The organism is Kitasatospora sp. NPDC089509, assembly GCF_044749365.1.
GTDB lineage: Bacteria > Actinomycetota > Actinomycetes > Streptomycetales > Streptomycetaceae > Kitasatospora.
Map to the genome: position 1 here is coordinate 378,212 of NZ_JBIVHS010000003.1, position 55,479 is coordinate 433,690.

Annotated in this window: 48 protein-coding genes and 1 tRNA gene (1 of these 49 running past the window's edge); 24 read left to right on the plus strand and 25 right to left on the minus strand. The window is 72.5% G+C overall.

Features of this window, described 5'->3' with window-relative positions; all coding sequences use genetic code 11:
• Window positions 1-108: the beginning of an alcohol dehydrogenase catalytic domain-containing protein gene (locus ACIP4P_RS08025; RefSeq protein WP_400915888.1), read on the minus strand. The gene continues 984 nt to the left of window position 1, outside the view; only the first 108 of its 1,092 coding nucleotides appear in the window; its start codon is at window positions 106-108; its stop codon lies beyond the left edge, outside the window.
• A gap of 152 nt (window positions 109-260) precedes the next feature.
• Between ACIP4P_RS08025 and ACIP4P_RS08030 the strand changes: the two genes are divergently transcribed.
• Window positions 261-1,154, plus strand: a complete 894-nt coding sequence (locus tag ACIP4P_RS08030) for a LysR family transcriptional regulator (RefSeq protein ID WP_400915890.1) — start codon at window positions 261-263, stop codon at window positions 1,152-1,154.
• A gap of 34 nt (window positions 1,155-1,188) precedes the next feature.
• On the opposite strand, the gene ACIP4P_RS08035 is transcribed toward ACIP4P_RS08030, so the two are convergent.
• Both ACIP4P_RS08035 and ACIP4P_RS08040 read right to left on the minus strand, forming a co-directional pair.
• On the minus strand, window positions 1,189-2,541 hold the full coding sequence (locus ACIP4P_RS08035) for an FAD-dependent oxidoreductase (protein ID WP_400915891.1): 1,353 nt from the start codon (window positions 2,539-2,541) through the stop codon (window positions 1,189-1,191).
• Window positions 2,542-2,604: 63 nt separating this feature from the next.
• Entirely contained in the window at window positions 2,605-3,198 is a 594-nt protein-coding gene (locus tag ACIP4P_RS08040; RefSeq protein WP_400915892.1) for a hypothetical protein, read from the minus strand.
• Window positions 3,199-3,331: 133 nt separating this feature from the next.
• On the opposite strand from ACIP4P_RS08040, the gene ACIP4P_RS08045 reads away from it, so the two are divergent.
• The 3 genes from ACIP4P_RS08045 to ACIP4P_RS08055 all read left to right on the plus strand — a co-directional run bounded on the left by ACIP4P_RS08045 (window position 3,332) and on the right by ACIP4P_RS08055 (window position 5,576).
• Window positions 3,332-3,871, plus strand: coding sequence for a MarR family winged helix-turn-helix transcriptional regulator (locus tag ACIP4P_RS08045; protein ID WP_400915894.1), 540 nt, complete (start codon window positions 3,332-3,334; stop codon window positions 3,869-3,871).
• A 126-nt stretch (window positions 3,872-3,997) separates the two neighbouring features.
• A complete protein-coding gene (locus ACIP4P_RS08050) occupies window positions 3,998-4,657 on the plus strand; it encodes a hypothetical protein (RefSeq protein WP_400915896.1) in 660 nt (219 codons plus the stop codon).
• A gap of 109 nt (window positions 4,658-4,766) precedes the next feature.
• Window positions 4,767-5,576: a class I SAM-dependent methyltransferase gene (locus ACIP4P_RS08055; RefSeq protein ID WP_400915897.1), complete on the plus strand. Its 810-nt coding sequence runs from the start codon at window positions 4,767-4,769 to the stop codon at window positions 5,574-5,576.
• A gap of 203 nt (window positions 5,577-5,779) precedes the next feature.
• On the opposite strand, the gene ACIP4P_RS08060 is transcribed toward ACIP4P_RS08055, so the two are convergent.
• On the minus strand, window positions 5,780-6,379 hold the full coding sequence (locus ACIP4P_RS08060; protein ID WP_400915899.1) for a hypothetical protein: 600 nt from the start codon (window positions 6,377-6,379) through the stop codon (window positions 5,780-5,782).
• A gap of 346 nt (window positions 6,380-6,725) precedes the next feature.
• On the opposite strand from ACIP4P_RS08060, the gene ACIP4P_RS08065 reads away from it, so the two are divergent.
• The 4 genes from ACIP4P_RS08065 to ACIP4P_RS08080 all read left to right on the plus strand — a co-directional run bounded on the left by ACIP4P_RS08065 (window position 6,726) and on the right by ACIP4P_RS08080 (window position 10,543).
• Complete coding sequence (locus tag ACIP4P_RS08065; protein WP_400915900.1) at window positions 6,726-7,286, plus strand: histidine phosphatase family protein; 561 nt, start codon at window positions 6,726-6,728, stop codon at window positions 7,284-7,286.
• Window positions 7,287-7,457: 171 nt separating this feature from the next.
• The gene (locus ACIP4P_RS08070) at window positions 7,458-8,288 is read left to right on the plus strand and encodes a polysaccharide deacetylase family protein (RefSeq protein WP_400915902.1); all 831 of its coding nucleotides are present in this window, start codon (window positions 7,458-7,460) and stop codon (window positions 8,286-8,288) included.
• A gap of 144 nt (window positions 8,289-8,432) precedes the next feature.
• Window positions 8,433-9,203, plus strand: coding sequence for a hypothetical protein (locus ACIP4P_RS08075; RefSeq protein WP_400915903.1), 771 nt, complete (start codon window positions 8,433-8,435; stop codon window positions 9,201-9,203).
• On the plus strand, window positions 9,200-10,543 hold the full coding sequence (locus ACIP4P_RS08080; RefSeq protein WP_400915905.1) for a nucleotidyl transferase AbiEii/AbiGii toxin family protein: 1,344 nt from the start codon (window positions 9,200-9,202) through the stop codon (window positions 10,541-10,543). Before ACIP4P_RS08075 ends, ACIP4P_RS08080 begins: the two co-directional genes overlap by 4 nt.
• 118 nt (window positions 10,544-10,661) lie before the next feature.
• On the opposite strand, the gene ACIP4P_RS08085 is transcribed toward ACIP4P_RS08080, so the two are convergent.
• Together ACIP4P_RS08085 and ACIP4P_RS08090 are read right to left on the minus strand one after the other, a co-directional pair.
• A protein-coding gene (locus ACIP4P_RS08085; RefSeq protein WP_400915907.1) for an IS5 family transposase occupies window positions 10,662-11,536 on the minus strand; the annotation gives its coding sequence in 2 pieces (ribosomal slippage) (window positions 10,662-11,147 and window positions 11,150-11,536; 873 coding nt in all).
• Between the two features lie 514 nt (window positions 11,537-12,050).
• Complete coding sequence (locus tag ACIP4P_RS08090; protein WP_400915909.1) at window positions 12,051-13,253, minus strand: hypothetical protein; 1,203 nt, start codon at window positions 13,251-13,253, stop codon at window positions 12,051-12,053.
• A 512-nt stretch (window positions 13,254-13,765) separates the two neighbouring features.
• On the opposite strand from ACIP4P_RS08090, the gene ACIP4P_RS08095 reads away from it, so the two are divergent.
• The 3 genes from ACIP4P_RS08095 (at window position 13,766) to ACIP4P_RS08105 (ending at window position 17,203) form a co-directional block, all read left to right on the plus strand.
• Window positions 13,766-14,515 carry a hypothetical protein gene (locus tag ACIP4P_RS08095; protein WP_400915911.1) on the plus strand — a complete coding sequence of 250 codons (750 nt, stop codon included), beginning with the start codon at window positions 13,766-13,768 and terminating at the stop codon, window positions 14,513-14,515.
• Between the two features lie 144 nt (window positions 14,516-14,659).
• Window positions 14,660-15,058: a hypothetical protein gene (locus tag ACIP4P_RS08100; protein ID WP_400915913.1), complete on the plus strand. Its 399-nt coding sequence runs from the start codon at window positions 14,660-14,662 to the stop codon at window positions 15,056-15,058.
• 147 nt (window positions 15,059-15,205) lie between these two features.
• Entirely contained in the window at window positions 15,206-17,203 is a 1,998-nt protein-coding gene (locus ACIP4P_RS08105) for a hypothetical protein (RefSeq protein ID WP_400915914.1), read from the plus strand.
• Between the two features lie 42 nt (window positions 17,204-17,245).
• On the opposite strand, the gene ACIP4P_RS08110 is transcribed toward ACIP4P_RS08105, so the two are convergent.
• From ACIP4P_RS08110 to ACIP4P_RS08120, 3 genes are all read right to left on the minus strand, one after another.
• Window positions 17,246-17,710 (minus strand): hypothetical protein, encoded by a 465-nt coding sequence (locus ACIP4P_RS08110; protein WP_400915916.1) that lies wholly within the window; start codon window positions 17,708-17,710, stop codon window positions 17,246-17,248.
• 47 nt (window positions 17,711-17,757) lie between these two features.
• Window positions 17,758-18,696 (minus strand): phosphotransferase, encoded by a 939-nt coding sequence (locus ACIP4P_RS08115; RefSeq protein WP_400915918.1) that lies wholly within the window; start codon window positions 18,694-18,696, stop codon window positions 17,758-17,760.
• A 232-nt stretch (window positions 18,697-18,928) separates the two neighbouring features.
• The gene (locus tag ACIP4P_RS08120) at window positions 18,929-19,498 is read right to left on the minus strand and encodes an ArsR/SmtB family transcription factor (protein ID WP_400915919.1); all 570 of its coding nucleotides are present in this window, start codon (window positions 19,496-19,498) and stop codon (window positions 18,929-18,931) included.
• A 161-nt stretch (window positions 19,499-19,659) separates the two neighbouring features.
• On the opposite strand from ACIP4P_RS08120, the gene ACIP4P_RS08125 reads away from it, so the two are divergent.
• Window positions 19,660-20,610, plus strand: coding sequence for a DUF2218 domain-containing protein (locus tag ACIP4P_RS08125; protein ID WP_400915921.1), 951 nt, complete (start codon window positions 19,660-19,662; stop codon window positions 20,608-20,610).
• An 18-nt stretch (window positions 20,611-20,628) separates the two neighbouring features.
• Here ACIP4P_RS08125 and ACIP4P_RS08130 read toward each other — a convergent pair whose 3' ends face one another.
• Both ACIP4P_RS08130 and ACIP4P_RS08135 read right to left on the minus strand, forming a co-directional pair.
• Window positions 20,629-21,495 (minus strand): hypothetical protein, encoded by an 867-nt coding sequence (locus ACIP4P_RS08130; protein WP_400915923.1) that lies wholly within the window; start codon window positions 21,493-21,495, stop codon window positions 20,629-20,631.
• 170 nt (window positions 21,496-21,665) lie between these two features.
• Window positions 21,666-22,106: a nuclear transport factor 2 family protein gene (locus tag ACIP4P_RS08135; protein WP_400915925.1), complete on the minus strand. Its 441-nt coding sequence runs from the start codon at window positions 22,104-22,106 to the stop codon at window positions 21,666-21,668.
• A 121-nt stretch (window positions 22,107-22,227) separates the two neighbouring features.
• Between ACIP4P_RS08135 and ACIP4P_RS08140 the strand changes: the two genes are divergently transcribed.
• From ACIP4P_RS08140 to ACIP4P_RS08150, 3 genes are all read left to right on the plus strand, one after another.
• A complete protein-coding gene (locus ACIP4P_RS08140) occupies window positions 22,228-22,815 on the plus strand; it encodes a TetR/AcrR family transcriptional regulator (RefSeq protein WP_400915927.1) in 588 nt (195 codons plus the stop codon).
• A 154-nt stretch (window positions 22,816-22,969) separates the two neighbouring features.
• Window positions 22,970-23,041: transfer RNA gene (locus ACIP4P_RS08145), tRNA-Ser, on the plus strand.
• A gap of 3 nt (window positions 23,042-23,044) precedes the next feature.
• Window positions 23,045-25,366, plus strand: coding sequence for a hypothetical protein (locus tag ACIP4P_RS08150; RefSeq protein ID WP_400915929.1), 2,322 nt, complete (start codon window positions 23,045-23,047; stop codon window positions 25,364-25,366).
• Window positions 25,367-25,381: 15 nt separating this feature from the next.
• Here the strand turns inward: ACIP4P_RS08150 and ACIP4P_RS08155 are convergent, their stop codons facing one another.
• The 7 genes from ACIP4P_RS08155 to bla all read right to left on the minus strand — a co-directional run bounded on the left by ACIP4P_RS08155 (window position 25,382) and on the right by bla (window position 32,110).
• Window positions 25,382-26,644 (minus strand): response regulator, encoded by a 1,263-nt coding sequence (locus ACIP4P_RS08155; RefSeq protein WP_400915931.1) that lies wholly within the window; start codon window positions 26,642-26,644, stop codon window positions 25,382-25,384.
• Between the two features lie 103 nt (window positions 26,645-26,747).
• Window positions 26,748-26,966, minus strand: coding sequence for a hypothetical protein (locus ACIP4P_RS08160; protein ID WP_400915932.1), 219 nt, complete (start codon window positions 26,964-26,966; stop codon window positions 26,748-26,750).
• A 273-nt stretch (window positions 26,967-27,239) separates the two neighbouring features.
• Window positions 27,240-27,674, minus strand: coding sequence for an SMI1/KNR4 family protein (locus tag ACIP4P_RS08165; RefSeq protein WP_400915934.1), 435 nt, complete (start codon window positions 27,672-27,674; stop codon window positions 27,240-27,242).
• A 90-nt stretch (window positions 27,675-27,764) separates the two neighbouring features.
• Window positions 27,765-28,970, minus strand: coding sequence for a ParB/RepB/Spo0J family partition protein (locus ACIP4P_RS08170; protein ID WP_400915935.1), 1,206 nt, complete (start codon window positions 28,968-28,970; stop codon window positions 27,765-27,767).
• Window positions 28,970-29,608, minus strand: coding sequence for a ParA family protein (locus tag ACIP4P_RS08175; RefSeq protein WP_350512278.1), 639 nt, complete (start codon window positions 29,606-29,608; stop codon window positions 28,970-28,972). The genes ACIP4P_RS08170 and ACIP4P_RS08175 overlap by 1 nt, the downstream gene beginning before the upstream one ends.
• Window positions 29,609-30,045: 437 nt before the next feature.
• Complete coding sequence (locus ACIP4P_RS08180; RefSeq protein WP_400915937.1) at window positions 30,046-31,068, minus strand: MBL fold metallo-hydrolase; 1,023 nt, start codon at window positions 31,066-31,068, stop codon at window positions 30,046-30,048.
• Between the two features lie 64 nt (window positions 31,069-31,132).
• Window positions 31,133-32,110, minus strand: a complete 978-nt coding sequence (gene bla, locus ACIP4P_RS08185; protein ID WP_400916403.1) for a class A beta-lactamase — start codon at window positions 32,108-32,110, stop codon at window positions 31,133-31,135.
• 141 nt (window positions 32,111-32,251) lie between these two features.
• On the opposite strand from bla, the gene ACIP4P_RS08190 reads away from it, so the two are divergent.
• From ACIP4P_RS08190 to ACIP4P_RS08205, 4 genes are all read left to right on the plus strand, one after another.
• Window positions 32,252-33,199: a LysR family transcriptional regulator gene (locus ACIP4P_RS08190; protein WP_400915939.1), complete on the plus strand. Its 948-nt coding sequence runs from the start codon at window positions 32,252-32,254 to the stop codon at window positions 33,197-33,199.
• Window positions 33,200-33,300: 101 nt separating this feature from the next.
• Window positions 33,301-34,182, plus strand: a complete 882-nt coding sequence (locus tag ACIP4P_RS08195; RefSeq protein WP_400916405.1) for a serine hydrolase — start codon at window positions 33,301-33,303, stop codon at window positions 34,180-34,182.
• A gap of 464 nt (window positions 34,183-34,646) precedes the next feature.
• A complete protein-coding gene (locus tag ACIP4P_RS08200; protein WP_400915941.1) occupies window positions 34,647-40,442 on the plus strand; it encodes a PA14 domain-containing protein in 5,796 nt (1,931 codons plus the stop codon).
• Window positions 40,443-40,527: 85 nt separating this feature from the next.
• Window positions 40,528-41,631 carry a ricin-type beta-trefoil lectin domain protein gene (locus tag ACIP4P_RS08205; RefSeq protein ID WP_400915943.1) on the plus strand — a complete coding sequence of 368 codons (1,104 nt, stop codon included), beginning with the start codon at window positions 40,528-40,530 and terminating at the stop codon, window positions 41,629-41,631.
• Window positions 41,632-41,742: 111 nt separating this feature from the next.
• Here the strand turns inward: ACIP4P_RS08205 and ACIP4P_RS08210 are convergent, their stop codons facing one another.
• Together ACIP4P_RS08210 and ACIP4P_RS08215 are read right to left on the minus strand one after the other, a co-directional pair.
• Window positions 41,743-43,500 carry an ABC transporter ATP-binding protein gene (locus ACIP4P_RS08210; RefSeq protein WP_400915945.1) on the minus strand — a complete coding sequence of 586 codons (1,758 nt, stop codon included), beginning with the start codon at window positions 43,498-43,500 and terminating at the stop codon, window positions 41,743-41,745.
• Complete coding sequence (locus ACIP4P_RS08215; protein WP_400915946.1) at window positions 43,497-45,278, minus strand: ABC transporter transmembrane domain-containing protein; 1,782 nt, start codon at window positions 45,276-45,278, stop codon at window positions 43,497-43,499. The genes ACIP4P_RS08210 and ACIP4P_RS08215 overlap by 4 nt, the downstream gene beginning before the upstream one ends.
• Before the next feature lie 524 nt (window positions 45,279-45,802).
• Between ACIP4P_RS08215 and ACIP4P_RS08220 the strand changes: the two genes are divergently transcribed.
• On the plus strand, window positions 45,803-47,890 hold the full coding sequence (locus ACIP4P_RS08220) for an ArnT family glycosyltransferase (protein WP_400915948.1): 2,088 nt from the start codon (window positions 45,803-45,805) through the stop codon (window positions 47,888-47,890).
• Between the two features lie 64 nt (window positions 47,891-47,954).
• On the opposite strand, the gene ACIP4P_RS08225 is transcribed toward ACIP4P_RS08220, so the two are convergent.
• From ACIP4P_RS08225 to ACIP4P_RS08235, 3 genes are all read right to left on the minus strand, one after another.
• Window positions 47,955-48,365, minus strand: coding sequence for an NUDIX hydrolase (locus ACIP4P_RS08225; protein ID WP_400915950.1), 411 nt, complete (start codon window positions 48,363-48,365; stop codon window positions 47,955-47,957).
• A 3-nt stretch (window positions 48,366-48,368) separates the two neighbouring features.
• Window positions 48,369-48,629 carry a ribosomal protein L7/L12 gene (locus tag ACIP4P_RS08230; RefSeq protein WP_400915952.1) on the minus strand — a complete coding sequence of 87 codons (261 nt, stop codon included), beginning with the start codon at window positions 48,627-48,629 and terminating at the stop codon, window positions 48,369-48,371.
• Window positions 48,630-48,758: 129 nt separating this feature from the next.
• Complete coding sequence (locus ACIP4P_RS08235) at window positions 48,759-49,118, minus strand: hypothetical protein (protein ID WP_400915954.1); 360 nt, start codon at window positions 49,116-49,118, stop codon at window positions 48,759-48,761.
• Window positions 49,119-49,422: 304 nt separating this feature from the next.
• Between ACIP4P_RS08235 and ACIP4P_RS08240 the strand changes: the two genes are divergently transcribed.
• Window positions 49,423-49,842: a hypothetical protein gene (locus ACIP4P_RS08240; protein WP_400915956.1), complete on the plus strand. Its 420-nt coding sequence runs from the start codon at window positions 49,423-49,425 to the stop codon at window positions 49,840-49,842.
• An 83-nt stretch (window positions 49,843-49,925) separates the two neighbouring features.
• Complete coding sequence (locus ACIP4P_RS08245) at window positions 49,926-50,537, plus strand: class I SAM-dependent methyltransferase (protein ID WP_400915958.1); 612 nt, start codon at window positions 49,926-49,928, stop codon at window positions 50,535-50,537.
• Window positions 50,538-50,547: 10 nt separating this feature from the next.
• Here ACIP4P_RS08245 and ACIP4P_RS08250 read toward each other — a convergent pair whose 3' ends face one another.
• On the minus strand, window positions 50,548-52,335 hold the full coding sequence (locus tag ACIP4P_RS08250; protein WP_400915959.1) for an FAD-dependent oxidoreductase: 1,788 nt from the start codon (window positions 52,333-52,335) through the stop codon (window positions 50,548-50,550).
• Window positions 52,336-52,407: 72 nt separating this feature from the next.
• Window positions 52,408-53,499, minus strand: a complete 1,092-nt coding sequence (locus ACIP4P_RS08255; RefSeq protein ID WP_400915961.1) for a DUF5937 family protein — start codon at window positions 53,497-53,499, stop codon at window positions 52,408-52,410.
• Between the two features lie 110 nt (window positions 53,500-53,609).
• Between ACIP4P_RS08255 and ACIP4P_RS08260 the strand changes: the two genes are divergently transcribed.
• On the plus strand, window positions 53,610-53,813 hold the full coding sequence (locus tag ACIP4P_RS08260) for a hypothetical protein (RefSeq protein ID WP_350518707.1): 204 nt from the start codon (window positions 53,610-53,612) through the stop codon (window positions 53,811-53,813).
• A gap of 279 nt (window positions 53,814-54,092) precedes the next feature.
• Complete coding sequence (locus tag ACIP4P_RS08265) at window positions 54,093-55,454, plus strand: lipase family protein (RefSeq protein ID WP_400915963.1); 1,362 nt, start codon at window positions 54,093-54,095, stop codon at window positions 55,452-55,454.
• Window positions 55,455-55,479 lie beyond the last annotated feature (25 nt).

Sequence of the window (55,479 nt, forward strand, 5' to 3'; positions counted from 1 at the left end):
GGCGGCGGCGAGCACCTCGACCACCACCTCGCCGCCGCCGGCCTCGGGATCGGGCACCTCCCGCACCGCCAGCGGGGCGCCGAACTCGGTGAGAACTGCTGCTCGCACGGGATGACCTCCGGGTTCGTCCGGGCTTTCGCGCCTTTCGCGACGATCGGGCCTTTCGCGACGTTCGTCGCGATGTCCGTCGTGATCGACCCTAGGAGTCCGGCGGCAGTGCGGGAAGCGACGAACATGCATCCGTGGTATGCGTAGGCCGCATGGACATCTCCAGCACCGGCCTGCGGGTCCTGCGGCAGATCGCCGAGTCCGGCAGCTTCACCGCGGCGGCCGCCCGGCTCGGCTACACCCAGTCGGCGGTCTCGCGCCAGGCCGCCGCCCTCGAACGAAGCGCGGGCGCCGTCCTGTTCGAGCGCCGCCCCGACGGAGTGCGACTGACCCCGGCGGGCCTGACCCTGCTGCGCCACGCCCGTACGATCCTGGACTGCCTCACGGCCGCCGAGCGCGACCTCACCGGCACCGTCCCGCGGACCGAACCCGTGCGGCTCGGACTGTTCCTGAGCGCGGGCGCGGCCATCCTGCCTCCGGCGCTCGCCCGCCTCGCGGCGACCGACCCGCAGATCACGGTCACGACCATCGAGGGCACCACACCCACCCTGGTCCGGGCGCTGCGTGCGGGGTCGATCGACCTCGCGGTGCTGACGTCCCGCCCGCCCCACCGGCCCCTGGACGGCGAGTCGCCGCCCCTGCACGTGGAGACCGTCACGGACACCGAACTGGTCGTGGCGGTGCCGTCGACCGGGGCGTTCGCGGGCCGCACCGCGGTGCACGTCGACGAACTGCTGGACGCCCGGTGGATCGCCACCCCGGCGTCGAACTCCGGTTCACTGCTGGGTGTTTGGCCCGGTCTGCCCGGACGGCCGCACGTCGTCCACCGTACGCGCGACTGGCTGACGAAACTCCACCTGGTCGCCGGGGGCTTCGGGGTGACGACGGTGCCCTCTCGGCTCTCGCCGGTGCTGCCCGTCGGGGTGAGCCTGCTGCGCGTCGAGGGCGCGCCGCCGGAGCTCCGCCGGGTTCTCGTGGCGCGACTCCCCGGCCGTCCGACGCCGGCGCTCACGGCCGTCACCCGGGCGATCACCTCGGCGGCCTGATCCTCGGACCGTCGGGTGTCCGGTCCCCGGACCGTCAGTCCTCGGCCCCGCGGTAGGTGTAGAGGTCGTCCAGGAACTTGCGCTGCAGCGACGGGATCCGGTCGACGGCCCGGAAGTACGCCCGGTTCGCGGCCAGGACGGCGCGGCCGAGGACCGGCTTGTGCAGCGGGTCGTCGCCGTTGGTGCCGTTCTGCGCGAGGGAGTCCTTCACGCGGGCGAAGCCGTAGGGGATCATCTCGGCCTCGTACCCGGCGATGGCGTCGACCAGGCCGCGGCGGCCCTCGGCGGCGGCTGTCAGGGCGCGGGTGAGGAGGGCGGCGTCGCGCAGTGCGGTGTTGGCGCCGACGCCCTGGCCCGGCGTCATGGTGTGGGCGGCGTCGCCGAGGAGGGTGACGGTGGTGGTGGGCCAGGCCGGGACGGGTTCGGAGGTGGCGATCCGGATCGGGAAGGTGGTGGTCGGGTCGGCGAGGGAGAAGAGCCTGCGGAAGTCCGGGTGCCAGTTGGGGGTGAGCTTCAGCGCCAGGTCGATCAGGCGCTGGCCGCGCAGCTCCATCACGTCGGCGGGGAACTTGTCGTCGGCGGCCCAGAGGCCCCAGGAGATGTAGTCGCGGGTGTTGTCGAAGAGCAGGCCGGGCCAACTGCGCAGCAGCTCGGCGTCGTTGCCGGCGGCGCCCTCCTTGATGCCGCCGCGCTCGTCCCAGCCGAACTCCATGACGTGCCAGATGCACATGAAGCCCTTGGGGGCGAAGGTGAGCGACAGGCCGGTCCGCGAGGGCGCGGGGAGCAGGGCGAGGGCCTCCCGGCTCAGCGGCAGCTTGGCGGCGATGCTGGTGATCCCGGCCGGCTTGAGCACCGCGTGCGGCAGGTACTGCCCGCGCACCGCGGAGTGCGCGCCGTCCGCGGCGACCAGCACGTCGCCGGTGGCGCAGGAGCCGTCGGCGAAGTGGGCGACGACCTTGCCGTCCGGCCGCCGCTCGTAGTGGGTGAAGCGCTTGTCGAAGTGGACGGCGTCGTCCAGGCCGGTCAGCAGCACCTGGCGCAGGGTCTGCCGGGAGACCGAGCGCTCGGAGTTGACCGGGTCGGCGTCGCCGCGCAGCGGGACGGAGGCGGTGATCCGCTTCCGCTCGGTCAGCACGTTGAAGTGCGAGGGGGTACGGGCGCAGGTCGCCAGGAAGGTCTTGAACAGCTGCGGCGGCAGGCACTCCTTCAGGGCGCGGTTGCCGGTGGGGTCGATGCCGACCCGGTAGCCGTGGAGGCCGTCGGTGCGGCTGCGCGCCTTCTCGTAGACCGCCACGGAGACGCCGGCGCGGCGCAGGCCGTGGGCGAGGGTCAGGCCGCCGAAGCCGGCACCGATGACCAGGACGTGCAGGGGTTCGTTCGAGGACATGACGTTGCTCCGCTTCCGTGTTCGTCGTGTTCGTGTTCGTCGTGTTCGCGTTCGGGCGGGGTGTCAGGCGATGGTGAGGTGGTTGCTGCCGGAGTCGAGGGCGATGTCGTAGCAGCCCGGGGTGGCCTCGGTGGGCCGGGCGCTCCGCCAGTCGGCCCGGGCCGTCGTCCCGACCCAACGGCCGTCCAACGAGAGGCTGGTGAAGCCGGCAGCGCCGCGCAGGGTGGCCCGCGTGGTGGCCGGGCGCAGGATGGTGGTCATCCGGACGGCGCTGCGGAAGTGCACCGGGACGAGGCGCTCGGTGTGCGGCAGGACGAACCGCGCGTGGCTCAGGCCTCCGATGACGGTGATCGAGCGCAGCGGGAGTCCGGTCAGGTCGGCCTCGATGTGGGTGGCCGCGCCCCGGATCTCGATGTCCCAGAGGGCGGTCGGGCTGAGCGTCACGTGGGCGCTGCGCCGGGCCAGGTCGAAGGGGTGCATCGGGCCGCGGCGGCGGATGGTGATGGTGCCGCGGCCGTCGTCGGCCACCTGGGAGGCCGGGCCGATGAAGTCGGCGGTGCAGAGCTTCCCGGTGGTGCTGGCGGCGACGTCGAGGGTGAGGTGGTGCACCTGCGGGACGAAGGCCAGGCGCGCGGTGTTCGAGGTGAGGCTGTTCATCGAAGGCTCCCCGTGAAGACTAGAAGTTCGACTGAGCAGGTAATCTAGTCACTAGATTCTCTAGCGACTTCTGGGGATGACTGTACGAAGCAGATCGCTAGAATGTCAAGAGATCTCAGGGAGGAAGCCGGGCATGGCAGTGGAGCAGGCGCACGAACAGGCACAGGGGCATGGGCATGGGCAGGCGCATGGACAGGAACAGGATCAGGCGGCCACGTCGCAGGAGCGGCTGATCGAGACGTTCGGGCAGGTCATGCAGGAGTTCCAGCGCGCCGGCGACACCCTCGACCAGCGAGTGGCCGACCGGCTCGGGCTCAACCGCACCGACCTGCGCTGCCTGGAACTGCTCTTCGACCCCACGCCGATGAGCCCCGGCGAACTGGCCGCCGCGGCCGGCCTGACCACCGGCGGCGTCACCACGGCCATCGACCGGCTGGAACGCTCCGGCTACGCCGCCCGCACCCGGGACAGCGCCGACCGTCGCCGGGTCACCGTCCAGCCGACCGAGAAGGGCTACGCGATGGTCGCCGAGATCTTCGCGCCGATCGCCGAGGAGGGCGCGGAGTACCTGCGCGCCCTGGACGACCGGACCATCGGTCAGATGATCGACTTCCTCCGGTTCGCCACCCGCCAGCAGCAGGAGCACGCCTCCCGGCTGACCGCGAAGCCCTGACCGCCCTTACTGCCCTGACTGCGCTTACCGCTATGACCTGCGGGCTCCCGCAGGTGGCACTACTCAGCCGGTCTTTGAGTACCTCCACTCATGAGTCCGCGCCCGCCGCTCCCTACGGTGATCCACATGGACACGCAGCCGGCACCCGCCCACCCCCCGACCTCGGCAGGCACGCACTGGGCCACCATCACCGGGATCGTGGTGACCCTCCTCACCGCGACGGTCGTGGTCGTCGGCATGGCGCTGGCCACGTTCGCGGACGGCCTGACCCAGCACGGGAACCTCAAGGACCACTCCGGCAGCGCGGTCGAACCGCTGCGCCCGGGCGCCACCGCCCACTACGACGACGGCCTGACGATCACCGTGAGCCGCCCGCAGCGGCAACCCGACGGCAGCTACCGCCTCACCGTCACCTACGACAACGGCACCGGCAAGGAACTGCGTCCGGGTGGGACGTCCCCGGACACCGGCGTCGGCAGCAGCGGCGGCTCCGCCCCCCTCGTGGTCCGCGCGGGGAAGGCCCTCGACTCCGGCCTCCCCAGCCCGAGTTCCAGCTCCAGTTCCAGCTCCAGTTCCAGCGCTGGCGCGGGCCCGTTGCCCGAGGTGACCCTCCTGGACCGCACCGAGTCCGAGACTGCCCTCATGCCGCCCCTCGGCGGGGACCAGAGGCGCACCGTGCCGGTGCACTTCAAGCCCGGCACCGGGACGGGCCCCGTCACGGTGGAGGTCGCCCCGTCCTCACCCGGCTACCGCGAGCACGCGTACTGGCAGTTCGACCTCGGCTGACCGCACCGCACCCGCGCCGCACCCGCGCCGCACCGCACCCGCGCCGCACCGCACCCGCGCGTCGCGCGCACGCGACATCGAGCGGGCACAGCGGTGGGAGAGTGGAGGAGTGAAGCCGCTGCCCGGTGGGCTGTTCGCCTCGACGGTGCCGTACTACGCGAGGTTCCGGCCCGCGTACGATCCCCGTCTGTTCGCCCTGCTCGGTCGGCGTTTCTCCCTGGACGGCTCCCAGCGCGTGCTGGACCTGGGGGCGGGCAGCGGAGCCCTCACGCTGCCGCTGGCGCCGCTCGTGCGGGAGGTGATCGCCGTCGATCCGGAGCCCGCGATGCTCGCCGAGGGGCGCCGTCTTGCCGCCCGGGCAGGGGTGGGCGGCATCGACTGGCGACTCGGAAGCTCGGACACGCTGCTCGCGATGGACGTGGGGCCGGTCCTGCTGACGGTGATGGGCGCCTCGTTCCACTGGACGGACCGGGAACGGCTGCTGTGCGACCTGGACACCCTGATCGAACCCGAGGGCGCGCTCGTGCTGGCGACCTGCGGAGCCCAGCACGACGACCTCGAACCGCCGCCCTGGCTGGCCGTGGTCGAGCAGGTCCGCCGCCGCCATCTGGACCCCGAACGTCTGCGGGGCTCCGGGCCGGCCGGGTACCCCGACGTGCGTCACCAGGAGGTCCTGCGCCGCTCGCCGTTCTCCCGGATCGAGGAGGCCCACTGGGACCGGACGGTCAGCCGTGGCGTGGACGAGGTCATCGGTCTTCAACTCTCCTACAGCTTCACCAGCCCGGCCGCACTCGGCCCCGGCCGGGAGGCCTTCGAACATGACCTCCGCCGGACCCTGAACGCCTTCCGCCCCGACGGCGGATCGTTTGACGAGTGTGTCCGGACCGAGGCGGTCATCGCCCTCCGGCCCCCGAGCTGAACCGGGCTGCTCCTCGTCGGCCGTACCGCTTCGCGACCGGGCCGGCTCAGCACACTGCCTCCGGCGGCGATCGAGCACCCGCTGGCCGCGGCCGTCGCGCTGACAGTGGCCCACCTGCCCACCTGCCCACCTGCCCACCTGCCCGCCGGCCTCGGCCCGACACCGCCGTGGTGCGCCGGGCTGAGGCCGTGCGGGCCGGAGGGTCAGTTGCAGTCGCCGTAGCGGCCGGTGCCCCAGCCGCCGTCGGAGAAGGTGTGCCAGTTGCCCCAGATGTGCTTGTTGCCGCACAGAGTCGTCTGGCGCCAGCGGTAGTCCGTCTTGTACACGGTGAGGTCGACGTCGGGCAGGAACTTCAGCGGGGGAGCGTAGGCCTGCCCGGCCATGTTGGTGTGGATGTCCATGATCGGGGAGGTGGTGAAGCTGCCGTCCGGGTGGTCGAGACGGAAGGACACGGGCTTCAGCCCGTCCTTGTTCTCGCCCTCGACGTACAGCGTCCCCTCGACGTGGAATACGTCGACCTGGCCGTTGCCGCCGGCGTCCGGCGCGGTGGGGCTGGGCGCGCCGTAGTTCCAGTGGATCTCGGCGTAGACGCCCTTGCAGTCACCGAAGTAACCCAGGTAGAGCTCACCGAGCTTGACCTTGTCGGCCATCAGCGAGACCGGGTGCGAGACGAGGATCGGCTTCGTGGACGATCCGCAGTTGCGTGCCTCGACGGCGCCGGCGCTTCCGGCGCCGGCCATCGAGAGGCCGGCCGCGAGGGCGAGTGTGCTGACGCCGGCGGCGATCCTGCCCAGAACGCGCATGAGTTCCCCCTGGGGGCTCAAGAAGTGGAGTGCGAGCATTCTGGTGGATCTGACGGGGCACGATCAATGGTTCGTCCAAGAAAAATATGCGCCGTTCGCGCGGCCCGGAGCGGCCCGGCTCGGCGCTGCCGACTCCCAGGTTCAGGCTGCTGTGTCACCGGGCATCCTGTCGGCCGGGACTGACAATCCGCCGGCCGCACCGGGGCGGTCCCGCCTGGGCGCACGGGCCGGTCCCGGCCGCGTCCGAATTGCCCGGCCCGGAGCGCGAACCGCACCGCCGCCTGCGCCAGGGAGGCCGACGACTCACCGGAGCAGCCCGACCAACCCGGTACCCAGGAGAGCCGCGATGGCAGTAGAGCTCGTCTACGAGACACACGCCACCACCATCGACAACGAGGCCGGCATCGCCACCGGTTGGCTCCCCGGCCGGCTCTCGGAACTCGGCCGCCGCCAGGCCGCGGAACTCGGTGAACGCCGACGTGCCGGAGGCTTTGCCGCGGTGTACACCTCCGACCTCCACCGAGCCGTGGAGACGGCCCGGATCGCGTTCCCTGACGGGAGGCCCCCGATCCACCAGGACGTCCGACTGCGCGAGTGCGACTACGGCGACCTCAATGGAGCCCCCGTCCCGCGCATTGCCGCCCAGCGGGCTCGCCGCATCGACGAGCCCTTCCCCGGTGGTCAGAGCTACCGCCAGGTCCTTGCGGCCACCGACCTGTTCCTCCACGACCTGGCCGCGCGCTGGAACGGCCGCCGGATCCTGGTGATCGCCCACTCGGCCAACCGGTGGGCCCTGGACTGCCTGCTCACCGGCGCCTCCATGGAGGACCTCGTCGAAGCCCCACCTGCCTGGCGCCCGGGCTGGCACTACACGCTCCCCGCCGGTTGGAGGCCGTCGGCCCGGTGACCTCGGTCCCCGGCCCCCGGTCACAGCATCAGCTGCGGGGGACGTGACCTGGGACAAGATCGGCGAGTTGTCACCGTCCTGCTACGAGCGCCCGAGCGCGGAACCCCGTTCGAGCGGAGCGACGTCATCGGCTTTGTAGAACGGGCAGATGAGAGCGGGGAGTGGTCGGCGATGGACTTCAAGGCGCGCGTGGCGAAGCTGGGCAACCGTTCGCGGGTGGCTGTCGCCATCGGGGTCGTCGTCGTGGCGGCGAGCGCCTGGGTGGTTCCGACGATCACCGCCTCGACCGCCGCTCCCCGTCAGGGTGTTGTCGCCGAGCCGACGGCGAAGGCCGGGGACCAGGACGGCACCCAGGGCAACGGCGGTGGCGGTGCGCAGCAGGCGAGCGGCGTGCCGGAGACCATAGCCCACGCCTCCGAGGCCGGCGGCAACGCCGTCAACATCACCATCGACGACGGCCCCGACCCGGTCTGGACGCCGAAGGTGCTCGACGTGCTCAAGCAGTACGGCGTGAAGGCGACGTTCTGCATGATCGGGCCGCAGGCCAAGGCCCACCCCGACCTGGTCAAGCAGGTCGTGGCGGCCGGCCACCGGCTCTGCGACCACACCGTGGACCACGACACCACCATGGACAAGAAGCCGGTCGCCTACCAGGAGAAGGAGATCCTGGACGCGAAGAAGATGATCGAGGACGCCGCGGGCGGCGCCCAGGTGCAGTACTACCGGGCTCCCGGCGGCTCCTTCACTCCCGACAGCCGGCGCATCGCCGCCGCGAACGGCATGCGGCCGCTCGGCTGGAACATCGACTCGAAGGACTTCGAGAAGCCCGGTACGGCCGCCATCGTCGAAACCGTCAAGAAGGAGATCGGCAACGGTCCGACCATCCTGTTCCACGACGGCGGCGGCAACCGTCAGCAGACCGTCGACGCCCTCGGGCAGGTGCTCGGCTGGCTGAAGGCTCAGGGGCGTCCCACCGGCTTCCCGGTCCAGTCGACCCCCTGACGGGGGCGGTACCGGCTGACGGACGCGTGTCGGGGCGTCCTCGCGGATCAGCGGATCAGCGGATCAGCGGATCAGCCCATCAGTGCATCAGCGGTTCAGGGGTGGCGTGAGCCGTTGTCAGTGGGGCTTGGCAGGATGTTCCACATGCTCGCCATCCGCTCTGACCAGCGCCGCGACGACCGGCCCGGCCCGCTCCGTCCCCCGGACGTCCGCGGGGCCTTCGAGGTGCACCTGACCGTGGGGCCGGGCGCCGCCGAGGCGCTGGCCGCGTGGGCGGCCGGTCACGGTCAGGTGCACGGTCTGAAGTTCACCCACATCCTGCTGGACCGCGGTGCGTCGCCCTCGCAGCCGATGCTCACCCTGCGCGCCGACGGCACGCTGGCGGAGGTCGCCGCCGTGACCGCCCGGGTCGGTGCCCGGCTCGGCCGGGCCGGGTTCACCGTCCTGCGGGCCAAGATCGAGGCCACGCCGTGGGCGGAGGGCGTCCCGGTCTCGGACGAGGACGCCGTGTCGCACGGGGCCGGCCGGTACTTCGAGCACCACGTCAAGCTGCTGCTGCCCGCCCCGGCTCCGACCCCGTCCATCGTTCCCGGGGCCGACCCCGCCCGCCTGGCCGAGCTCACCGAACTGGCCGTCCGGCACGGTGCGCACCTGTCGCGCAACCCCCGCCGGGTGCGCACGGACGGCCGGCGCGAGTGGTTCGTGACCCAGCGCTGCCGCCTGGTCGGCCTGGACACCGCGGGCCGCCGGCTTGAGGAACTGCGGCGGGACCTCGCCGCGGACGGTCGCGAAATCGCCTCGGTGGAGCGCGAGTTCGTGGTGGTGGACAGCGACGAGACGCTGGACGCCGGATGGATCACCGAGCACGGGCACACCCCCGGGCCGTACGGATGCGGAGAGGTGGAGTCGATATGACCGAGGACCAGCCCCAGCCCCAACCTCAGCCCCAGCTGGCCGTGGCGTGGGAGGACCTCCGCTTCGGGCCGTGGCGGGGCGTCCTGCTGCCCAAGCAGCCGCCGCCGGAGGACGTCCGCGAGGACCAGGACCTGCCCCGGAGCATCCGGCCGATCGACGACGCGACGGTGACCCAGCAGCCGGTCTTCGACCCCGCCCTCGCCGGGTACGCCCGTGCTCTCCGCCCCAGCGAACCCGCCTTCACCGACCCTCGGCTCGCCGAACGCTGGCTCGCCGCACGGCGCGAGGCGCTGAACACGGTGCTGTCCGCGGTCGCCGGCTCGCCGTGGGCCGAGCACCTGGTGCTGCGCGGGAGCGTCCTGCTGCGCGCCTGGTACGGCGAGCAGGCGCGTGAGCCGGGCGACCTGGACTTCGTGGTCCGCCCGGTCGAATGGACCCTGGAGGACGAGCGCACCGACCGCATGCTCCAGGAGCTGGCCGCAGCCGCTGGCAACGCCGCTGGCGACGAGGTGCGGCTGCACGCGGACCAGGCGGTCACCGACGAGATCTGGACGTACGGCAGGGTCCCCGGACGCAGGCTCGTCCTGCCCTGGTCGGCACCGGGCCTGCCGGGCGTCCCGGGCGGCACCGTCCAGCTCGACTTCGTCTTCACCGAACACCTGCCCGTCCCGCCCGAACCGTGCCGACTCCCGGGCGTCACCGGCCCGTTGCTCGCTGCGACGCCGCAACTCTCGCTCGCCTGGAAGATCCTCTGGTTGGTCTCCGACGACCACCCGCAGGGCAAGGACCTCTACGACGCGCTCCTGCTCTCGCGCACCGCCGAGGTCCCCTACGACCTGCTGCGCCAGGTCTTCATCCAGTCCGAGGAGTACTTCGCCTGGCAGCCGGTGCTCCCGCAGCAGATCTCCGGACTCTGGGCCGACTGGGACGAATTCGCCAAGGACCAGCCGCAGTTCGCCGAGCCCGTCGAGGAGTACCCGGCCCGGCTCCTCGCCGCGCTGCACCCGACCTTCGCCGACCACGGCGAGTACGCCCTGCGCGCCCGGTGGCTGGCCCCGCTGACCGAGGACCTGCGGGTCGTGCTGGAGAAGGAGGGAATGGCCGCGGTCCAGCAGTGGATGTCCCTGCGCCACATGATCCCGGACAACACCCTCGTGGTCACCCGCGAACTGCTGGACGGCGACCTCGACGGCGCCCGCCGCACCGTCACCGATCACCCCGGCACCCGGCCGGCCCGGATGGACTGGGCGGCCCGCAAGCTGGCGGAAGCCGCCGCGCGCTACGCCGACGAACTCGCCGACGAACTCGCGGGCGACGGACCGGAGGACGCCGACACCTGAGAACCCACCGCCCAAATCCGGTGGCACCGCCCTCCGGCCGGTGACTACGGTCTCGGCATGACCTTCCAGAACGAGTACCCGCCCCGGCTCGGTCTAGAGCCTGTTGCGAAAGTGCTGGTCACAGCCATTCGTTGATGGCCGCGACCAGCACGGTCGCCTCATAGCGGACCGCGAGCTTGTCGTATCGCGTGGCCACCGCGCGGTGACGCTTCAGCCGGTTGATCCCGCACTCCACCGCATGGCGCTCCTTGTAGTCCTCCTTGTCGAAGGCGGGGGGACGCCCGCCCCGGGAGCCGAGTTTCTTCCGGTTACGTACCTGGTCCGACTTCTCCGGGATGGTGCAGCGGATGCCCCGTCTGCGCAGGTAGGAGCGGTTCGCGCGGGATCCGTAGGCTCTGTCTGCGCGGACCTTGGCCGGCCGGGTGCGCGGCCGGCCCGGGCCGGTGCGGGGCACCCGGATACCGTCCAGGACCGGCTGGAACTGCGGACTGTCGTGGCACTGGCCGGCGGTGACGAGCAGGGACAGCGGCTTCTGGCCCTGCTCGACCGCCAGGTGCAGCTTGGTGGTCAGCCCGCCACGCGATCGTCCGAGGCCGTGGTCGGCCGGCTCGGTGTCGATGCCGCCGGGAGGCTCCTTCTGGAGGTCCCCCTTTTACGGGCCCCGGCCGCGTGCTGGTGGGCTCGGGCGATCGTGGAGTCCACACTCACGTCCCAGGTGATCAGGCCCTTCGCATCCGCCTCGGCCTGCAACTGCTCGAAGCTCCGCTTCCAGGTGCCGTCACGCTGCCACCGCCGGAACAGGTCGTAGACCCGGTCCCACGGCCCGTACCGCTCCGGGAGATCCCGCCACGGCGCACCCGTCCTGGTCCGCCACCGTATGCCGTCGACCAACTGCCGCCGCGTCCATACCTGCGGCCGCCCCGGCTTCTTGCCCACCGGCAACAACGGCTCCAGCCGAGCCCACTGGCCATTCGTCAGATCACCACGTCCCACAAGCCGTGATCATCCACGACCTTGATCCACTTTCGCACGTCCTGGAACGCAGTCGCGTCCCGCGTACCAGGCTGGGACGGCCCCGGAGCACGCCCGACAAGGTCCGCGCCGACAAAGCTTACGGATCCCGGGCAAACCGCACCTACCTGTGCAGACGCCGGATCGGGTGCACCATCCCGGAGAAGGTCGACCAGGTCCGCAACCGCAAGAAGCTCGGCTCGAAAGGGGGCCGACCGCCGGCCTTCGACAAGGAGGACTACAAGGAGCGCCACGCGGTGGGGTGCGGGATCAACCGGCTGAAACGGCACCGCGCGGTGGCCACGAGATACGACTGGCCGTGCGCTTCGAGGGAACAGTGCTGGTCGCAGCCATCAACGAGTGGCTCTGACCAGCACTGTCGCAACGGACCCTAGGGTGCGGGGGCAGGACATGGGCCCGTCCTCGCACCCTAGCTGTAGGCCGGGTTTCAGGAGCTTCACCGAATCCGTTGGACTGCCGGGTTAACCTCTATGGGTTATCCCGTCTTCAGGATCCATCCCATGTCGGCGAGCGTCTGGGAAATCGGGACGTACCACATCCCGTTGAAACACACCGGCGTTCGAGTTCCAGCGTCAGCGGAAACTCGACCGTTGCAGTTAGTCTGCTTTTCAAGCGACGTAATGGTTCCGCGGGCCCGGACCTTGCTTCCGTCTACCGAGACGACAGGTCCGCCACTGTCCCCGTTGATAGAAGCGATATCGTTCGGGTCCGTCTGAACGACCTGGTCCTCAAATTTACGCCAGATTCCATTAGGGCCTTGAATATGCCTGTCGACCTGAAGGACACGAAGGCCACAGTGTACCCCCGAATTTGCAGCGGTCTGACAGACCATGTCGCCTACATTGTTGCCACTGTAACCGGACACATTGACGTAAGTGCCATCGCTGGACTCATTCCACGGGCCGCCGTAGACGCCTGAGCCCGACGCCTGCTCGTTGAGCGGGGCGATGCCGATCGTGTCGTCCGTGGCAATTCCGTCCCCCTCACTGGCGTAGCCCATGTATTGGTCGCTGTACCAGGTCCTGTACGAGCCTGACCCGCAATGCCAGGCGGTAGTGACAAGGTTCTTGCTCCCGATTGAGGGGTTGTAGACCCCGAAACCCGTGGAACAAATCGTGCCGCCCGGGGTCTTTACGCCAGCCCCGCCGAGCCACGGCTCGGAATCTGCACCTCGCGTCAGGTCCTCGACCATTGCTTGGGGGTGGGCGTGGACTTCCACGCCAGCGATGGCAGATGCGATCGCTTCCACCTGCGGTGTCAGCTCTTCGGCGGAGAGCGCGGGACGGAATGCTCGCGCCTGTGGCGCTCGCTCGTCGTCCGTCTCGTAGCCGAGGTCGAGGCCGCTCCCGTCGAGCGACGGCCCGATGCTGTTGATATGGCTCGGCCTTTTCGCCGCGAGCGGGACCGGCTTGCCGTTCAACAGCAGCTTCTCGCGGGCTACATGGAGTTCCGACTTTGAGTACTTGGCCGGCACGACCTTCACGTTCACGCCTTGCGGAAGATCTTGGAGCACGCGGCGAACCGCCTCCGGAAGCTCCCCCTTCCAGTGCAGAGTTACACTGCTGGCCCCCGGGTCTACCTCGACTTCAGAGAACCCTGGAATCCGATCCCGGTTCTGTTCGTCCAGTCCTCCAGTAATGCGGTCAACGACCTTATCGAGAACCTCCTGCTTCTTCATCAGCTCGGCAACCTCGGGTTTGGCGGCCTTCAGCAACGTGGCCGCGGTGGTCCCCCCGGCCGACGGCTTCTTCTTGGGTGCGTGGCTGGGCGGCGTCGGCGTGGCAGTAGGTGCGCCACCCCCGGATATAGCGATAGCCGGAGCAACTGCAGAAACCGAGGCCAGTAGGGCAGTGGCAAAGATTATCCACGTTCGACCGGAGTTCTTTTTTCGAGGCATTCGATTCCCCCCAATGGGATGCAATTAGCCTTTGTGGGCAATGTTACAATCCGCACTTTACTGCCATGTAAATGCTTGGCGCACCACAGATAAAAGCCCCACAATCCCCCATGTGGGCATTTTCAGGGCGCGACCGCCAAGACTTTGCCATTCCTTGGCAATTGAATCGGGGTGCCGTGGGCGATGTGCCCAATCGGCGTCGGTTTGGCACCCGCTTGACTTCATACACACCGTGACGCAAGCATGGCCATGACCGCCGGGGAGGGCCCGTGACGCAAAGTACCGTCCGTCAGATGTCGAAGCGCGGACGACGGAATCGCTTGACCGCCGTGGCCGCCATAGCTGTTCTCGGTGGCGGGCTCGCGATCAACGCGTGGATCAACCGGGGCCCGGAAACGAAGGTCTACGAAGGCCCAGTGGCTGGCTACCCGCTGCTAGTCAGCTCGGACGGCCAGACCCTGACACTTAACATCGGCTGGGGCTGCGAGAAGCAGCCGCAGCTCGTGGCCCGCGAGTCCGCTGGCTCGGTCGAGATCTCCCTCCGGCACACAGTCCCCCCGGGGTTCTGCGACCCTGGCGGTACCGGACAGATCGCTATCCACCTGAACAAACCGCTCGGGACCCGGGCACTGAACGACGCCACCGGAAAGCCCGCCACCCACTTCGACGAGCGCAACCTCCTCCGGCCCGCGTTCCTCCCGGAGAACTACTACCCCTACCCCACCGGCGAGATGGTCTACTTGCCCGGCCTGGCGTCCCTTCCGACCGACACCCCCGCGTGGGCCTTCGGGTACACGCTGGGCACGGGACCTGACGTACACGGGCACCTGATTATCAGTCAGACCATCCGGAACAGCACTCCACCGGATGGCCGGGCCGCAACAGTCAAGGGTCACCCCGCGACCATCACGCACCCGGACTCCAGCGGCGATCCCCGTTCGCTGACGTGGTCGGACGGGACCTACACCTTCGTCATCACCACCGGCGCACCTCCACAACTCTCGGATGAGGAACTTATCCACGTCGCCGAGAGCCTCAGGTAACTACCAACGCCACGACGATGTCTGGTGGGGCAGTACCGCGCCTGCGCCTGCACGGGTCAGACCAGCCTGGCTTCCGGCCCACCGGCAGCAACGGCTCCAGCCGCTTCCAATGGCCGCTCGTCGGATCACCATGCCGCGCAGACCGTGATCATCCAGAACTTTAATTTACTTTCGCAACAGGCCCTAGTTGCCATGCTCGCGGACCAGACCGCCGCCTGCGCCCCGGCCCGCGAAGCCCTGCTGGCCGGCGGCGAGCTGAAGCTGTTCGGCCGCGCGGTGCCCGACTGGATGGTGCGCGGCATCACCTTCAGCCGGCTCCAGCACGCACGACGAATCGGCCTGGTCACCGTCGGCCTCGACGAGTCGGTCGAGATCCTCTCCCGACACCGCGACGTACCGCTCCGCACCGTCCTCCTCGACGCGCCGGACCGGTCCTGGTTCTTCACCCTCTACTTCAATGCCACCGCCACCGAACTGCTCGCCTGCAGCGCCGTCAAGAACCAGCCCCCGACCCGGAAGCCCACCCGGCGGCCCGGCCCGTAGCGGCCGCTACTCCTTCCTGCGCGTTCACGCTCCGCCGCCGGACGAATTCCACGCGACAGCGGAGCGGCGGTCGTGGACGATGGGCGGTCAACGGCGGTCGACGGCGGCCGGTGGCGAGCGAAAGACGCGAAGCTGGACGGGGTGGCGATGGTGGGGATGTCCCTGGCGGCACTGGACGCCGTGGTGTGGGACGGGCTCGCGACGGCGCATCCGTCGCAGCCGGTCGAGGCGGTGCCGCAGGCACTGCGTCAGCTCGCGCTCGCGGGCGAGGAGGCGACCGAGGGCGCCTGGAACCCGCTGTACTCGCTCATCACCAGGGAGGGCCAGGAGACGCCGACCGCCACGGCCGTCGCGCTGCCCTTCGTCATCGCACTCGCCGCCGACCCGGCCGTCGGCGCCGGCGCGCGGAGGACCCTCGTCGAGCTGCTGGTGGCGATGCGGGCGCCGTCCCTGGCGGGGGAGGACTGGTCGGGGGCGCGGGCCCTGCTCGCGGATCCGGACCCGGCGGTACGGCGGGAGGCCCTGCCCCTGGCGGAGGGGGTCGCACCGCTGCTGGAACGGTGGCGGGTGGAGACGGACCCGACGGTCCGCCTCCCGCTCCTGCTGCGCCTCGGCGAGGCCGTGCCCGGGGAAGAGGGGGCCGACGTCGACGCCGCACGGGCCGTGCTGGCGCAGGTGCTGGAGGGCGACGACCCGGTGATGTGGGTCGCGGCCGTGCACGCGTCGGCGGAGTTCGACCGGGACCTCCCGGTGCGTCAACTGGACCGGCTGATCGACGTGTTCTCCGACCCCGCGCTGCGCCCCCGGTTCGAAGCGGTCTGGTTCACGCCGGCCGTCGACGGCCCCTGGACCCGCGAGGAGCTGGTCCGGGCGACGGCGTGGATACTCGCGCCCGGCCCCGGCCCCGGCCCCGGCCCCGGCCCCGACGCCGACCCGGAACTCCGCTTCGCCGTCCGGCTGGTCGAGACGGCGCGCCGCACCGGGGACGCCGCGCTGTGCCGGGAGGCGCTGGACGTGGCCTGGCGGCTGCTGGTCGAACGGCGTTCCGTGGAACCGGCCCTGCTGCCACTGGCGGGCGGGCTGCTGACCAGTCCGGACGCCGCCGTCCGGTTGCGGGCCGCCCACGTCCTCGCGGTCCTGGGCCCGGCGGCGGCCGGGTACGCCGATGGGCTCGTCGGTCTGTTGGAGGACCGTGGGGGCGATGAGTTCCTCGACGGCACGGTCGGTGAGATCGCCCGCTGGGCACTGGCCCGGACCGGTGACCCGCGCGCCCTGCCGGGCCTGATCGCGCAGCTCCGCGCGCAGGAGGAGGAACTCAGCCGCGCCTACTGCTCGGGCGATCCGCGGCGGCCGGAGGTCGCGGACGTCCTGGTCCCGCTGCGGGCCCACGCGGACGTGCTGCTGCCCGCGATCCGGGAGACGCTCCGGCAGGACGGCGCCCCGGGTGGTGCGACCGGCGCGTTCCTCACCGTGCTGGAGGAGTGGGGCGAGGACGCGCGGCCGGCCCTGCCCGAACTCCTGCCCCTGCTCACCGACACCCGGACCTCGATCCGCGTGCTCAAGATCCTGTCGGCCCTGGGACCGGCCGCCGCCGCGGCCGCGGAAGCCGTCCGCACCTGCGTGGTCCTGGACTCGCCCGGCAACCACGCGCTGGTGGCCTGGACCACCGAACGCCTCGCGGACCGCGCGCCAACGCTGCAACTCGTCGGCGAGGCCGTCATGACAGCGGAGGAACCCTGGTACGGGCCGATCGACGCCCTCGCCGACTTCGGCCCCGAAGCGGCCCCTTACGCGGACCGGGTCCGCTTCGTCATGGAGAACGGCGAGCCCTGGGCACGGCTGACCGCCGCGACCACGCTCTGGTCGATCACCGGCCGGGTCGGGCCGAGCCTGCGGGTCCTGGAGGAGCCGGTGGTGTCGATCGCAGCGGGAGGCGACGGCTTCGGACTCCTCCGACACGCCCTCAGGACGCTGGTCCGGATGGGCACGGTCAGCGGCCCGATCCGGGCCGCGCTGCTGACGATCCGGCAGTCGGACCGCCGGCTGTCCGTGGAGGGGGCCTACCGGGCGATCATCCACGACGGGGAACTGCGCGACCTGGTCGACCAGGCCTTGGCCTGCACGGACGAAGCCGGGGACAGCTGATCGCGTGCACGGAGGAAGCTCGGCACGGGTGATCACGCCCGATCAGGAGGTGCGGTGGCCCGCCCGGTCCTCCGGCAGCCGCAGCCTCGCCAGGCTCCTCCGAGCCTCCGCGCGGACGCCGGCGTCCGCGTCCGCAGCGAGTTCGTGCAACTGCCTGACCAGCCGGTCCGCGCCCTCGGTCGTCATCCACTCGGGATCGCAGTCCAGGGCGGCGGCGAGTTCGTCGATCGTGCTGCAGTCGTCGTCGTCACCCTCGGCGGCGCGGCTGCAGGCCAGCAGGACACAGCGCAGGCCGGCCGTGTCCCGGCGTTGGAGCAGGGCCTCTGCCGTCTCCTGGGTGACCGCGGTGTCACGGGTATCCAGGAGGAGACGGTGGATGACGTCCGCGACCTCCTCGATGCCCGTCCGGGCGGCAAGCTGCCGCCCGGCCGCGGCGCGAACGGACCAGGCCGGTGCGTCGGCGTTCCGGATCGCGGTGCTCAGGTCTCGGTCGTCGAAGGGCGCCATGCCCCCAGCCTGCCAGGGAACCGCCGCGCTGGTCACTGCCGCCCCGGTCACCGCCGGTCGACGGCTCGGACGGGCTTGGCGCGCAGCGCCCGACGGCTCCAGTAGCCGGTGGTCCGCTCCAGCCACTCGACCGCGTAGCGGACCCGGGCGGCCACGTTCTCCTCGGGCTCCTGGTCCAGGACCGCGTGGGCGATCGGTTCCAGGCCCAGGGTGAGCGCCCGGATCTCGGCCCGGCGCCGCAGCTCCCAGTCGGTGCCGAGGAGGCGGGGATGCCACGTCTGCGAGAGCAGCCAGGCCGCGTCCAGGGCGGGGTCGAAGTGCTGGGCCGCGTCCCAGTCCAGGACGGCGACCAGCCGGCCCGACCCGTCCCAGAGCAGGTTGGAGGCGTCCAGGGCGCCGTGCACCAGGCAGGGCTGCGGCACGTCCAGGCCCTGCGCCTTCTCGACGCGCCGACGGGCCTCGCGCCGCCTGGCCCGGGGCAGTCGCGGGATCACCTCATCGAGCATCAGGTCGGCCCAGCCGTCGCCGCCCACGCCTTCGTGCGGAGCGCCGAGGACGTCCGCCAGTGGGCCGCAGTCGACCTCGCGCAGGGTCGCGAGCAGCGCCGTGAGCTGCGCCGTATCGACGCGCAGGTCCGGGCGTGCGAAGCGGTTGGCCAGGTAGTGGCCGTGTATCCAGTTCAGGGCGACGGCGGTGTGTCCGTGGACGACCACCGCCTCGGACAGCGGTTCCGGGACGTCGAACGGCAGGCCCAGTCGCCCCAGGCGGCGCAGCAGCTCGGTCCGGCGCGGCAGCGCCGCGGCGACGGAGGGCCTGCGCGCGATCCGGACCACGGCCCTGCCGAGCAGCCTCAGTTCGTCGTAGGAGTCGGAGGAGCCGTAGGAGGAGTCGCGCACGACGCGCGCCTCGTCCCAGCGCTGCCCCGGCAGCACCGCCTCCGCGACGGCCAGCAGCTTCTCGTCCGGGCACTCGCCCCTTCCGGTCATCCCGGCAGGGTAGTGCGGGCCGGTGAACGGCGGGTGAGGGCTCTGTCCGTGGCTCCGTTCGTGGCTTCGTGCGTGGCTTCGTGCGTGGACTCGTTCGTGACGTCGCTCGTAGACGCGGGCGCGACGGACGGCGCCGCAACCGACGGCAGCGGTGGTCGCCGGGCGCGCCGAGCCCGGTGACCACCGCGGGCGGCTCGGGCGGCCTGGGCGGAGCCCCCGTCAGGGGCGGCTCTCACCTGCCGTCGTCCGGTCCCAACCTCGGGATGTCGGCCGGAAAGAGGCTGACCAGCAGGCCGTAGGCCTCCGCGGTCGGACTCTCGCCCGCCCCCAGTTGCGCCGCCCGGACCCCGGTCGTCTGCAGTTCGGCGGCGTGCTCGCGGAGCCGGTCGGCGACCAGGGCGGCCTGCTCGGGGGTGAGCCAGAGGTGGCGGAGCTCGGTGTGTTCGGGCTGGCCGGGCGGTACCGGGCGCATCTCGGCGAGGGCCGAGTTGTAGAGGAAGCCGGCGGCCATCGTCTCGCCCTCCTGGAAGGCGAAGCCCTTGCTGACCAGTCCGAAGTACTGCTCGGTGCCGCCGCGTACCTGGCGGCTCTCGGCGAGCTCGATCAACCCGGCTTCCCGTAGCACCCGTACGTGGTAGCCGAGGGTTCCCTTGGCCATGCCGAGCGCCTCCGCCAACTGCCGCAGGGTGGCGGGGCGTTGGCGCAGCATGTTGACCATGCGGTGGCGCAGTGGGTGGCCGAGGGCCTTGAACTGGGCCGGTGACTGGATGACCAGTGGCGGTGGGCGGTCGTCTTCTGCCATGCCAAAAGTGTCCATAAATCTCAACGCTTTGACAAACGCCGAGCCCGGTGCGGAGAATCTGCCCCGACGAAAGCGTCGACAATCATCGACGCTTGGTACGGTCAACCTGAGCTCGACCGCACAGTGCGCTCGACCCCACCACCCGGCGAGAGGAACCACCCATGCCGCTGTCCACCTCCCACATCGCCACCGACCGCCCCGAGCGCTACCTCAAGCAGCTCGTCAACCACCTGGGCCACAAGACCAGCACCACGCTCGACTCCCCGGGGCACGGCACCGTCACCCTCGACAGCGGCGCGAGCTGCGTCCTGACCGCCCGTCCGGGACGGCTGGAACTGATCGCGGCCGCGGCCGACACCGAGGCGCTGCACCGGGTCCAGGACGTGGTCGCCCGCCACCTGGTGCGCTTCGCCACCCAGGAGGAGCTCACCGTCGAGTGGAGCGCGCCGGTCGACGGCGCCGAGCTGGAGCCGGTCCACCCGCTGATCGACGGCTACCTGCTCCGCCACTGCACCCCCGCCGACCAGGTGCTCGACGACCTCGCCGAGCGGACCAGGCAGGCCACCGGCCGGGCCGCCGGCATGCAGGTCTCGGCCGACGAGGGCGCGCTGCTCACCATGCTGGTGCGGATGCTGGGAGCGAAGTACGCCGTGGAGGTCGGGGTCTTCACCGGGTACTCCTCCCTCTGCATCGCCCGCGGCCTGGCCGAGGGCGGCCGACTGCTCGCCTGCGACACCAACGCCGAGTGGACCGCCATCGGCCAGGAGCACTGGGAGCGCGCCGGGGTGGCCGACCGGATCGACCTGCGGATCGCCCCCGCCCTGGACACCCTGCGGGCGCTGCCGGACGAGCCGCACATCGACATCGCCTTCATCGACGCGGACAAGCGCAGCTACCCCGCGTACTACGAGGAGATCCTGCGCCGGCTGCGCCCGGGCGGGGTGGTCGTCCTCGACAACGTCCTGCTCGGCGGCCGCTCCCTGGACCCGGCCTACCAGGAGGAGCACGACCTGGCGATGCGCCGGCTGAACGCCTTCATCGCCGCCGACGACCAGGTGGACGCGGTGATGCTGCCGGTCCGCGACGGGGTGACGCTGGCGCGCAAGCGGTGAGCCGCCGACCGAGCCCGGCTACCGACGCGCCCCCTCCGTCCGCGTGACGGCGAGTCGGACATCGCCGAAGTAGGCCAGGTCCCAGGCCGCGACGGCGGTGGTGCCCGGCAGGCCGGGCCCTCCGGAGGAGATGCCGGGCCGGTCCCACGGCCGGTCCAGGTACGGCGACCAGAGGTGCGCACGGAGCCGGGGGTCGCGGACCGGGGCGAGCAGGCGGTCGCGTTCCTGCGCCGCCTCGGTCGACGGTTCCCGCTCGGCGCTCGGGAACAGGTCCGGCGGAAGCGCCAGGACCGCTGCCTCGTCAGGGCCGGGCCGCAGCCCGTCGGGGCCCTGCTTCGCGCGGATCGCGGTCAGCAGCGCGTCCCGGAGGGTGCCGTCGGTGACGACGCGGAAGGAGACGCCGACCGTGAAGGCGTCGTCGTCGAGACCGGCCACGACATCGGCGGGCCCCAGGCCGTGTTCGGTGAGGACGGTGGCCAACTCCTCGCCGGTGACGGTGCGGCACGCCTCGGAGACCAGGTTGGAGTCGGGTCGTGCGCCGAACGCCCGGGAGAGGGCCGATTCCGCGGTGAAGTCGAAGGCGAAGACGGACCGGGCGAGGTCCAGGCTCCAGTCGAGGGCGAGACAGATCCGCAGCAGCGCGGGCCGGTCACCGTCGTCGCCCGGCCCCCACGTCCGCCTCAGCGCGTCGGCGGCGGTGTCGGTGTTGGCAGCGGTGTCGGTGTCGGTGTCGGTGTCGGCGAGCGTTTCCCAGAGCCATTGCTCGATGAGCGCCTTGTTGACGTAGTACAGGGCGTACTCGGCTTCGGGGTCGAAGCTGTCCGCCGGCCGGCCCAGCAGCACGGAGAACGCTGCCGTCAGATCCTGCTCCCAGAGATCGGTCATCCGATGATCCTAGTGGGGTGGCGCTCGGGTTCGGACGCCTCGTCGATCTCGCAAGTCCCCCTTCCCGGGGGCGAGTTCGGAGGCGGCCGCCAGGGTCGACCCGAGCGCCCACGCACCGTGCGGTCGGCGGATTCCCGCCCTGTCTCATCCGCCCGGCCGCACGGCCCGCGTCACTCCTTCCCGAGTGCCTCCAGCAGCTGCGGCAGGTTGCCGCCGGCCCGGGCGAAGGCCAGGTGGTCGTGGAAGTCCCGGCTGCTGACGATCAGGCCGTCACGGACACGCAGCACCTGGATGTTGGTGGAGCTGTAGGTCTGCCCGGTCGCCGGCTGAGTCACCTGGTACTCCCACTCGTTGACGATCACCTCCGGGTCGTCGGTCTCCCGGGTCACCACGTTCTTCGGGGTCAGCTCCACCGACAGGCTCGTGCCGAGTTCCTGGAAGCGCTCCCTGAGCACGGACCGTCCTTCGAGCCAGCGCGGCCCGACCGGCGCGAACGCGATCTCCACCACGGCGTCCTCGGCGTAGAGGTCCGCGAGCTCCGCGAACCGCCCGGCGCAGATGCCGTCGACCAGCTTCGTGAAGACCTCACGAGGCGACAGTGTTTGGGACATGATCAACCCCCAACGGGATTCGTCGCTAGAATCGGACTAGCGAATCCGCTTTCGACGATACGGACTAGCCACTCCGTTTGTCCAGGGTGGCTCGGGAACCAACAGGAAAGGGTGGGAGTCGATGAGCGGCACCCCGGAACGCCCGCTGCGGGCCGACGCGGCCCGCAACCGGGCCAGGCTGCTGGACACCGCGACGGAGGTGTTCGCCACCCGAGGCATCGGCGTGCCGACCGAGGAGATCGCCCGCGCCGCCGGGGTCGGCGTCGGCACGCTCTTCCGGCACTTCCCGACCAAGGAGGCACTGCTCGAAGCGGTGCTGGTGCGCAAACTCGAAACGATCGCCGTCCGGGCCGCGCAGCTGCCCGCCGAGACCGCGCCCGCGGAGGCCTTCTTCGACTGCCTCCGCCTGGTGGTCGAACAGTCCGCGGGCAAGACCGAGTTCGCCCAGGCACTCGCCGCCGCCGGAGTCGACGCGCACGCGACCCTGCGGGAGGCCACCACAGCGATCCGGGCCCGACTGTCGGAACTGCTGGCCGGGGCGCAGCGTGCCGGGGCGGTCCGCCCGGAGCTCGGCCCGCCGGAGCTCATCGCCCTGCTGATCGGCACGACCACGGCGATGGAACACCTCGGCGACGACGCGTCGGCCCGGGAACGCGTCTTCGCGGTGCTCTTCGACGGCCTGCGGCCACCCGGTGGGATCCGCGCATGACGGACCGGTCGCCGCTCACCCACGCCTACGGCCGGGTCGTCATGGCCAACTCGCTCCCGTCGCACCGGTGTTCATGCCGCGGGCGCGGGAGGCCGTGCCGCCGTTCGTAATTGCGTTGTCCGGCCGCCGGTCGAACGCCTATTCTCAGGTCCGACGACGTGTAGCTCAGTAGCAGAGCACCGGGCTGCTATCCCGGAGGGCGCAGGGGCAGCACCTGCCACGTCGGCTTATGGACGATGACGCTGGGCAGCAGCACTCCGCCGGAGCCGGGACGACCCCAACGACCGCCGCGTCCGCAGCGTCCGCCGGCTACCCGCAGCGGCAGCTCGCCCGGGCGCTCCTGACCTCGGCGGCCCACGCCGACGCCGACACCCGGCGCCGAGCCGAGGCCCGCGCGGACCGCTGGCGCGCCACCCTCGCCGGCATGGCCGACGGCCGCCTGACCATCGGCTCCCGCACCCCGGTGGCCGCACTGCCCGCCTGGGTGACCCCCGAGGTCCTGCGCGGCGGCTACGCCACCGGCGCCGCCGGCGCCGAGGGCCCGCTCCAGCCGTACGAACGCGAGGCCGCCGCCCGGGCCGGGGTGCCCGCCGCACGCGGGGCGCTGTTCGCCCACAGCCTCACCGACGCCGGCCTCTCCCGACTGCACGAGCTGCTCGACAGCGGCTGCTACGACATCGAACTGCCCGAGGAGGCGGCACTGTTGACCGTCGCCTGGCTGGTCCGGGCCGGTGACACCGCTGCCGCGCTGGAGCTCCTCGACACCCTCGAACCCTTCGCCGACCGGCTGCGCTTCACCCCCCGCCCCGCCGACCGGCCCGCCCCGGACGCCGAGGCGCTGCACCGCCGTACGGTCGGCGACGCCGTCAGCTCCCTCGCGCACCGGCGGCCCAACCCGGCCGTGGAGGCCCAGCAGGAGGCCCTCACCGTCTGGCAGCCGTTCGCCGACCGGCTGCTCGCCCACTGGCTGGAGACCGCCGGGGACGGGCAGCGGGTGCTGGAGCGCGAGCCCGACGCCGACTGGCTGGAACGCGGCGCCGCACTGCTGCGCCGGTACCGCGAACTCGCCGACGCCCACACCCGCTGCACCAAGCACCGCAAGCCGAAGGAGAACCTCGCCATCCTGCGTGGCGCCCTCGACGAGGTCGTCGCCGGCCGGCCCCTGGACGCCCGCCGCCTCGGCCTGCTGCGCCACGCGGTGGAGTCCATGACGCGCCGTCGCGGCCGGCCGGGCTCGCAGCGGCACACCGAACTCCGCACCCGGCAGGCCGTCCAGGCGGCCCGGCCCACCCACCACGCGCTCGCCCAACTGGTCCTGCGCCGGCTCGCCGTGCTGCCCCAGGACACCGGCACACCGGACGTGCGACCGCTCACCGCCGACGTCTCCGGACCGGAGGCCGAGGAGACCGGCCTGCCCGCCGGCACCCCCGTACCCGCGACCATCGGCCGGGTCGTCGAGGCCGCGCTGAGCGCCCCGATCGACACCCTCGTCGAACGCGGCGTCGTGCCCTCGGCCGAGGCCCTCGCCGAACTGGTCCCCCAGCTGGTCGCCGCCACCACCGCCCGGAGCCACCCGGACCCGGCCCTGCGCACCCTGGTCGCCGCCAACCACCGGGCCTTCGGCAACCGCCGCTCACTGCTGCTGACCGACCTCACGAGCCAGGTGCGGGTCGACGAACTGCCCTGGGTACGGGCCGTGGTGGCGCACCGCGCCGACGAGGACGGCCGGGAACCGGCCCGCCTCGTGCTGCGCCGCCTCGGCGAACTGGCCGTCCAGGCCTTCCCGGGCACCCTCCTGCCGAACCCGCTGGTCCGCGAACTCGCCGTCCTGGCCCGCCAGTCGGGCGTCGACGCCCCGTTCGTCGAGGAACTGGCGGCGGACATCTTCCAGGGCACCTTCACCCCGAAGTTCCTCGCCGCGGCCCGCATCGCGGCCGACCTGCTCGGCGGCACCCTGTACGAGCGCTACTACGGCATCGACTACGCCGCCGTGCGCGACCTCGCGGAGGCGGAGTCGAGCGGGGTCCTGGCGCGCATCCGCCGTCCCCGCACGTCCAAGGGGTTCGCCGAACTGTGCGTCCGGCGCGCCGAGTTGGGCCGGGGCCGGTCCGTCGCCGCCAACGGCACGGTCGTCGAGCAGGCCCAGATCCTCACCACCCACAACCTCGCCACCCTGGTCACCCGGGCCGGCATCGACCCCGCGCCCGGCTGGGACGACCTCGCCCTGCGCAGCTTCGCCACCGTCTGCCGGACGACGGCCCGGATCCACGGCAACCCGTACCCGGTGACCGCCGTCAAGGACGCGGCCTACGCCTGGCGTCAGATGCTCTTCCAGCTCTCCCTGTGCGACCCCGCCACCCGCACCCGGACCCTCGCCCGCCTGGACGAGGAGGCCGCCCGTCACCCCGGCCACGTCACGTCCCGCCTCGCCCCCGCCCTCACCGGCCTGCGCCAGGCCGCCGCCGGCACCCCGCCGGACGCGGGCACCGGGCGCCTCCTCCTCGGTTGGAGCACCGGGCCGCACTGGCTGGCACGCGACCCCCGCGACTGATCCCGCCGACCGTCGTCAGGACGGTCGGACCGGGGTCGGGACCGGGTGCGGGTGCCGGCCGGCGGGCAGCAGCCACCCGGCGCCGGTGTGGACGGGCTGTCCGGGCGGCACGGCCCGCGGGGTGCCGCGGTAGCTGAGGTACATGCCGGTCAGCACGGTGACCTTGGCGCGCAGCAGCCAGGGGTCGAAGGGCTTGACGATGAAGTCGACCGCCCCGGCGTCGTAGCCGCGCAGCGTGTTCTCCGGATCGGACCCGATCGCGGTGACGAAGATGATCGGGATGTCACGGGTCTGCGCGCGGTTCTTGATCTGGGCCGCGGTCTCGTAGCCGTCCATGCCGGGCATCTGCACGTCCAGGACGATGACGGCGATGTCGCGGTGCTGGAGCAGCGCCTTCAGGGCCTCCGGGCCGGAGGCGACGGCCAGGACGTCCCAGTCGGCGGCCCCGAGGACGGCTTCGAGGGCGACCAGGTTCGAGGGCTGGTCGTCGACGACGAGTACTGCGGGCCTGCCGGTCACGCCCGGAGCGACCGAAGCGACCGAAGCGACCGAAGCGCCCGAACGGGACGGGTCGGCAGGGTCGGCCGGGGGAGCCTCGATCCGCAGCGGGTCCTCGCCCGCCTGCTGCTCGGCCACGACCAGCTGGCGTTCCAGCAGCTCGCAGCGGGCCTCGGCGGCGAGCTGCCGCCGCAGTGCCTCCCCCAACTCGGCCTCCAGCCGTGCGACGTCCCGTTCGAGGGCCTGCTTGGCGAGGATCAGCTCCTCGCGGTCGCCGCCGTACCGGGCGATCTCGTCCGCACGGGCGCGCTCCCTGGCCCAGTCACCCTCCAACTGGTGGAGACGGAGCTCCAGATCGGCGATGCGGTGGTTGCGGTCGAGCAGGGCGTCGCCCAGGACGTCGCTGTGCGCCGCGGAGCGCCGCGAGAGTCGGTCGGCCTCGGCCAGCTGGAACTGCAGCTGCTGGACGGCGTGGCCGACCGAGGCACTGGTCTGCTGCGCGGCCGCGTGCAGGGAGCGCAGGAGCCGGACCGTCTCCGGGGTGGCGACGCTGCCCCGGTCGGCACCCACGTCGGTGAGCAGGTCCTGGACGAACTGCCAGGAGGGGATGCGCTGTCCGGACAGGTAGCGCGAGAGCGCCCCCGGGCTCAGGTGCCGACGCGAACTGTAGCGGCGCACCGACACCGCGGGCCGCAGCCCCGCGAACAGGCTGCGCAGCGCCTCCGCGAAGGCGCGGCACTCCCGGTTCAGTTCGGGGCTCAGCGGTTGCAGGCCTCCCACTCGGTCACCCCCGGTGTCTCATCGGCCTCCACGGAGGCCACCATCCTCGCAGCGACGGGACGGCGGCGGCCCGGGCGCCCGCAGGGCCCGGGCCGCGCAGCCGTCAGGAAACGGACTCGTTCTCGGCGGCCTCCTGTTCGGAGCCGCCGACGAGCCGGTTGACGAACGGAACGCCGACGCCGAAGGCGCCGACCCCGCACAGGACGCACTGGGCCGGGTGCACGCCCCCCGCGGCAGCCAGGACACCCGCACCGATTCCCGTGAGCACGCCGATCAGCAGCACGAGAGCCGCCCTGGTCGACAGCAGCGCACGCTGCACCATGAACCTCCTCGATCCGTGGCGGTCCTCGCCCGGCCACGACCTGCCCGCCAGCCGAACCGAACTGACGGTGCGTCACAGCATGAGGCGCCCGGCCACCGTTGCGCCCCTGTTTCCGGCCCGGAGACACCGATCGGCAACACGGGCCCCACCGGGCGTCGAGCGGGGGAGCGGGCACCACCGGATCGCCCGGTCCGGCCAGGGCCCAGCGGAAGGCCGTGTGCGGCCGAGGGCGTCGTCCAGTCCGCCGGGAACCGTGGAACCGTGCCCTCGGGCTTACCGGTACCAGTCGTCTCCGCCCTCGGCGAGCGAGCGGCCCAGATAGTCCCGCAGGTCACGGGCGACCCACTGACGGCTGTCGTTTTCGTGGTCCCAGACGAAGATGTCCGGCCTGCGCGGCGTCCGCACGAAGGCGAACTGGTCGCCTCCGCCGTTGTCCCCGAAGAACAGCAGGGCGTCGAACGGCATGTACAGCTGGGCGAAGGAAGGGTCTGACCGGAAGGAGAGGTTCTGCTCGACGATCTGCTCGACCGGCCAGACCGTGTCCACTCCGGTGCGGCCCACGATCCCGTCGCTCTCCAGCAGCAACTGCCGTAGCTCGTCGGGCAGTTCGTCGCCGAGTCGGCGTTCCGCCCCGGCCAGTGCCGACTCCTGGGCGGGCTCCCTGAACCCGCTGCCCGGAAACGAAGCGGAGGCTGTCTGTGTCCACATGGTCCACCAGCATAGGTCGACCGCGGCTCCCCAAATCTCGGTGGCCCTGCTGCACCGGTCAGGTGCGGCAGGGCCACCGAGGGGGGTGTGTCAGCTGCTGGTCGTCAGCAGACGGTTGGCCAGCGCGTCGGCGAGGCGGTAGGCCTCGTCGGCCGAGAGGGTGCGGCAGATGGCGTCCGCCAGTTCCTCGACGTCGTGCCAGTCGACCTGGCCGAGGCCGGCGTCGGGGGTGGCTGCCGTGGGCTGTTCGTCCGTCGGGGTGACGGCCCGCTGCTCCGGCATCGGGAGCGGCTCGGAATTTTCCGCGGAAAATTGGTCGGCGCTCGGTGCCGGTGCCGGTTCGGCCTTGGGCTGCGGGTTGCGGGGCGCAGGCTCCGACCGGGGTGCGGCGGGGGCCGGCGCCGCCGCCTCGGCCGCCGGGCGGGCGGTGGCGGACGCGGTGGGCCGCGGAGCCTGCACGGCAGCAGCAGCCGGAGCGGGCGCGGCAGCCGGAGCCGGAGCCGGAGCAGGCGTGGCGGCGGGGGCCGGACCGGGGGCCTTGGCCGCCGCCTTGGCCTCCTGCTTCGCCGCGCGCCGGGCCACGACGGCGTCGGCGTCCGCCTGGAGCAGCTGCTCCAGCTCCGCCGCCTGCCCGTCCAGGGACATCCCCTCGATGCCCTTCACCGACCCCAGCCGGCGGGCGACGTTGATGGAGATGCCCTCCTCGCCGCGCGCCTTGGCCCGCACCTGGCGCTGCAGCTCGGGGTGGAGCTTCAGCAGGTTCTTGCGGTGCGAGATCCAGCTCTGCGACCAGCCCTCGGCCTCGGCGGCCTCCTTGGCGGTGGGGTACTGCGACACGATGAGCAGGACCGCGTTGGCCTCCTCGATCGGGTCGAAGTCCTTGCGCGCCATGTTCTCGTCGAGCGCGGCCCGCAGCAGGGTCGCCTTGGACTCCGCCACCGAGTCGTCGACGACGACCAGCAGCTGCTCGCGCCCGTACAGCGCGGCGGCGGCCCGGCGCCGGTTGCCGTTGATGACGACCACGTCGTCCGGGCCCGCGCCCAGGACCTGCCGGTCCTCCGGCCACAGCCGCAGGTAGGCGGCCGGGGTGACGGCGAGGCAGCTCTGCAGCTGGCGGTCCTTGATGCTCGCCAGGTCGGAGAGGTCGCCCAGCTCGTCACGCGGGTTGCGCGGGTTGGGCAGGCAGCTGGCGGTGGGGATCCAACGCGCCGGGGCGTCGTTGGTGGTCTCCACGCCCGGGGCGTCGACGACCGCGTCGGCGGCCATCGACGCGAAGGAGACGCGACGGCCTGCCATCAGCGACCCCCGTAACCGAGTTCGAGGGACAGTCGGAAGAAGTCCTCGCGGGCCCGGTAGGCGGTGCCGCTCTCCTTGTACTGGGTGACGACCGTTCCCTCGGCCACCGCCCGGGAGTGGATCTTGTACCGGCGCAGCACGGTCTTGGCACGCGGCCAGCCCCGGGCGGCGATGTACGCCTCGGTGTCCTCCAGGTCGGCACGACCGTCGCGCGGGTCCCAGTTGTTGACGACCACCCGGTAGGGGATGTCCATCGGCTCGATGACCTTCTGGATGGTCCGGGCCGTGGGGTCGAAGCACAGCGGCTCGGTGATCATCGGGACGAGGACGTCGTCCGCGATCTCCAGCGCCCGCCGCAGGATCTCCTCATCGGCCAGGGTGCCCGGCGTGTCGATGAAGATGTGCTCGTACTCGTCCTTCGAACCGAGGACGTCGAACGTGCACGCCGCCAGGTTGACCGTGGTGGTGGTCTTGCCGACGCCGCCCTTCTGGTTGGCGATCACGTGGATCTTCGCGCCGGTCTTCTTGAGGTTGACCAGCTGCTCGGCGTGGTCGTGCGCCGCCATGAAATCGAAGGGCAGGTTGTCGCCCACCCGCTCGGCCCAGACGACCGCGGACCCCTGGGGGTCGGTGGACACGACAAGCACAGATGGCTTCATGATGTTCCGTTCTCTCCGTGGGCTTCCCGGGGAGGTGTTCGCCCGGTACTGCGGACGTCCGCCGCTCGAAACCGTGGGCGGCGGACTGGAACAGCATTCCAGATGATCGACTCGGAGTCCGACACGACCCGCGTGTGTCGGCGTGCAATGACGGACTCATGGGCTGAATTTCCCGAAAGCCGCGGGATGACATCGGGATGACATTCGGACCGGGGAGGGGGGAGAGGAAGCGTGGGAGCGGCGGCTGTTGATTGACGTCGGACGTCATGGGGCGCGCGAAGGCAGCTGTTGTCGACGGTCCGGCAAATCCGGGTGAGCCGGTCATGGATATTCGGCGTGTCGCCCGCCCGCCGCCCGTTCGCTGTTCATCGAGCGTGGTCAAGAAGTTGTCAAGGCGTTATACGGCCCACGCCCGCCTACGGCAGGAGACCGAGGACGCGTTCGGCCGCTTCGGCGTCGGTGATGCGGCCGCGCAGCATCGCGTCCATGACCGCCATGTACCGCTGGGTGCGGGGGCCGCCGAGGAGGAAGGGGTTGGCGGCGCCGGGGGGTTGGTGGCGCAGCTGCTCGGCTCGTTCGAGGCTGTGGTCGTTGGGGTGGTTGGAGAGTTCGACCTCCACGTTCGTCCGGCGCATGACGGCTCGGAAGGACTGGACGGAGGCGAGGAAGGTGCGCAGGTCCGGCACCGTCGAGGGCGGGTTGAGGCCGCCCCAGAGCATTGCGCTGTGGTGTCGGCGGCCGGCCCGGACCGGGATGATCGGGGAGACGGTGCCGGGGGTGTGCCCCGGAGTGTGGTGCAGCTCGATCGTGGTGCCGCCGAGGGTGAGGTGGGCGCCGTCCGCGATGTCGAGGTCGCGGACGGGGGCGTGGGCGGGGTGGGTGCGGGCGAGGAGGTCCCAGTCGGCCGCGGACAGGTGCACGCGGGCGCCGTAGCGCTCGGCGAGGGTCTGCGCCCCGCCGAAGTGGTCCGGGTGGCCGTGGGTCACGACGACGTGCCGGATCGCCGCCGGGTCGGCGCCGACCGCCCGCAGTCCGGGGACGATGACGTCCTCGGCATCGGCGGGTGAGGTGAGCGCGTCGATCAGCACGATGCCGTCGTCGGTGAGCACCGCCATCGCCGAGACCCAGCCCGCGCTGAGCAGCACGAGGTTGTCGAACAGCTTGACGGGCGCGGGTGCGGGCAGTGCGGGCAGGGTGGAGCCGGGGGTCAACGCCGTCACCAGGGCCCGCAGGACGGGGTCGTCCCCGGCGAGGCGGCGGGCCCGGTCGTAGTGGGTGCGGGAGGCGGCGGGTGTCGCCGGCGAGGGGGTGGCCGCCGCGGCCGGGCCCGGTAGGGCGGCCGGCGCGGCACCGGCGGCGAGGCCGAGGACGGCGAGCTGGGCGAGGCGGCGCCGGGTGAAGTCGGCGTCCGTGGCGGCCCGGCGGGTGGGGCGGATCATGGCGGTCGAAGCTCCTCGGGGCGGTCGGGAAGGCGCGGGGGAGGCCGGGGGCACTCGGTACGGGTCAGCCGAGGGCGCTGACGACGGTCTTGGTGGCCTGGGCGATCAGGGCGTCGTCGGAGGTGGCGCCCGCCTTGCCGCGGTCGGACAGGACGACGATCACGATCGGGCTGCGCCCGCCCGCCGGCCACGCCACGGCGACGTCGTTGCGGGTGCCGTAGGCCGCGTTGCCGGTCTTGTCGCCGATCTTCCAGTCGGCGGGCACTCCCGCGCGGATGTACGGGCCGCCGGTCGTGTTGCCGACCAGCCAGTCCGTCAGCTGACCGCGCCGGTCCTGGGTGAGGGCGTCGCCGAGCACGTAGCGGCGCAGGTCGGTGGCCATGACGTGCGGGGTGCTGGTGTCACGGGTGTCGCCCGGGGTCGCCTCGTTGAGGGTGGGCTCGGTGCGGTCGACGTTGGTGGTCGAGTCGCCCAGGTCGCGCAGGGACTGCTGGACGGCCGCCGGTCCGCCGAGCTCGGCCATGACGAGGTTGGCCGCGGTGTTGTCGCTGTACTGGAGGGCGGCGGCGGCCAGGTCGCGCAGCTTCATGCCGGTGGCCACGTGCTGCTTGGTGATCGGCGCCCACTCCAGCACGTCCTCCTGCCGGTAGGGGACGACCTTGTCCAGGTCCGCGTCGGAGGCCTTGTGCAGCAGCTCCCCGACGGCGAGCGACTTGATCGTGGACGCGAACGCGAACCGCTCGTCGGACCGGTGGGTGACCTCCCGGCCGCTGCCGGTGTCCACCGCGTACACGCCGAGGCGGGCGCCGAACTGCTGTTCCAGTGCGGCGAAGGAGGCGTCCACCGAGGCGTCCGCCGAAGCGTTCGCCGAGCCGGTCGCGGGTGCGGCCGAGGCCGTCGTGCCGGTGGCCCGCGCCGACGGGGCGCCGTCCGCCGAGCCGCACGCGCCGGCCAGTGCGGCCAGGAGCAGGGCCACGGCGGGCAGCGCGGTGCGGGTGCGGGGGCGGTGGAGGTGGCGGGGGCGGTGGAGGTCGGGCGTCATGGTGGTCTCCCAGGTGGTTCGTGCCGTAACGGTCACGGTCACGGCCGTCGTCGTCGCGCTCAGCCAATCAGGCCGTCGGCTCCCCAGTCCAAGACTTGAATCGTGAAGGGAGCGATAATGAAACGCCTATGATGGCTGCCCATGGACCTGCTGGGGCACCTCCGCCACTTCCGCGCCGTCGCCGAGGAACGGCACTTCGGCCGCGCCGCCGAGCGCCTGCGGATCGCCCAGCCGTCGCTCTCCCAGCGGATCCAGCGCCTCGAACGTGAACTCGGTGTGACCCTGTTCGACCGCGGCCCGCGCGGCGTCGACCTCACCCCGGCGGGCCGGCTGCTGCTGGCCGAGGCCGAGGAGACCCTGGACAGCGCCGCCCGCCTGCTCGCCACCGCCGCCGACCTGCGCAGCGGACGGGCCGGCACGCTGCGCGCGGCCGTCCCGCCCGAACTCGGGCCGGCCACCCTCGCCGCGCTGCTCACCGGCTTCGAGGCCGCCTCCCCGGGCACCCGGCTCGAACTGCGGGAGCTGCCCGTCGCGGCCGTGGTGCGCGAACTCGCCCAGCAGACCGTCGACGTCGCCGTCGTCCGCCACCCCTGCCCGGCCGCCGGACTGGCCTTCGGCCCCGTCCTGCACCAGCCGCTCGGCGTCCTGCTGGCCGAGCACAGCCCGTACGCCGACCGCCCGGAGCTCGCGGTGGCCGAACTGACCGGCCAGCGCCTGGTCCTCTTCCCGCGCGCCACCGCCCCGGCGCTGTACGACGAGGTGCTCACCACGCTGACCAGGCACGGCTGCACTCCCGAGGCCGTCGTCGACCCGCCGGGACCGGACGTCGCGGGCGCGCTCGTCCTCACCGGCAGTGCCGTCGCCCTGGTGCCGCGCACCGCACCACCACCGGGTACAGTCTGGCGTCCGCTCACCGGCACCCCGCTGGCCTGGCGCACCTCCACGGCCTGGCCGTCCGGCCGGGGCGGGCCCGCCGTCCGGCTGTTCGCCCAGACCGCCCACGAGGTGCTGACCGGACCCGGCGGCCTGCTGCCCCAGCCGCCCCACCGCCCGCTCTACCCCCGGCCCGCAATGGAGTTCCCGCTTTGACCAGCGACCGCACCGGAGCCGACCGCACCGGAGCCGACCGCGCGGCTGCCGACCGGCCCGCGCCCGAACGGCCCGCGCCCGACCGGGCCGCGCGCACCCGCATCGCCGCCGCCTTCGCCGACGCGGGCGTCACCGGCCTGCTGCACGCGCGCGACCTGGACTCCGGCGCCGAGCTCGGCCTCGGCGCCGACACCGCCGTCAGCACCGCCAGCGTCCACAAGCTCTGCCTGCTGGTGACGCTGTACCGCGAGGCCGCCGCCGGACGGATCGACCTCACCCGGCAGGTCGACGTCCCCGCCGCCGGCCGCACCCCCGGCGGGACCGGCCTGGCCGCCATGCTCGACGCCGCCCGGCTCTCCCTGCGCGACCTCGCCTACCTCACCGCAGCCGTCAGCGACAACACCGCCGCCGACGTCCTCTGGGACGAGCTCGGCCTCGACACCGTCAACCGCACCATGGCCGACCTCGGCCTGAGCCGCACCGTCGCCGTCCACACGCTCCGCGACCTCATCGCCGCCCTCGCCGAGGACACCGGCCCGGACTCCCCGGTCGACCCCGCCGTCGTCGCCCGGCTCCGGGTGCTCGACCCCGCCTTCACCAACCACAGCACCCCCCGCGACATGACCACCCTGCTGGCCGCCCTCTGGCACGGCGACGCCTGCCCCGGCGAGTACGGCGCCGCGCTGCGCCGCCTGCTCGGCCTCCAGGTCTGGCCGCACCGGCTGGCCTCCGGCTTCCCCTTCGACGACGTCCGCGTCCACGGCAAGACCGGCACCCTGCCCACGCTGCGCCACGAGGTCGGCGTCGTCGAGTACCCCGACGGCGGCCGCTACGCCCTGGCCGTCTTCACCCGTGCCGCCGCAACCACCATCACCCTGCCCGCCGCCGACGCCGCCATCGGCACCGCCGGCCGCCTCGCCGTCGACGCCCTCCGGGCCCGGGCGGCGACGGGCGCGACGGGCGGGACGGGCGCGACGGGCTGATCGCGGCTGCCGGGCCCAGCGCCGCGCAGCGCCGTCGGCCGCAATCCCGGCCGCACGGTTCCGACCGCATGGATCCGGCCGTACGGTTCCGGCCATTTCCGGCGCGGGCGCCGGACGGTTCGGCGGCTCCGCCCGGAGGTGTCCGGGAATCCGCTTGTCGGCATGCCCCTGACAGAACGAGGTGGCGGTGACGGCCGGACCGCGCGGCGGCTGCTCCGGCGGGCGCCCGGGCGGGTCGGTGAATCCGGCCAAGCCGTACGGCACCTGTTCCCCGGGGCCCACCGGTCGTGGACGATTCGGTCGTCGCCCGGGCCTTTCGGCCGGGACGGGGAGACGGCGGAGCCGCGCCCTGCCATGTCGCGGGTGCGGTGGACGTCGACGGCGTTGGAGGGGCCTTGGCCAGAGGTGTCGGGGGAACGCGGTCGGGAGCGCGGTCGAGCGCGCGGTCGTGGTGGCGGTGGGTCGTGTTCGCGGTGGCGACGGTGCTGTTGGCCTCGCTGGTCCAGGCGGCGGGCCTGCCCCCGGAACAGGCGGCCGCGGCCACGGCGGCCCGGACGGTGCCGCGGGACCTGCCGATCCTGTCGGTCCCGTCGGACCCGTCGGTGTCGTCGGTCCGGTCCGTGGCCGAGCCGCCGCCGCAGGCCGAACTTCCGCAGCCGAAGGCCGACTTCGCGCCGCTGGCGGCCGACGGGCAGCCCCGGCCCGCCGCGCACGGGTCCGCGAACGCCGCCGCGCGCGCCGCGGCCCCGGCGGCGCCGCAGACCGCCCTGGTCTCCCCGGTCGACGGTGCCGTGGTGGGGACGGAGACACCGGCGCTGCAGGTGGCCGCGGCCGGTGACGGCGTCCTGTACTGCTTCAAGATCTCCACCGGGTTCGACGGCCGTTCGGGCAGCGTGGTGGACTCCGGGTGCCTCGACCAGCCGCAGTGGACCGTCCCCAAGCACGTGCTGCACGACGGCGGCCGGTACACCTGGACGGCGGCCACCGCGATGTCCGGCGACCCGGCCGCGACGCCGCCGCAGTGGGTCGGTCACTTCACCGTCAACCAGCGGGTCGGCGACCCCGGGCCCGCCCCGACCGACCACCTGGGCCCGGTGACGGTCAACCTGTTCAACGGCAACGCGCACGTCGAGGCCGCCGGCCCGGCGTTCCGGACCGTCGGCGGATCGGCGGGGGTGAACCTCGCCTACAACTCCCGGGAGGGCGCCCCGCACGGCGTCCGCGCCTCCTACTTCAACGACTCCCGGCACACCGGCACCCCGGACGCGACCCCGGTGATGGTGCGCGGCGAGTCCCAGGTCAACCTGGACTGGGGCATCCCGTTCACCGGCAACCCGGACAACCTGCCGTGGCGTGACAACCCGATGCCGCCCGCCCTGGACAAGAACTGGTTCGTGGTGCGCTGGGAGGGCCAGTTCAAGGCCCCCGTCACCGGGGACTTCCGGTTCGCCGGCGCGCACACCGACGGCGCCCGGATCTGGCTGGGCGACACCCTGGTCTACGACAACCCCGGCCCCGCCGAGCCCGCCGACGACTTCCTGCTGCCCGGCCCGCACCGCGCCCAGGAGGTCGCGCTGAAGGCCGGCCAGCTGATGCCGATCCGCGTCGAGCTGTACCACCACTCCGACCAGCGCCCGCGCATGGTGCTGTGGGCCAAGAGCAGCATCGGCGCCGACGGCCAGCGCAGCCACAACCTGGACCCGAGGATCGTGCCGACGGAATGGCTGATGTCCGCGGACTCGCAGGCCCTGCCGGCCGGTTGGACGCTGTCGGCGCAGTCCAGCGGCTACAGCCGGGCCGAGATGCTGGACGGCTCGGTGGTGCTCACCGACGGATCCGGTGCCAAGCACACCTGGGCCAAGGCCTCCACCGGCGGCTACACGCCGCCGGTGGGCGAGGACGGGGTGCTCGCCTTCGACACCTCCGGCCGGATCACCCTCACCGAGGGCGACACCGTGTCGCTGTTCAACCCCGACGGCACGCTGGCGGCGGTGGAGTCGGTCCTGGACGGCAAGAAGCCGGCCGCCCTGCAGTACGTCTACAGCGGGACGCCGCCACGGCTGACGGAGATCAAGGACCCGGTCTCCGGCCGCTCGCACCGGCTGTTCTACAACACCGACGGCAGCGACGGCTGTTACGGCGGGGTGTCCCGTCCGCCGGGCTCCGACCCGGCCCCGCCGCAGATGCTCTGCCGGATCCGCTACTGGGACGGCAGCGAGACCCGGCTCTGGTACCAACTGGGCACCCTGGCCCGGATCGAGAACCCCGGCGCGGTCATGCAGGACTTCGACTACGTCGGCCGGGCCTCGGCCAGGCAGCGCTACGACCAGGCGGGCGACAACGAGGAGGAGAAGCAGAAGGCCCTGGACAGCATCGGGCCGCTGGCCACCCTCCGCGGCAGCCTCGCCTACGACTGGGTGGCCCGCCAGGCCCCGTCCACGGAGAACGGGTGCACCAACACCGGTGACATCGCCGCCGCCTGCACGGTGATCGGCTACGACTCGGTGACCGAACAACCCCAGGAACCGCCCGCCCTGCGCGCGGTCCAGGTGCTGGCACCGGCTCCGGACGGCCGCACGAGCGCGCTGCGGGCCGAGCACTTCTACCAGTACTACCTGGAGCGCAAACAGGCCACCGTGGCCCTGGCCGGGGTGTACGACTCCACCCGCTCCCGCACGGTCACCTACGACGACGCCGGCCGCACCCTGGTCACCACCGACTTCACCGGGGCGAGCATCGCCGCGGAGTGGAACACCAAGGACCAAGCCACCGCGGCCGTCGACAGCGCCGGCCGACGCTCCACCACGGTCTACGACCACGCCGACCGCCCGGTCGACAAATACGGTCCGGCACCGGCGTCCTGCTTCACCGGTCAGACCCCGACGGCCGCCTGCGCGGCGACGATGCCGCACACCCGCACCACCTATGACGAGGGCCTGGTGGGGCTGTCGGCCGCCTTCTACGACAACCCGGAACTGGCGGGGGTCCCGACGGTGTTCGCCACCGGGGTCGGCGCCGCCGACGGGGCGCTGTCGCGATCGTGGGGAACGAGTCCGCCGGTGCCCAACACCGGTGGCTGGTCCGCGCGTTTCACCGGTGAGGTGCAGTTCCCGGCCACGGGGGAGTACGGCCTCGGGTTCACCGCGGTCGACGGCGTCCGGCTGTGGGTCGACGACGTCCTGACCGTCGACAGCTGGAGCGACAAACCCGCCGGCGCGGTCACCGGAAAGTACGTCAACACCACGGCCGGCGGCTGGCACCGGGTCCGCGTCGACTACTACAACCGCTCCGGCACGACCGGGGCCCTGGCCTTCACCTGGACCCCGCCCGGCACCGGCGCCCCGGTACCGGTGCCGGGGGCCAGCCTCGCGCCCCGGTACGGCTGGGCGACGGGTACGACCACCGAAGACACCTCCGGCGGCGGCACGGAACGGGCGCCGTCCAAGCGCGGAGCGAGCAGCTACTCGGACCCGGCGGCGGGGATCGACCCGGTGTACGGACTCAAGGTGTCCGCGACGGCCGACCCCGGCGGGCTCAGCCTCACCGCCCGCTCCACGTACGAACGGCCGGGCACGGGATACCTGCGCAAGCTGGCCGAAGCGCTCCCGGCCGGCGACGTCACCGACCCCGACCGGCGCGACACCACCACGTACTACGGCGACGCCGAGACCCGCGCCAATCCGTGCGACCCGAACGCCCCGGCCGCCAACCAGGCCGGCATGACCAGGACGAGCACCGGAGCCAAGCCGGGCAGCGGGCCGGCGCTCACCAGCGAGACGGTCTACGACGAGGCCGGCCGTGTCGTCGCCGACCGTGTCAACGACGAGCCCTGGAGCTGCACCAGCTACGACGCACGCGGACAGGTGACCCGGAAGGTCTTCCCGGCCTTCGGGGACAAGCCGGCGCGCACGGTCGACTACGACTACGCGGTCGGCGGCGACCCGCTCGTCTCGAAGGCCGGCGACGCGAACGGGTCGATCACCACCACGATCGACCTGCTCGGCCAGGAGGTGGGTTACACGGACGCCAACGGTGTCACGTCGACCTCCACCTACGACCAGGTCGGCCGGTTGACCACCGACACCACCACGGTCAAGGGCGTGACCAGCACCGTGTCCTACGCCTGGAACGACGCCAACCAGCTGACCCAGGTCAAGGTCGACGGCACCGTCGTCGCCACCCCCGCCTACACCACCGCGGCCGAACTGTCCGCCGTCGCCTACGGCAACGGATCCCGCCTCGACTCGCTGACCCGCAACGACTCCGGCAAGCCCACGGCGCTGGCGTGGAAGACCGTGGCGTCCACCGTGGTCGACACCGTCACCCGCTCCCGGGACAACCGCATCACCGACGACGCGGTGACCGAGAACGGCAGGACCACCGCGAGCTACTCCTACACGTACGACCCGGTGGGCCGGCTCGTCGCCGCGAGCGTCCCGCACCACCAACTCACCTACCGCTTCGACCCGGCCGGCGGCTGCGGGCCGGCCGGCAGCACCGGACTCAACACCAACCGCACCGCGTCCACCGACAGCCGCGACGGCGCCGCCGCGGTCACCACCACCTACTGCTACGACGGCGCCGACCGGCTCACCGCGACCAACGGCGGCCTCGCGCTGGCGTTCGGCTACGACGCCCGCGGTGACGCCGTGAAGATCGGCGACGACACCCTGGGGTACGACTCCACCAAACGCCACGTCTCCACCACCACCGCGAGCGGCACCACCATCGCCTACACCCGCGACCCGGCCGACCGGTTGACCCGCCGGACCGTCACCGGATCCGCCGACCCGTCGAAGAACGGGATCACCCGCTACGCCTACACCTCCAAGCACGACGACGCGGACCTGGTCCTGGACGAGCAGGGCGCCCTGCTACAGCGGATCGTGGCGCTGCCCGGCGGGGTGCTGCTGACCAAGAACTACGACAGGACCGCCACCACCAACTGGTCCTACCCCAACATCCACGGCGACGTCCTGTTCACTGCCGACGGCACCGCCGCCCGCACCGGTGCCCTGCACCTGTACGACCCGTTCGGGCAGAACATCGACCCCACGACCGGCGCGTTCGCCGACGTCCCGATCCCGGCCACCGCGGCCGGCGGCATGGACTTCGGGTGGCTGGGCCAGCACGAGCGGCCGGTGGAGCACCTGGCCGGACAGCAGGCCATCGAGATGGGCGCCCGCGTCTACCTGCCGGTGCTGGGCCGGTTCCTGCAGAAGGACCCGGTGGCGGGCGGGTCGGCCAACGACTACGACTACGTCAACGCCGACCCGGTCAACGGACTGGACCTGGCCGGAACGTTCTCCTGGAAGTCGGTGGTCCACGTGGCGACCACCGCGGCCGAGGTGGTGGCCTATGTACCCGGCCCGATCGGGACGGTGTCCTCCGGGCTGGCCGCGGCCGGCCAACTCGCCCAGGGCAACAAGGCCGCCGCGGCCATGGACGCGCTCGGCATGATCCCCGGCGGCAAACTCGCCACCACCGTGGCCAAGAACGCCGCCAAGGAGGCCTCGACGCTGGGCAGGGCCGCCGAAGCCGTCGAGAAGTGCAACTCGTTCTCCCCGGACACCCTGGTGGAGATGGCCGACGGCAGCACGAAGCCGATCAGCGAGGTCCACGAGGGCGAGGAGGTCGCGGCCACCGACCCGGCCACCGACACCACCGCCGGCGAGCCCGTCGCGGGGGTCATCGTCGGCCACGGCGTCAAGCACCTGGTCGACATCGGTGTCGAGGGCCCGGGACAAGCCACGATCACCGCCACCGCAGGCCACCCCTTCTGGGTCCAGGACCGCGGCTGGGTGGACGCCGGGAGCCTCAGGACCGGCGACCTCGTCCGCGACCCGTCGAACGGCGGCGTCGTGCGGGTCACCGTGCTCCACGACCGCGGTGACATCGCCGACCAGACCGTCTACAACCTCAGCGTCAGCCGCATCCACACCTACCACGTCCGCGTCGGCGCCCACTTCCTCCTCGTCCACAACGTCGCCTGCCCCATACACGGCCCCAGCCCCTTCACGGAGTGCGTGGCCTGCCGCATCAACGGCACGGGGGAACGCAAGGCGGTCGACACCGTGGCGGAGCACGAGGTGGGGGCCACGTCCACCAGGGAAGAGTCCAGTTCACGCGTGGACGCGGTGGACACCCTCGTCCACGCACACGTCGATCCGACCGGCCTCACCGCGGCGGTGGTCGCCGGCGCCGCAGCGGCCCGTGTGGGGATCGCGGCCAAGGACGCGACCAGGAGGTTCAGGAGGTAGCGGAACGCCGTCCGAACCCTCGGCCGTCCGAACCCTCGGCCGCCCGTCGTGAGACCGGAACACCCATCAGGAAGGGACCACCCGCATGACCAGCACCAGAGCCGGGAAGAGAAGATCGTTGTGGCGGGTGGCGACCGTCGTCGCCGCGCTGCTGGGCGCGGCCCTGGGGGTCGGCGCCGCCCCGGCCACCGCCGCGCCCCCGGCGGAGACGAACCTGACGGCACTGGTCCAGCTGTCGTTCACCAACGTCAGCAACGGCAAGCAACTGGACGTCCTGGACGGCAGTTACGACGACAACGCGGCCATCTCCGTCAGCCCGGCGCCGGGGTCCGCCACGACGTGGCGGATCAACACGGGCATGAGCTTCGGCTCGGGGTTCGCCATCGTCAACAACACCACCGGCAAGTGCATGGACCTGACCACCGCCCGCTACCAGCTGCGGCAGCAGCCCTGTGACGGGCGGGCGTCCGAGCAGTGGTACTTCCAGCCGGTCGCCGGCTCGGCGCAGAAGGCGTTCAGGCTCCGCCAGGTCGGCGACAACACCTGCCTGACCGTCCAGATACCGCCCGGCAACGACAACTGGGCCTACACCTACCGCTGCGACAACACGCCGTACCAGCAGTGGACGCTGCCCGCCGAGGTCTACCAGACGGCGTGGAACGTCGCCGTGGACTACGCGGCCGCCCGGTGCAACAAGGACACGGCGACCTGCGCCTGGTCCACGACCAGTCAGACTCCGCCGTTCACGCTGCCGGAGGCGTGCGTCTCCCCGATCTGGTTCAACGACACCTCGACCACGATCCCGTGGGAGTTCTCGCTGAGCACCACCACGGGGTGGAGCAACACCATCGGCTTCAAGCTGGGCGGGAGCCTGAAGCTCACCGGCGACTTCGGTGTCGCCAAGGTCGAGGCGGAGATCACCGGTGAGATCAACGGCGCGACCACGGTGGACCTCAAGCAGGAGCTGGGCAGCAAGCTGACGGTGAGCGTGCCCCCGCGCCAGTACGGCTGGGTCACGTTGTCCGAGCTGGCCACCAAGGCCACCGGCACCTTCACGTTCGACGCCCAGGGCTTCCCGTGGACCGCCGACGACACCATCACCGTGCCGCTCAAGTACGACACCAACGGCGGCGCCAGCATCTACAGCGCCCGGACCAGGCCCACGTTCACCAACTGCGCCGGGACGTAACGGTATCGACCCCGTACGCGGGAGCTCCGGAGGACCGGCCGTCCACTCGGCCGGTCCTCCGGCGCGGCGGTGGTCACGGGACGGACCCGGTCAGGCCCCGGTGCAGGGGGCTCAGCCTTCCCCGTTCCACGACTCCCACAGCGCCGCGTACGAGCCGCCGGCGGCCACCAGTTCGTCGTGGGTGCCCAGTTCGACGATGCGGCCCGACTCCATGACGGCGACCCGGTCCGCGTCGTGGGCGGTCTGCAGCCGGTGGGCGATGGAGACGACCGTCCGGTCCGAGCGCACGGCGGCCATGGCCCGTTCGGCCTGCCGCGCCGTGGTCGGGTCCAGCAGGGAGGTCGCCTCGTCGAGGATCAGCGTGTGGGGGTCGGCCAGGTGGACCCGGGCGAGGGTGAGTTGCTGGGCCTGGGCGGCGTCGAGTTCGACGCCGCCGGCGCCGAGGGCGGCGTCCAGCCGGTCCGGGAGGTCGAGCGCCCAGTCGGCCTCGACCAGGGCGAGGGCGGCGAGGACCTCGTCGTCGCCGGCCGCCGGGGCGGCCATGGTCAGGTTGTCCCGCAGGGTGCCCACGAACACGTGGTGCTGCTGGGTGATGAGGACGATCCGGTCGCGCAGGTCGCCCGATGCCGCCAGGTCGGCGACCGGCACGCCGCCGACCCGGATGAATCCCGCGTCCGGCGCGTCGACGCCGGCCAGCAGCATGCCGAGGGTGGACTTCCCCGCGCCGGACGGGCCGACGATCGCCAGCCGTTCGCCCGGCCGGACGACCAGGTCGATGTCCTTGAGCACGTCGTGCGAGCCCGGGTAGGCGTACCGGACGCCGCCGACCTCGATCCGGTCGTCGGACGGCCGGCGGTCGAGCACCGGCGGTTCCTCGGACACCAGGCCGACGCCCTTGATCCGGGCGAACGAGGCCCCGCTGCGCTGGAGTTGCTCCACCCAGTTGAGGGCGCGGTCGAGCGGGTCGACCAGCTGCCACATGTACAGGCTGCCGGCCACCACGGTGCCCAGGCCCACCGCGCCGTCGAGGTAGCCGAGGCCGCCGACCAGCAGGATGAGCGCCATGGGCAGCGAGTGGGCGAACTCGGTGACCGGGAACAGCACGGTGCGCAGGAACAGGGTCCGTACGCCGGCCCGGTAGGCGGAGTCGATCGCCCGGTCGACGACGCGGTCCTGGTGGGCGCCGAGCCCGAACGCCTCGACGGTGCGGGCGCCGTGGGCGGTCGCGTTGAGCGCCTCGGTGACCCCGCCGGCGGCGGCGCCCTCGGCGAGGTAGGCCTCCCGGGCCCGGCTCAGGTACCAGCGGCTCACCGCCCAGACGATCGGCAGGCTGACCAGGGCGCACAGTCCGATCAGCGGGTCGAGCAGGAACGCGGCGACGAAGATGAACAGCACCTGGACAGCGGCGATGAAGACGTCCGGGGCCGCGTTGCGCAGGGTGGCGGCCACCGTGCCGACGTCGAGGGAGGACCTGGTCACCAGGTCCCCGGTGCCCACCCGCTCCGCGTACCGTCCGGGCAGTGCCAGCGTGCGGTCGACGACCTCCTCCCGCAGCCGGGCGAGGGCGCGCTCCCCGAACCGGTGCGAGAGGTAGCGGGCGTAGCGGGTCAGCAGCAGTTGGGCGAGGGCGAAGCCGAGCACCGTCGCCGCCAGCCCGTCGACCTGACCGGCCGTCAGCTCGCCGTTCTCGACCCGGGTGACGATCCGGCCGAGCAGCCACGGCCCGGCGACCCCGGCCAGCGCGGCGAGGCAGGTGAGCAGGAGGACCCCGGACATCGCCCGGCCGTCGTCGGCGAGCAGACGCCAACTGGCCCTGCGGACGGTCGCCTTGTCGGCGATCGGGAGTCGGCGGACGTCGTCGTGGCTCATCGGGCCGGTCCTTCCTGGGGCTCCGTGGTGGTATCGGGACGGGTCTCGGCGTCGCCGCGGAGGACCAGGGCCGCGTAGGCGGGTTCGGCGGCGAGCAGTTCGCCGTGGGTTCCCACGGCGCGGACCTTGCCGTCCACGAGGTGGCAGACCTGGTCGGCCCGGCCGAGGACCAGCGGGGAGGTGCTGACCACCAGGGTCGTCCGGTCGGCGCGGAACGCGCCGATCCGGGAGGCGACGGCGGCCTCGGTGAGCGCGTCGAGGGCCGAGGTGGGTTCGACGAGCAGCAGCACCTCGGGGTCGGCGAGCAGGGCCCGGGCCAGCCGCAGCCGCTGGAGCTGGCCGCCGGAGACGTTGCGGCCGCGGTCCTCCAGCGGCGCGTCCAGGCCGCCGGGCAGCAGGTCGACGATGTCCTCGGCCGCCGCGGCGTGCAGCGAGCGCTCGATCTGCGCGGTCGTGCACCCGCCCCGGACGTCCACCGCGGAGGCCAGGGTGCCGCCGAACACGTAGGACTCGTTGTCGGAGACCAGGACGTGCCGGCGCAGCGCGGTCGGCTCCCAGTCGGACACGTCCGTGCCGCCCCAGGTCGCGTAGGAGTCGGTGTAGCCGGCCAGCCGGTCCACCACGGCGCGGGCCTCGTCGGGCCGCGCGCAGACCAGGGCGGTGACCAGCCCGGGCCGCAGCACCAGGCCCGACTCCGGGTCGTGGAGTTCCGCCGCTCCGGCGGGCGGTTCGGTGCGGGTGCGCTCGCGGGACGACTCGGGCCGCAGCGCCAGGATGTCGATGACCCGGCGGGCGGAGACGAGTCCGCGCGGGAGGTCGTCGGCGCCCTCGATGAAGAACGTGACGGGGACCAGCAGGGCCGCCACGTATCCGTAGACGGCGACGAGTTCGCCGACCGTGATGTCGCCGGTCGCCGCCATCCGGGCGCTCAGCCAGATCACCACGGCGAGGAAGACGACGGGCAGGCAGGCGCCCAACGCCTGCACCCAGCTGGCCAGCGAGGCCACCCGGTAGCCGAGCGGCACCAGGTCCCGGGAGCGCTGCCGGTAGCGCGCGGCGAACATCGGCTTGCCGCCGATGCCGTTCAGCACCGGGAGCCCGGCCACCATGTCCCCGGCGAGGGCGGTCAGCGCCCCCTGCTCCTCGCGGTACCGGCCCTCGGCGCCGTGCAGTTTCTCCAGCAGCGGGCCGACGGTGACGGCCAGCAGCGGGACGCCCAGCAGGATCACCGCGGCCAGGAGCACGGAGATCCGCACCAGCAGGACGGCCGTGGCGAGGTACGCGATGGTGGCACCGACACCGGGCCCGGTGATGGTCAGGGTCTGGGCGATCCGGCCGATGTCACCGGCCTGCAGGTGGGTCAGCTCGCCGGCCGACACCTGGCGCGGCAGCGTCGTGCCCAGTCGGTTGACGTGGCGGGTGATGACCTGGACGGTCCGGTAGGCGGCGTCGACCCGGATGAAGGTCATCGTGCGGTGCCGCAGGATGCCGAGGACGGCGATGACCGCCCCGACCGCGAGGACCACCGCCACCCAGCCGACCAGGGATCCGGTGTCGCGCCCGCGCAGCCCGTCGTCGATGGTCCGCGACATGAGGTAGGGCGGCAGCATCAGGGCGCACATCCACAGGGTTCCCCAGGTCGCGCCGAGCAGCACCCGTTTGCGCTGCATCGACACGAGCCACCAGAGGAACCGCAGCGGGCTGCGGTGGTCCGGCGTTCCCGGGTCGGTGTACGGGATCCGGCGCGTACCCGTGGGCAGGTCTGGTCCGTCGGTCATCTCGCTCGTCCTTGGGTAGGTGTGCTGGGGCCCGACGCGCCACGGGGAGCACTCCCGGTCGGAGGGGCCGCGACGTCCGGGACGCGGACGCAAACGCGGACGCGGACCCGGACGCGCTGCGCGCCGGAGCGGCTTCGGAACCCGGCCGGCTCCGGCGGAGACAAGAACGCTCCGCACGACCGGTCGTGCGGAGCGAGATTGTGGCGTGTGCACTACACCAAGATCGGACTCATCCTCTTCGAGCCCCGCGGGCTTGTCAACACCGGGCCGAACCGGTTGCGGGACGGGGAGTCGGGCCTGGAGCCGATCACTGTCGGTCCGTCAGAACACCGCACGCAGGCCCGTCCCCGGCGACCGCCCCGGCCCCTGCCGGGCCGTCCTCGGCCGGAGGCCCGCACCTGTTCGATCCGCGCACGCTCCGCCGAAGGCGGGGTAGGCCGAACCGGTGCGCCCCGGGTATAGACATCGCCAAACCGGGGCGCCTCCCGGCGGGTCTCTCATGGACGCGTCCGAGAGTGCCCACCATGGCCATCAATCTCCTCACCGCGCCCGGGCGGAGCCCGTCCACCCGGCCGCGGCGCCGCCGGGCCCCGTGGACGTCACCCGACGGACAGCCGGGCTACGCACGGCCCGCGCTGCTCGCCATCGCGACCCTCGCCGCCGTGCTGTACACGTGGAACATCGACCACAGCCAGTACCACGCCTTCTACGCCGACGCCGTGCGCAGCATGACGGAGAGCTGGAAGGCCTTCCTCTTCGGGTCGTTCGACCCGGCGGGCACGATCACGCTGGACAAGCTGCCCGGATTCCTGTGGCCGCAGGCGCTGTCGGCGCGCGTCTTCGGCTTCCACCCGTGGGCGCTGACCCTGCCGCAGGTGGTCGAGGGCGTGCTGTCCGTCCTGGTGATGTACCGGGTGGTGCGGCGGTGGGCCGGGGCCGACGCGGGGCTGCTCGCGGCCGCGGCCCTCACCCTGACGCCGGTGGCCGCCGGCCTGTTCCGCACCGCGGTCGAGGACGCCGCCTTCACGCTGCTGCTCCTGCTCGCGGCGGACGCGGCGCAGCGGGCCGCCCACACGGCGCGGCTGCGTCCGCTGCTGCTGGCCGGGGTGTGGGTGGGGCTGGCGTTCCAGACCAAGATGCTGGAGGCGTGGGCGGTGCTGCCCGCGCTCGCGGCGGTGTACCTGCTCGCGGCGCCGGCCCGGCTGCGGCGGCGGGTCGGGCACGTCGCGCTGGCCGGGCTGGTGACGCTGGTGGTGTCGGCCTCGTGGATGCTGGCGGTCACGGTGACCCCGGCGCAGGACCGCCCGTACGTGGACGGCACGACGGACAACTCGGCGTTCAGCATGGTGGTCGGCTACAACTTCCTGAACCGGTTCTCCGCGCTGGGGATGAGCGCGGCGCAGACGGGCAGCGTGCAGGCGGTCCGGGGCGGTGGCGGTGGCGTCGGCGGTGCGTCCACACCGCAGAACGCGGAGCCCGCCCAGGCCGCGCAGGATTCCCAGGGCCCTGGCGGTGGCGGCGGTGGGAAGGACGGGGGCTGGACGAAGATGTTCGGCGCGCAGTTCGCCCCGCAGACCGGCTGGCTCTACCCGCTCGCCGCCGTCGCGCTGGCCTGCGGGCTGGCCTGGCGGCGGCGCGAGCCGCGCACCGACGTGCTGCGGGCCGGGTACGTGCTGTGGGGCGCCTGGCTGGGCGTGTTCTTCCTGGTCTTCAGCGCGGGCAGCGTCGGCGGCCACAGCTACTACATGGGCGTGATCGCCGCTCCGCTCGCGGCCCTGGGCGGCGCGGGAACGGTCCTGCTGTGGCGGGGCTTCCGCGAGGGCGGCGCCCGGGCGTGGGCGCTTCCGGTCGCGATCGCCGGGACGGTCGCCTGGTCGGCCCACCTGGCCCGGGAGTTCCCGGCCTTCCTGCCGTGGCTGGCACCGACCGTGGTCGGCCTGGGTGCGGTGGCGCTGGCGTTGCTGGCGGCGGTCGCGCTCAAGCGCGTCACCGGGCGGGGGTTCGCGCCGGTCGGGCTGCTGGCCGGGGTCGCGGCGATGCTGGTCGCGCCGGCCGCCTGGGCGTCGTCGGTGCTGACCTCGGCGTACGGCGCCTCGGGCATGGGCACCGTCGGCCCCTCCGGGGGCGGGCGGCACACGTCGACGCAGGGCGCCGCCGCCGCGATGACCGCGCCGGGCACCCGGCACGGCGGCGGGTTCGGCACGGGCGGGTTCGGCGGCGGGTTCGGCGCCTCCTCGGAACACCTGACCGCGCCCGCGCGGGCCCTCTACGACTACCTCCAGGCCCACCGGGACGGCGCCCGCTACCTCTTCGCCGCCTCCAGCTGGAGCGCCGCCTCACCGTTCATCCTGGCGACCGGCGACGAGGTGCTCCCGATGGGCGGCTTCAGCGGCTCGGCCCCCTCACCCACCCTGCCCGAGGTCCAACAACTCATCGGCAAGGGCGAGTTGCGCTACGTCCTGCTCGACGCCGACCGCGCCCCCGGCACCGCCGATGCCGCCGAGGTCCACTCCTGGGTGCGCGCCTCCTGCACCCCGGTCCCCGCCACCGACGTACCCGGCCTGCCGCCGTCGACCGGCCGACAGCTCTACCACTGCACCCCCACGGCCTGACCGCCGCCCCGCCCGGTTGCCGCTGTGGGCGGCCACCAGTCGGTGGTCGCCCACAGCCATTCACTCAGTCCTTGAGCGCGACATCCAGGTAGGCCCGCACCGGCTCGAAGATCCCGTACGGGACGTACTCGGGGATCTCCGCAAGTGCCACCCAGGCCAGTGCGTCCACTTCCCGTGGGTCACCGACGGCAGCGGTGCCGCCGACGATCCCGCAGACCGTGTACGACATCCACCGACCGGTCTCCGGGTGGACGCGCTCGCCGAGGACCTTGATCGCGGCCACGTCCAGCCCCGTCTCCTCCGCGGTCTCGCGGACAGCCGCTTCCTCGGGAGACTCGCCGGGCTCGATCTTGCCCGCCGGGAACTGCCACACGAGCCGGCCCTCGCCGACCCGGCGCCGGACCATCAGCACCCGACCCGCTCGGATCACGATCGCGGCAGCGACCCCTGGCGGCCCGTCCGACCGCGGGAGCATCCCTCAGCTGTCCTGTTCAACGGCCTGGGCGACTGCACCGGCGTCGCGAAGAGTGCCGGCAGCTGCCCGAGCCGTGTCTTCGGGTTGGTCGTCGAGAATTGTCGCGGGAAGCTGCCCGATGAGGAGTTTGCCGTGCCACAGACTGAGCCCGGTGAGCCGACGGATCTCCTTGAGCACGTCCATGGTGCGGGCGCCGGGATCGGCCAGCACGACGCTGTACTGCACGCTGTCGCAGACCAGTGCGACATACCCGTCGTCGTCCATGTCCCTCCATCCGCCGACCCGTTGAGAGCCTAGCTCCGTACCGGGTGGGTCCGCCGTCCGGCGGACCCACCCGGTGCCCTACTATCTGGGCTCACTGATCTCGGGCACGCCACAGGTGGCGCCGCACGATTACGGTATGAAGATGTACCAGCCGGGGTAGGCGCCGCCGACGTACTCACAGTCCCAGACGCCCCACTTGCCGGAAGCCGCGACGTAGTTGCCGCAGCCCGTGCTGGAGGTGTACGGGCCGTAGCCGTTGGACAGGCCGGTGATCGCGTACCAGCCGGGGTAGGCGCCGCCGACCTGCTCACAGTCCCAGGCGCCCCACTTGCCGGAAGCCGCGACGTAGTTGCTGCAGTCCGTGCTGGTGGAGAACGCGCCGATCGGTCCGGGGTAGCTGTCGGTCGCGCTGGCGGTCGTAGCGGTGCCGGCCAGCGCGGCCAGGGTCAGTACACCGGTCATGGCGACTGCGGCGAGCATTTTTTTCATGGACAACCTCCTGGCATGAAGGCTCGACGGCGCCGGGACCCGTAGTGCAGCCCGCCCCCGCCGAGGTTCGGCGTCATCGGCAGCAAAAATTACATGGACTCGACAAGATCGTGTGGCGGTAATCAAGAAGAAGGAGGCTGCCTTCCGGACGCGCCCCGCACTGCCGGGTGCTGTTCACCGTCCACGGTCCGCGCGTCGCCCCGGGGATGTACGCGTCGGTACACCGCCGGGCCGATGGCCCGGGGGGAGAGGTGACATCCGTCGGCCGACGCGCCGGATCACGGTCCGCTCCTAGGTTCAGGGCATGACGAATCCGCCGATGCTCGTGGCCGCTTCGGCGTTCCCCCTGCTGCTTCGCCGGGCGGCCACGGTCCTCACCGTGCTCGGGCTGGCGATGATCCCCTGGCTGGTCTTCCTGCACACCGGGCTGCCGGCCACCGATCAGGCCTCGCACTGGGCCTGGACATGGACGGGTCTGGACAGCGCCGAGGCGCTCGGCCTGTTCTCCACCGGACTGCTCCTCAGGCGCGGCGACTGCCGGGCCTGCCTGACCTCCGCCGCGACCTCGGCCGTGCTGCTGGTCGACGCCTGGTTCGACACCATGACGGCCGCCCCGGGCTCGGACCTCACATCGGCGGTGGTGATGGCGGTCCTCGCCGAGTTGCCGCTGGCGGCGGCCTGCGCGGTTCTCGCGACCCGGACCTTCCCTCGGCCGGGCCGCTGAGCGGAAGAGGGATGCACACCAACATAACTGATGGATCGTCAGAAACTGCTCAGATGGCCACATCGGACATTCATGGAGGAATTATGGGGCATTCACGGGCATTGATCGGCGCGGGCGCTGCCGCCGCCGTCGCCACCTGGTGGTTCACCGACTCCGCGCCGTATCCGTACTCCCAGCGCTGGCTGCTCGACCTGCCGCTGCCGTTCCTGACCCTGAAGCGGCTGGACCACGTGCTGCAGGCCCGGGAGGGCGAGAGGATCCTGGAGATAGGCCCCGGAACCGGCCTGCAGTCGCTGCACGTCGCACCGCAGTTGGGCCCGAACGGCCGGCTGGACATCGTGGACATCCAGCAGGAGATGCTCGACCACGTGGGCCGCCGGGCCAAGGGGCAGGGCGTCGGCAACATCGTGCCGAACCGTGCCGACGCACATCAACTCCCTTTCGCGGACAGCTCGTTCGATGCGGCCTACCTGGTGACGGCGCTGGGCGAGATCCCGGATCCGGCGCGTACGCTGGCCGAGCTGCGCCGGTCGCTGAAGCCGTTCGGACGGTTGGTGGTCGGCGAGTTCTTCGACCGGCACCAGATCCGGCCGTCCTCGCTGATCAGCCTGGCGGAGGCAGCCGGGCTGCGGGTCGCCCGGCTGTACGGTCCGCCGTTCGCGTACTACGCGGTGCTGCGCCCGATCGACGCCTGACGCCCCGTCGTCAGCCCAGGTCGAGGGCGTTCGGCAGGCCGCGGCGGTAGCGGGCCTCGTCCTCCTGCTGGAGGGCGGCCAGCTCCGGCGGCCGGTACAGCGGCCACACGGTGCAGCGCGGGGCCGGTGAGCCGTCGTCGTCGAGCAGGGCGTTGACGGCGCGGCGGGCGGACTCGTTGGCGCCCTCCATGGTGGCCAGGTCGATGTCGGTGGCGACGTAGTCGCCGGCCAGGAAGAGGTTGGGCACGGCGGTCGCGGCGGGCGGGCGGTCGTAGAGCGTGCCCGCCGGGTGGACCAGCAGCTGTTCGCGGTTGGCCGGGGCCGGGCCGCCGAGGCCGGTGACGGCCGGGTCGATGAACCAGGTGACCAGGTCCGCGTCGTCCAGCACGCGTCGGCCGCCGCTGTTCAGCGAGTCCTTGAGCTGGGCCCAGGTCTCGCGCACCACCTCCTCGCGGGTGCACTTGAGCGCGGGCCTGCCGTAGACGATCCCCGGGATGTTCCACTCCGAGACGATCGCCGAGAGACACTCGGCCACCTGCCCGTCGCCGTAGTCCCGGCGGAAGTCCCGGCCGGGCCAGAACTGGGCCTGGCCGATGCAGGTGACGGACCAGGGCGAGTCGACCAGGTCGACGTGGCCGTGCACGATCGGGGTGCGGCGGCGCAGGTAGAACTGCACGCCGACCATCCAGTCGGTGCGCAGCCGGTCGCAGCGCGCGAGTCGGGGGTCGGCGGCGCGCAGGGCGGGGCCCCAGGTGGCACGGGCGTGTTCGACCGGCATCGCGCTGATGTAGTGGTCGGCGACGACGGGAGCGGCCGCGTCGCGCAGCCGCACGCCGGTGATCCGGCCGCCCTCGTACGTCAACTCCTCCACCTCGGAGCCGAGTTCGAACCGAACGCCGAGGGCGCGCAGCCGGGTCTCCCAGGGGCCGATCCAGGCCTCGCTGGTCGGGGCGTTGAGCACCCGGTCCGGCTCCCCGTCGCAGCCCTGGCCCAGGACGTTGTAGACGAACGCCTGGAGGATCCGGGCGACGGTGCGGGTGCTGGCCTCCTCGGCCTTGGTGGCGACGAGGTTGCGGGTGAGGCCGACGCCGAGCAGCCGCTGGTAGTCGTACGACATCTCGTCGGCCCGGATGAACCGCCACCACGGGACCCGCTCCCACTGCTCGTCACGGCGCCGTTCGCAGCTGGTGAAGTGGACCAGCAGCCGGTTGGCGAAGTACGCCACCTCGGTGGCCGGCAGGTGCAGGGCGGTGTCCAGCAGGCCCGTCAGCGTCTGCAGCAGCGCGTCGGGCAGCAGCTCCTGGAGGAGCGGGGGAGTGGTCACGGTACGGAACGGCAGCCGCAGCGCCGGCCGTCCAGCGGCGCGGGGGAAGAGCTCCTCGGTGCCGCTGACCAGGTTGTCGTGGACGGTGCGGCCCGCCGCCCCGGCCGGCAGCGGGATCCGGCGCAGGGTGTCGGGCAGGTTGCGGTAGAAGCCGGGGAAGAAGCGGAAGCCGTGCTCGCCGGGCAGCGGCCGCCGGCCGCCCCGGGCGGTGTCGGGCACGTCCATGCTGCGGGCCTTGCCCCCCAGCACGTCGTTGCGCTCGTAGACCGTCACCAGGTAGCCGCGCTCGGCCAGTTCCTGCGCCGCGCTCAACCCGGAGACCCCGCCACCCAGCACGGCGACCCGCCGCCCCGGTTGCCCGTCGGGCCGTTCCGCGGCCCGGGCCGGGCCGGCGGAGGTCAGCGCCAGGCCGGTGGCGGCCCCGGCCGCCGTGGTGAGCAGGGCGCGCCGGCTGTGGGCGGCCGTTGTGATCATTCGCATGATCCGTTAACGAGCCCGCCTAGGCGCCGGGTACGGCCGGCCCCGGCCGTACCCGCCGCCGGACCGTCAGCGCAGGACGGACTCCAGGAAGTCGCTGCCGATCCGGGCCACCACGGAGATGTCGAGCTGGTGGAGGACGTAGCGCCCCCGGCGCCGGGTGACCAGCAGCCCGGCCTTGCGCAGGACGGAGAGGTGGCGGGAGACCTCGGGGGCGGTGAGGCCGTACGCGTCGGCCAGCTCGTTCGTCGAGTACGCGGCGCGCGCCAGGTTGCGGCACAGGTTCATCCGCATCGGGTGGGTCAGCGCGTCCAGGCGCAGCTTGACCGTCTCCACGGGCTCGGCGCCGCCGATCTCGTGGGCCGCGGCCGGGTACTGGATCACGGGCTGCCAGCCCGGCCCGTACAGGGTGAACAGGTGCGGCCAGCCGAAGACGCTGGGGATCAGGGTGACGGCGCGGCCGCGGGCGTCGGTGCGGCCGTGCACCAGCTTGTCGACGACGATGCGGCTGCCGTGCTCGTCCTCCTCCAGGCTCAGCGCCGGTGACGCCGCCGTGAGCGCCGCGGCCAGGCCCTGGCGGCGCAGCAGGTCGTTCTTCTGCTGGGCGTCGGCGGTGAGCTGGACGTGGACCCGGCGCCAGGTGTCGGCGAAGAACGCCCGGTCGCAGTCCTCCAGGAGCCGGCGGATCCACGCCCGGGTGCCGGTGGGGTCGGCGAGCATCCGTTCGACGAACGCGGCCTGGTGCGGGCCGCGGGCCGCCGCCAGGTCGAGCGCCCGGCGCCGGGCCCAGGGGTCGACCAGGGGGGACGGCAGTCCCTTGGGGTAGTGCCGGGAGCTGCAGGAGATCTCCAGGGCGGTGGCGACGAAGCCCTCGTCGTCCATCCGGTCGAGGTCGTCCAGCTCCTCGGCGAGGGTGGGCCGGGGGCTCGCGGGCATCAGGAAGTCGGCGCGCGTCGACCGCCACATGAAGTCGGCCTCCAGCATCCGGCCGGCCAGTTCCGGTTCGAGGGAGCCGTTGGTCGCCGTCGTCCAGGCGTGCAGCCGGGGGTGGTGGGCCGGCTCGGCGAGCGCGTGCAGCGCGTTGCCGAGCTCGGCCAGCGGCGAGGGGCCGAAGGTGATCCGCTCGTGGGGCAGTCCGGTGATGTCGATCGTCACGCTCACCCCTCCATGGTGCCGGGTGGGGTGACCAGGGCATTTACCGGGGGGTCGTCATTTGACGGGGGTTGTCAATCGACGGGACCGGCGGGACGGCCGTGGTGCACGGTGGGCGCATGAACGCACTGCAGCAGCACCTCGTGGACAGCTACCGCGCCGCCCAGCAGGGCGAGGCGGCCCCGCCCGTCCCCGGCACCCACGACCTCGCGGTGCTCCGGGCCGCCCGTGAGCACCGCCGCTTCGAGGCGGTCGTCGCCGGCCGCCCGGTCCCCGGCCGCCTGCGCTTCGCCTTCCGCCGCTGGCTGGGCGTCCAGGGCTGACGGGCGGCCGCGCGGAGGGGCCGCCCCGGGGAAGGGGCCACTCCGTGGACGGGGGGCGCGCCGGCGTGGAAGGGGGCGCACCGGTGCGGACGGGGGCGCCTTGTGATCCGTCACAAACCGCCGCGGGAATTTCTGTGGTCGCACCCGGGGACAGCGCGCCCGGCCCTCGCCATGATGTTCTCCGGGACGATTCCTACCGGCTGGTAACACGAACCCGGTGGTAGACGTCTCCCGACGGTCCGGACGGACCGTCAGGAATCCCAGCCACCCGGGGGAGTCATGCGCAAGCGCACGTCCAGGCTGCTCGCCGCCGCCGTCACCACCGCCCTGACCGCCACCGTCACGGCCGTCGCGGTCGGCCCGGCCTCGGCGGCGGAGCGTTCCACCGCCGCGCGCTCGGCTGCCGCCGCCCCGAGCGACCCCTTCTACGCCTACGACGGCAGCACCCCGCTGGCCTCGCTCGCGCCGGGCACCGTGCTCAGGACGCGCACCCTGCCGTACCACGTCCTGGGGCTGCCCACCCCGGTCACGGCGGTCCAGCTGCTCTACCGCACCACCGACGCCCAGGGGCGCGCGGTCGCCAATGTCACCACCGTGCTCCGCAGCCTGACCGGGGACGGCAGCAAGGCCGTCTCCTACCAGTCCTTCTACGACTCGCTCAACCCGGAGGACGGCCCCTCCCGGGCGGTGGCCGGGAACCTCAGCATCGGCGGGCTGATCCCGAACGTCGAGGCGATCTTCGTGGTGCCGCTGCTCGCCCAGGGTTACAGCGTGGTGATCCCGGACACCGAGGGCCAGAGCGCCGACTTCGGGGCCGGGCCGGAGTACGGGACCAGCACCCTGGACTCGATCCGCGCCGCCACCGGATCCCAGGCGACCGGTCTGACCGCGGACACCCGCGTCGGGCTGCTCGGGTACTCCGGCGGCGCCATCGCCACCAACTGGGCGGCCGCGCTCGCGCCGAGCTACGCGCCCGACGTGAACGCCAGACTGGTCGGCTACGCCGAGGGCGGGCTGATGGTGGACCCGGCGCACAACGTCAAGTACATGAACGGCTCGCTGGTCTGGAGCGGGATCATCCCGATGGCACTGACCGGGGTCGCGCGCTCGTACGACATCGACCTCACGCCCTACCTGAACGACTACGGCCGGTCGGTCTACCGTCAGCTGGAGCACGCCTCGCTCGTCGACGGCCTCGGCCACTACCCGGGGCTGACCTGGCAGGCGATCGTCAAGCCCCAGTACGCCGACCCGAACTCGGTGGAGCCCTACGTCACGGCCGCCAACCGGATCAACCTCGGCTCGGCGCCGACCCCGACCGCGCCCGGCTACATCGCCCAGGGCAACGGCGGCGTCCTGGAGGGCACCTTCGGCAACCCGGCCGGCATCGGCACGGGCGACGGCGTGATGGTCGCCGGGGACGTACGGGCGCTCGCCCGCCAGTACTGCGCGACCGGCACCGGAGCGGTCTCGTACCAGCAGTACGACGCGCTGAGCCACTTCGGCGTCCCCGTCGTCTGGGCCCCGCAGGCCCTCGGCTGGCTGAACGACCGCTTCGCCGGCCGCCCCGCGCCCTCCGACTGCGGCCACATCCCGGCCGGCAACTCCCTCGCCCCGGAGCAGCCCGCACCGAGCCGCTGACCCTCCGGACCCGAGCCGCTGCCGC

Excerpts from the sequence above, each read along its gene's own strand:
- ACIP4P_RS08030 (WP_400915890.1), top strand. The coding sequence starts at position 261 with ATGGACATCTCCAGCACCGGCCTGCGGGTCCTGCGGCAGATCGCCGAG.
- ACIP4P_RS08250 (WP_400915959.1), bottom strand. The coding sequence starts at position 52,335 with ATGATCACAACGGCCGCCCACAGCCGGCGCGCCCTGCTCACCACGGCG.
- ACIP4P_RS08180 (WP_400915937.1), bottom strand. The coding sequence starts at position 31,068 with ATGATCCGCCCCACCCGCCGGGCCGCCACGGACGCCGACTTCACCCGG.
- ACIP4P_RS08115 (WP_400915918.1), bottom strand. The coding sequence starts at position 18,696 with ATGACCGGAAGGGGCGAGTGCCCGGACGAGAAGCTGCTGGCCGTCGCG.
- ACIP4P_RS08265 (WP_400915963.1), top strand. The coding sequence starts at position 54,093 with ATGCGCAAGCGCACGTCCAGGCTGCTCGCCGCCGCCGTCACCACCGCC.
- ACIP4P_RS08035 (WP_400915891.1), bottom strand. The coding sequence starts at position 2,541 with ATGTCCTCGAACGAACCCCTGCACGTCCTGGTCATCGGTGCCGGCTTC.
- ACIP4P_RS08215 (WP_400915946.1), bottom strand. The coding sequence starts at position 45,278 with ATGACCGACGGACCAGACCTGCCCACGGGTACGCGCCGGATCCCGTAC.
- ACIP4P_RS08210 (WP_400915945.1), bottom strand. The coding sequence starts at position 43,500 with ATGAGCCACGACGACGTCCGCCGACTCCCGATCGCCGACAAGGCGACC.
- ACIP4P_RS08040 (WP_400915892.1), bottom strand. The coding sequence starts at position 3,198 with ATGAACAGCCTCACCTCGAACACCGCGCGCCTGGCCTTCGTCCCGCAG.
- ACIP4P_RS08125 (WP_400915921.1), top strand. The coding sequence starts at position 19,660 with ATGCCGCTGTCCACCTCCCACATCGCCACCGACCGCCCCGAGCGCTAC.
- ACIP4P_RS08120 (WP_400915919.1), bottom strand. The coding sequence starts at position 19,498 with ATGGCAGAAGACGACCGCCCACCGCCACTGGTCATCCAGTCACCGGCC.
- ACIP4P_RS08090 (WP_400915909.1), bottom strand. The coding sequence starts at position 13,253 with ATGAAGAAGCAGGAGGTTCTCGATAAGGTCGTTGACCGCATTACTGGA.
- ACIP4P_RS08150 (WP_400915929.1), top strand. The coding sequence starts at position 23,045 with ATGGACGATGACGCTGGGCAGCAGCACTCCGCCGGAGCCGGGACGACC.
- ACIP4P_RS08080 (WP_400915905.1), top strand. The coding sequence starts at position 9,200 with ATGACCGAGGACCAGCCCCAGCCCCAACCTCAGCCCCAGCTGGCCGTG.
- ACIP4P_RS08045 (WP_400915894.1), top strand. The coding sequence starts at position 3,332 with ATGGCAGTGGAGCAGGCGCACGAACAGGCACAGGGGCATGGGCATGGG.
- ACIP4P_RS08220 (WP_400915948.1), top strand. The coding sequence starts at position 45,803 with ATGGCCATCAATCTCCTCACCGCGCCCGGGCGGAGCCCGTCCACCCGG.
- ACIP4P_RS08140 (WP_400915927.1), top strand. The coding sequence starts at position 22,228 with ATGAGCGGCACCCCGGAACGCCCGCTGCGGGCCGACGCGGCCCGCAAC.
- ACIP4P_RS08050 (WP_400915896.1), top strand. The coding sequence starts at position 3,998 with ATGGACACGCAGCCGGCACCCGCCCACCCCCCGACCTCGGCAGGCACG.
- ACIP4P_RS08075 (WP_400915903.1), top strand. The coding sequence starts at position 8,433 with ATGCTCGCCATCCGCTCTGACCAGCGCCGCGACGACCGGCCCGGCCCG.
- ACIP4P_RS08190 (WP_400915939.1), top strand. The coding sequence starts at position 32,252 with ATGGACCTGCTGGGGCACCTCCGCCACTTCCGCGCCGTCGCCGAGGAA.
- ACIP4P_RS08065 (WP_400915900.1), top strand. The coding sequence starts at position 6,726 with ATGGCAGTAGAGCTCGTCTACGAGACACACGCCACCACCATCGACAAC.
- bla (WP_400916403.1), bottom strand. The coding sequence starts at position 32,110 with ATGACGCCCGACCTCCACCGCCCCCGCCACCTCCACCGCCCCCGCACC.
- ACIP4P_RS08095 (WP_400915911.1), top strand. The coding sequence starts at position 13,766 with ATGTCGAAGCGCGGACGACGGAATCGCTTGACCGCCGTGGCCGCCATA.
- ACIP4P_RS08260 (WP_350518707.1), top strand. The coding sequence starts at position 53,610 with ATGAACGCACTGCAGCAGCACCTCGTGGACAGCTACCGCGCCGCCCAG.
- ACIP4P_RS08230 (WP_400915952.1), bottom strand. The coding sequence starts at position 48,629 with ATGGACGACGACGGGTATGTCGCACTGGTCTGCGACAGCGTGCAGTAC.
- ACIP4P_RS08130 (WP_400915923.1), bottom strand. The coding sequence starts at position 21,495 with ATGACCGATCTCTGGGAGCAGGATCTGACGGCAGCGTTCTCCGTGCTG.
- ACIP4P_RS08060 (WP_400915899.1), bottom strand. The coding sequence starts at position 6,379 with ATGCGCGTTCTGGGCAGGATCGCCGCCGGCGTCAGCACACTCGCCCTC.
- ACIP4P_RS08225 (WP_400915950.1), bottom strand. The coding sequence starts at position 48,365 with ATGCTCCCGCGGTCGGACGGGCCGCCAGGGGTCGCTGCCGCGATCGTG.
- ACIP4P_RS08235 (WP_400915954.1), bottom strand. The coding sequence starts at position 49,118 with ATGAAAAAAATGCTCGCCGCAGTCGCCATGACCGGTGTACTGACCCTG.
- ACIP4P_RS08170 (WP_400915935.1), bottom strand. The coding sequence starts at position 28,970 with ATGGCAGGCCGTCGCGTCTCCTTCGCGTCGATGGCCGCCGACGCGGTC.
- ACIP4P_RS08165 (WP_400915934.1), bottom strand. The coding sequence starts at position 27,674 with ATGTGGACACAGACAGCCTCCGCTTCGTTTCCGGGCAGCGGGTTCAGG.
- ACIP4P_RS08105 (WP_400915914.1), top strand. The coding sequence starts at position 15,206 with ATGGTGGGGATGTCCCTGGCGGCACTGGACGCCGTGGTGTGGGACGGG.
- ACIP4P_RS08135 (WP_400915925.1), bottom strand. The coding sequence starts at position 22,106 with ATGTCCCAAACACTGTCGCCTCGTGAGGTCTTCACGAAGCTGGTCGAC.
- ACIP4P_RS08110 (WP_400915916.1), bottom strand. The coding sequence starts at position 17,710 with ATGGCGCCCTTCGACGACCGAGACCTGAGCACCGCGATCCGGAACGCC.
- ACIP4P_RS08245 (WP_400915958.1), top strand. The coding sequence starts at position 49,926 with ATGGGGCATTCACGGGCATTGATCGGCGCGGGCGCTGCCGCCGCCGTC.
- ACIP4P_RS08070 (WP_400915902.1), top strand. The coding sequence starts at position 7,458 with ATGGACTTCAAGGCGCGCGTGGCGAAGCTGGGCAACCGTTCGCGGGTG.
- ACIP4P_RS08160 (WP_400915932.1), bottom strand. The coding sequence starts at position 26,966 with ATGGTGCAGCGTGCGCTGCTGTCGACCAGGGCGGCTCTCGTGCTGCTG.
- ACIP4P_RS08240 (WP_400915956.1), top strand. The coding sequence starts at position 49,423 with ATGACGAATCCGCCGATGCTCGTGGCCGCTTCGGCGTTCCCCCTGCTG.
- ACIP4P_RS08205 (WP_400915943.1), top strand. The coding sequence starts at position 40,528 with ATGACCAGCACCAGAGCCGGGAAGAGAAGATCGTTGTGGCGGGTGGCG.